This window comes from Micromonospora andamanensis (assembly GCF_016863495.1).
Lineage (GTDB): Bacteria > Actinomycetota > Actinomycetes > Mycobacteriales > Micromonosporaceae > Micromonospora > Micromonospora andamanensis.
This window is the reverse complement of record NZ_BOOZ01000014.1, coordinates 1-57,671: the sequence shown is the minus strand read 5'-3', so window position 1 is coordinate 57,671 and position 57,671 is coordinate 1. Positions and strand designations below refer to the sequence as shown.

Below are 57,671 nucleotides of genomic sequence, written 5' to 3'. Positions count from 1 at the left end.
CCGGATCAGCCGGCCGTGGGACACCGAGGAACTGATCCAGGTGGTCGGGCTGACCCAGCACGCGGACAAGAAGGTGGGCCAGCTCTCCGGCGGTCAGCGCCGCCGGGTCGACGTGGCGATCGGGATCGTCGGCCGGCCGGAGGTGCTCTTCCTCGACGAGCCGACCGCCGGGTTCGACCCGGCCGCCCGCCGCGAGTTCCACGACCTGGTGCACCGGCTCACCGACATCGACGACACCACGATCCTGCTCACCACCCACGACCTGGACGAGGCGGAGAAGCTGGCCGACCGGATCCTCATCCTGGCCGGTGGCCGGATCATCGCCAGCGGGTCCGCCGACGAGCTGTCCCGTCGCATCTCCGCCGACGCGGAGGTGCGCTGGAGTCAGGGCGGGACCCGGTTCGTGCACTCCACAAGCGACGCGACAGGCTTCGTCCGGGAGCTGTTCGCCCAGCACGGCGAGGACATCGCCGACCTTGAGGTGCGCCGGGCCAGCCTGGAGGACACCTACATGACGTTGGTACGCGACCATGAGTCCGGGCGTGCCGACGGCGCGACCCGCGCGTTCGAGGAGGTGGGTCGATGAGCCCGCTGGTGGTGGCCGCCCGGGCCGGTCTGAACCGGGGCCGGATCGAGCTGCGGCAGAGCTTCACGAACGCGGAGACCCTCTGGGGTTACCTCTTCCCGACTGTCGTCCTGCTGGTGGTGATGGTCTTCATGCGGGGCGCCAAGGTGCCCGGCACGGAGTTCTCGCTCGGCGCGCAGACGCTGCCCAGCACGCTCGGCATGACAGTGGCGTTCGGCGGCCTGGTCAGCATGGCGTCGATCCTCACCGTGGAGCGGGAGGACGGCACCCTGCTGCGGGCCAAGGCCACCCCGAACGGCATGTTCGGCTACCTCATCAGCAAGATCACCCTGGTGTCGGGGATGACCTTCGTCAGCGTCGTCCTGCTGCTCGTACCGGGGCTCTTCCTCTTCGACGTCCTCGCCCTCGACACCGTCGGGGCCTGGCTGACCCTGGCCTGGGTGATGCTTGTCGGCATGGTGGCGACCATGCCGGTCGGCGCGGTCTTCGGCTCGCTGCTGTCCAACCCCCGGAACATGGGGCTGATCATGCTGCCGATGATGGGACTCATCGCGACCTCGGGCATCTTCTACCCGATCACCGCGCTGCCGGGCTGGTTGCAGGCGGTCGCGCAGGTCTTCCCGATCTACTGGCTCGGTCTCGGCATGCGCTCCGTGCTGCTGCCCGAGGCGATGGCCGCCGTCGAGATCGGCGAGTCGTGGCGGCACCTGGAGACGCTGCTGGTGCTCGGCGGCTGGGCGGTCGCCGGGTTGGTGCTGGCACCGATGGTGCTGCGCCGGATGGCTCGCCGGGAATCCGGGTCGAGCGTGGCGGCTCGCCGCGAGAAGGCCATGCAGCGGGTGACGTGAGGATGGGTCGTCGACATGAATGAGGTCGTCCACAACCGCATCGCCATGCTCCGGGCGGAGCGGGGGATCTCCCGCCGTCAGCTGGCCGAGGCGTTGGGCGTCCACTACCAGACCATCGGCTACCTGGAGCGGGGCGAGTTCAGCCCGAGCCTGCACCTGGCGCTGCGCATCGCCCGGCACTTCGAGGTGCCGGTGGAGGTGGTCTTCTCCACCGAGGCGTTCCCCCGGCTGGGCGACCCCACACCCCCGGCCGCGCGGTCCGCCTGACCAGCCCGGTCAGGGCTTGCTCGCGCGGTAGTAGTCGACGGCGCCCGGGTGCAGGGGCAACGGCGAGGTGGCGATGGCCGAGCGGGGGCTCATCCGGCCGGCCGCCGGGTGGGCGGCGGCCAGTTCGGAGCGACGCTCCATCAGCAGCCGGGTCACGTCGCGAACCAGCGACTCCGGCAGGCTGGCCCGCACCACCAGGTAGTTCGGGTTGGCCACTGTGGTGATCGGGTCGACGCCGTACACCGAGCGGGGGATGTCCCGGGGCACGTACACCTCGGGGTTGCCCCGGCGCAGCGGCGCGGTCCACTGGCCGAGATCGATGATGCGGGCCGGGGTGTCCTCGGTGAACTGGGCGACCGCGCGTACCGGCAGGCCGCCGGAGAAGAAGAAGGCGTCGATCCGTCCGGCGCGCAGCGCGGCCACCGAGTCGTCCAGGCCGAGCTGCTCCTGCCGCACCGCGGCGCCGTCGAGGTTGGCGGCGGTCAACAGGCGATCCACCGTGATCTTGGTCCCTGAGCCGGGCGCACCCACCGAGACCCGCCTACCGCGCAGGTCGGGAAGCGTCCGCACCGGGCTGTCGGCAGTGGTGACCAGGTGCAGCAGGTCGTCGTAGACCCGGGCGACCGCCACCACCGGCGGGTTCGGACCCGGATCGGCCCGCAGCACGTCGGCCTGGGTGAAGCCGAGTTCGGCGGCTCCGGCGTTGAGCAGTTGCACGTTCTCCGCGGAGGCCGCGGTGACAAGCACCTCCGCCCGCACCTGGGGCAGTTCCCGGTTGAGGATGGCGGCCAGCGACTCACCGAAGGCGTGGTAGACGGCGGTGGGGCTGCCGGTGGCGATGCGGATGACCACCGGCTCGCCCGGATCTTCGCGGCAGCCGCCGAGGCCGGGCAGGGCCAGCAGCACGGCCAGCGCCAGCGCCACGCGGGCGCCGCGCCGCCGGGCTCGGGCGAGATACCGGGTACGGCTCACGGGCAGCACTGTGCGCCGCCGGACCCCTGCGGCGCAACCCCGGGAGGACGGCGGAACGTGGTGCGGCCCAGGTTCGGCCGCCGGTCAGGCCACCGGGCGCTGCACCGCCTCCTCCGCCGCGTACCGCAGGATCCGGTCCCGGTCACGACCGTGGGCCACGCTGACCAGGAAGCACCCGGTGTTCGGCCGCAGCAGCGCCGGTACGTCGAGCAGCGCGGCGCCGCGCACCAGCACCGCGCCGAGTTCCCGGTCGGTGATCCGCACCCCGAGGATGTGCCGACGGACATGCCGGCCACCGGCCAGCAACGCGGCCCGCCAGGCGGCGGCGGCCAACCGGGTACGCCACAGCCGCCGCGCCGTGGAGGCACCCGGCACCGGGCCGCCGAGCAGCTCCCGCCGGCCCCGCCGCCAACCGTTCTCCACGATCGCCGCGTACGTCGTGCGGTGCTCGCGCCCGACGTGCAGCCGGTGCAGCTCGTACCGGCGGCGCAGCCCACCGACGGCCACCTCGTGCCGTACCGGGATGTCGAGGCGGTCGAGCAGCTGCCGGGTCCGCCGCGCCGCCTCCTCCCGGTTGAACTCGATGACCGCCGGACGGACCGGCTGCTGCCCGGCCTGTCGGTACCCGGCGGCGGCCGGCGGTGGCATGCAGCGCAGCAGGCAGGCGGTCTCGAACGCGTCGGCCAGGGTCGTCCAGTCCAGTGGAGGCACCGCCGACGCGGGCCGGGGCGACGGCGGCGTGCCGGTGGCCGGCGAGGCCGATGACGGACGGGACCTGTCGAGCAGGATCGGTTCGGCAATCACCGGAGGGCCTCCTCGTCGCGTCGGGTCCTCTTACGGTGACCCGGGACACCCCCCGGTGGTACCGATCCGGTCCAGCCTTGAGGAAATCTTGCGTCTGGTTACAGCTCCGAAACGATCACGTCGACCTGGCGGGGCCGGCCGGCACCCGTGGACTGCTCACAGACCGTGTACTTCAGGTCCCGCAACGCCGTCACCAGTGCGCCTGCGGTACGCGGGCGGGCACCGGCGAGCAGCAGGTCCCGGACCAGCCGACCCTTCGTGGCCTTGTTGAAGTGGCTGACCACCGAACGCACCGGCACCCCGTCGACCTCCCGCTCGTGCAGCACCCGCACCGTGAGGGTGCGCTCGGCCAGCTCGCCGCGGGGCGTCCAGACCGCCGCGTACGCACCGGAGCGCAGGTCCAGCACCGGGCCGCGACCGGCCGCCTCGGTCAGCGCGGCACCCAGGTCCCGCCGCCACAGCCCCGGCAGGGCACCGAGGCCGGGCAGCCGCGCCCCGATCGGGCAGCGGTACGGCGGGATCCGGTCGGACAGCCGTACCGCTCCCCACAGCCCGGAGCTGACAAGCACCTGCCGGCCGGCCGCCCGCTGTGCCGTCGCCGGGAGGCTGGCCAGGCCGAGGGCCTCGTACAGCACGCCCGTGTAGATCCGGGCGGCGGGCGCGGTGGCGGCCTGCCGCAGTCGGGCGTTGCGCCGCAGCTCGCCGTGCTGCCCCGGGGCGAGACCGAGCGCGGTGAGCGCCGTCTCCGGCGGTTCGCCGCCGAGGGCGACAAGCGCGGACAGCACCTGCTCCCGCACCGGGTTCAACCCCGGCAGGGAGAGTCGGTCCAGGTCCAGTCGGCGGCCCGAGCCGACCTCGGCCTTGCCCTCCGAGGGCGGCAGCAGGATGAGCATGGGTGACTCTAACGCCACGGCCGCAGCGGCTCCGGCGGGTGGTACACCCGGAAACCACCGACCTCGGCGAGCAGCGCCGCACCGGCCCGGTCGCCGAGCAACTCCCGCAACCGGCGGTCCGCCGGGGCGTCGGCCGCCAGCACGTACCCGGGCCGCTGCGCCCGCGCCAGCCGCCACCAGTACGCCGGGTACCGGTTCTGCCCGGGGTGCAGGCTGCCGTCGACCACCCCGCAGACCACCTCCTCGGCCGTGTTGAAGACCAGCCTGTTGCACGTCCAGTACTCGCCGTACACCTCACGCAGGCCGGCCGCGCGTACCGTGTCGGCCAGCTCCCGGGCCTGTCGCTCCTCGGTACGCCCCGGAGCCGCGCCGCTTGTGGCGAACAACACCGTCACCACGAGCGAGCCGGCGGCCAGGGCACCCAGCACGGCGGTGGCCGCCGCACCCGCGACCCGGCCCGCCACGCCCGCCGTGCCCCGTCGGGCGGCGCGCGCCGCCACCCACAACGGCCAGAGCACCGCCGGTAGCGACAGTTGCAGCACCGACAGGTAGCGGGCGTTGCCCAGCGGATCGGTAGCGGCCAGCGGGCTGCGCACGTACGCCAGCAGGGTCAGCGCCGCCCCGGCGAGCAGTGTGAGGTGCACGACCGGCCCGACCCGGTCATGGCGTCCGCTCGCCCTGCGGTACGCGAGCCCGGCGAGTGTCGCCGCCACCACCAGCAGCACCGGGTAGAGCAGCCCGAACCACGCCTGCCAGCGGGCGCAGCCGTCGACCGGGCAGAGCCCGGCGGCCAGCGGCACGCCCTCCAGCAGCCCCCCGCCGACCCGCTGCGACACGGGCGGGACCGCGCCGGTCTCGCCGCTGACGCGCCGCAGCACCGACAGGGAGTCCTGTCCCGGCGGGGCCACCAGGTTGTCCCGGATCATCGGGGCGAGCCCGACGGCGAAACCGACGACGAGCAGCGGACCCGCCCAGCCGAGCAGTTCCCGGCGCAGCGTCCACACCAGGGCCAGCCCGGCCACCGCCAGGTACGGCGTGATCAGCCAGTCCGACCAGAGCGCCGCCCCGGCGAGCAGCCCGAACCCGCCCACCGCCAGGGCCCGGTGACGGACCGTGCCTCGGGCCAACGCCACCACGACCAGCAGCATGGCCAGTACCGCCACCTTGACCTCCGGGCGCCCGCCGACAGCCGTCACCTGGTCCCGGACGACCCGCTCGGAGCCGAGCGCGAGCAGCCCGACGACCACAGTGGCGAACCACGGTGAGCCGACCCGCCGGGTCAACCTGTGGATCAGCCAGAGGAACAGCGCGTAGAGCGCGAGCACCGGCAGCCGCAGCGCCGGCCAGCTCGGCCCGGTCACCGCGAGCAGCGGTGCGGCCAGGTACGACTCCAGAGTCCCCATGTACCGCTGGCCGTAGAGGAAGATCGGCTGCTCGCGTCCCTGCGCGATGTGCAGCGCGGCCAACCCGAAGGTGGCCTCGTCGCTGTTGGAGACGGGCACGGTGGTCAGCACCAGCACCAGCCGGTAACCGACCCCGACCACCCCGAACAGCAGTGCGACGAGCGCCGGCCGGTCGAGCCGTGGCCACCACCGCCCGCGCTGCCGCCCTGGTTCCGCCCCTGCTCGTGGCACGACCTCGCCCCCGTCGCCGTCCCGACCGGAGTGTGTCACGGCGGCGACGCCCGGCGTGGCGGTTCGGCTCAGCTCGCGTGGCCGAGGTGGCTGGTCTGTGGCAGGGTTGCTTGCGTGCCACCCACTCCCGCAGGCCAACTGGCCGTACCGAACCTGCACCGGGCCGCGCGGATCGAGGACGCCGTACATGCCCTGGTGGAACGCCGGCTGCGGCGCACCGGCTGGCGGACCAACATCATCGCGTACACCGGCTACGGCGGGCCCGGTTGGGTGCGGGTGATGTGCCGGGTGCTGCTGGGACGCCCCGACACCCGCCAGCGGGGCCGGCTGGAGAAGGTCCGGGGCTGGCGCAGCTTCACCACCCTGCCGGCCAAGCACGTCACAGTGACAATCGAGACCGGCGGGGTGGTCCACCAGGCGCAGGCCGACCGCAGCGGGTTCATCGACACGGTGGTCGAGGCGGGCCTGCCACCCGGCTGGGGCGCGGTGCGGCTGAGCATGCCCGACGCCGAGCCGGTCGAGGCACCGGTACGCATCCTCGACCCCGAGGTGCGGTTCGGCATCATCTCCGACATCGACGACACGGTGATGGTGACCGCGCTGCCCCGGCCGCTGCTCGCCGCGTGGAACACGTTCGTCCTCGACGAGCACGCCCGCGCGGCGGTACCCGGCATGGCGGTGCTCTACGAGCGGCTGGTCACCGCCCACCCCGGCGCGCCGGTGTTCTACCTGTCCACCGGCGCGTGGAACGTCGCGCCGACGTTGACCCGGTTCCTGTCCCGGCATCTCTACCCGGCCGGGGCGCTGCTGCTTACCGACTGGGGGCCGACGCAGGACCGCTGGTTCCGTAGCGGCCGGGAACACAAACGGGCCACCCTGGCCCGGCTGGCCAAGGAGTTCCCGGACGTACGCTGGCTGCTCGTCGGCGACGACGGCCAGCACGACCAGGAGATCTACCGCGAGTTCGCGGTCGCCCACCCGGACAACGTCGCGGCGGTGGCGATCCGGCGGCTGTCGCCCGCCCAGGCGGTGCTCGCCGGTAGCCTGCCGGTCCCGCACGACCACCCCCGCGAGGGGCCGGTGGGGCAGAAGTGGCTCTCCGCCCCCGACGGTGCGGGTCTGTGGACCCTGCTCCGCGGTGCCGGCCTGGTCTGAGCCGGCCCTCGGGTTCCCCGGTCTCGGTTCCGACCGGGCCGGCGGGGGAGCTGCTCGGCAGGCGGGCGGAGCCGGTCACCCGACCCGGCCCACCCACCGTCCGTCGGCGTCAGCCGCCCGGTGTGAGGGTGACCTCGCCGGTGCAGCCGGCCAGAGTGCGCCGGTCTTCGAGCAGGTCGATCACCGCCTGCCGGTTGGCGATCCGCGCCTCGGACTGCGCGTCCGGGTTGCGCCGCTGACCTTCGATGAAGGCGAGGTTGTTGCGGACCGCGCCGTCGAGGCCGTCGCAGTTCTCCGCCGCGCCGCCGTTGAGCGCGGCGTTCGGGTCCGCGTCGGGCACCTCCACCTCGCCGGTGCAGCCGGCCGCCGCGCGTCGCTGCTCCAACTGGTCGATGACCGCCTGCCGGTTGGCGATCCGGGCCTCCGACAGCTCGTCCGGGAAGACCAGTTGGTCGGCGATGAACGCGAGATTGCTACCCACGGCGGCGTCCAGGCCGTCGCAGTTCTCACTTGCCTGACTGGTCCCGGTCGCCACCGCGAAAGCCACCGCCAGGGTCACCCCGACCGCCGCGAACCCCGCGATCCTCCGCTGTCCCGGCGAGGGCTCGCTCCCACGGTTTCGGGTCGTACCCCTGCTGCTCGCCATCGATCCTCCGCCTCGTCGTCCCACCTGGAACCGGGAGTACGGACGCGAGGGCGCGGGCAGTTCACAATTCGATGATCTTCTTGCCCGCCTGACGGGTTGTTGTGTTCCTGGTAAGCGTCAGGTCACTCAGACATGACCATGTCTGAGTGACAGGAGAGCTTCGAGGACATCCGGTCCTGGTGCCCGCCGCCCTCAGGCGGGGCGGAGCCAGAGGGCACCGAGCGGCGGCACGCGCAGCGCCACCGAGGCGGGTTGACCGTGCCAGGGGACGTTCTCGGCGTACACGGTGCCCAGGTTGCCCACGCCGGAGCCGCCGTAGTGCTGGGCGTCGGTGTTGAGCACCTCCGCCCAGGCGCCGGCGGCCGGCAGACCGATCCGGTAGTCCTCGACCGGCAGCGCGGAGAAGTTGGCCACGCAGACCAGAGTCGCCCCGTCGGGCGCGATCCGGACGAACGAGACGGTGTTGTTGGCGACGTCGTCACCGGCGAGCCAGCGGAAACCGGCGGGGGAGGTGTCCTGCGCCCACAGCGCCGGGGTGTCCCGGTAGACCCGGTTCAGGTCGCCCACCAGGCGTTGCACGCCGGCCCGCGCCGGATCGTGCAGCAGATACCAGTCGAGGCCGCGTTCCTCGCTCCACTCCCGGTCGTCGGCCAGCTCACAACCCATGAACAACAACTGCTTGCCCGGGTGCGCCCACATGTACGCCAGCAGCACCCGCACGTTCGCCAGCCGCTGCCAGGTGTCCCCGGGCATCTTGCCGACCAGGGAACCCTTGCCGTGCACCACCTCGTCGTGGCTGATCGGCAGCACGTAGTTCTCGCTCCAGGCGTACGCCAGGGAGAAGGTGAGCTGATGGTGATGGTGCTGCCGGTAGATCGGGTCCTTCGAGGTGTAGAGCAGGGTGTCGTGCATCCAGCCCATGTTCCACTTGAACCCGTAGCCGAGCCCGCCGTCGCTCGTCGCCCGGGTCACCCCCGGCCAGGCGGTGGACTCCTCGGCGATCATCACCACTCCGGCGTGGTGCTTGTAGACGGTCGCGTTGACCTCCTGCATGAACGCGATGGCTTCCAGGTTCTCCCGGCCGCCGTGCACGTTCGGCGTCCACTGCCCGTCCTGCCGCGAGTAGTCCAGGTAGAGCATCGAGGCGACCGCGTCCACCCGCAGCCCGTCGACGTGGAACTCGTCAAGCCAGTACAGCGCGTTGGCGACCAGGAAGTTGCGTACCTCCCGGCGACCGAAGTCGAAGACGTAGGTGCCCCAGTCGGGATGCTCACCCCGGCGCGGATCGGGATGCTCGTAGAGCGGGGTGCCGTCGAACCGGGCCAGCGCCCACTCGTCCTTCGGGAAGTGCGCCGGCACCCAGTCCAGGATCACGCCGATCCCGGCGGCGTGCAGCCGGTCCACCAGGTACCGGAAGTCGTCGGGGTTGCCGAACCGGGCCGTCGGGGCGTAGTAGCCGGTGACCTGGTAGCCCCACGAGCCGCCGAACGGGTGCTCCATCACCGGCAGGAACTCCACGTGGGTGAAGCCCAGCTCCACCACGTACGCGGTCAACTGCTCGGCCAGCTCCCGGTAACCCAGGCCGGGCCGCCACGAGGCCAGGTGCACCTCGTACACGCTCATCGGCTCCTGGTGCGGCTGTCGCCGTGACCGCCGGTCCAGCCATTCCGCGTCGGACCACTCGTACGCCGACAGGTGCACCACCGACGCGGTGGCCGGCGGCACCTCCGCGTACGCGGCGAGCGGGTCGGCCTTGTCCCGCCAGTACCCGTCCGCGCCCAGCACGCGGTACTTGTACCGGGTGCCGGCGGCGGCGTCCGGCACGAAGATCTCCCACACGCCTGTCGAGCCGAGCGAGCGCATCGGCCAGCCGTCGTCGGGCGCCCAGCCGGTGACGTCGCCGACCAGCCGCACGCCCCGGGCGTTCGGCGCCCACACCGCGAACGCCACCCCGCCGTCGACGACGCGGGCACCGAGTGCCTCCCACAGCCGCTCGTGCCGGCCCTCACTGATCAGGTGCAGGTCCAGCTCGCCGAGAGTGGGCGGGAAGCGGTACGGGTCGTCGTGGCGCACCCCGTCGACGTCGAGCCGGTAGTCGAGCACCTCCCCGGGGACGGCGGCCTCGAAGATTCCGACGTCGTGCACCCGCTTCATCGGGTGCCGCTCCGCGCCGACAAGCACACTCACGTCGGCCGCGCCCCGGCGCAGGGTGCGGATCACCGTACGCCCGCCGGCCGGGTGCGCGCCGAGCACGGCGTGCGGGTCGTGGATCTCCCCGGAAATCAGCTGGTCCATCGGGTGTCGTCCTTCTGGGCGGGAGCGGTAGGTGCGGTGCCACCCGACAGGTCGGCGGGTACGTCCTCAACGGTCAGGGTGACCGGCTCGGTGCCGCCCTGAGCCGGCGAACCGGCCTCCGCCGGCGCGGTCGAAGGCTCGGGCCCAGCGGTCGGGCGGTGCAGGGTGAGCACGTGCGCGGGTTGCAGGTACGGGTCGAGCCGGACCGCGTTGCGCTGCCCCCAGTCGTAGCGGGCACCTGTCAGCTCGTCGTGTACGGTGAACCTGTCGTGCCAGTCCAGACCCAGCGCCGGCATGTCCAGGGTGGTGTTGCCCCACTGCACGGTGTGCGAGTCGAACGAACAGATCACCAGCACCACGTTGCCGGTCTCCGGGTCGTGCTTGGACCAGCACAGCAGGGCCGGGTTGTCGATGTCGTGGAAGACCAGGTTGCGCAGCCGGCGCAGCGCCGGATTCTCCCGGCGTACCCGGTTCAGGGTGGTGATGAACGGCGCCAGCGAACGGCCCCGCGCCTCCGCGCCGGCCCAGTCCCGCGGGCGCAGCTCGTACTTCTCGTTGTCGAGGTACTCCTCCGCGCCGGGGCGCGCGACATGCTCGAACAGCTCGTAGCCGGCGTACATGCCCCAGGAGGGGGAGAGCAGCGCCGCCAGCACCGCCCGGATCTTGAACATCGGCGGTCCGCCGTGCTGCAACGAGGGGTGCAGGATGTCAGGCGTGTTGGGCCAGAAGTTCGGCCGCATGTAGTCGGCCGCCGCCACCAGCTCCGTGCAGTACTCCCGCATCTCGGCCGCCGAGGTCCGCCAGGTGAAGTACGTGTACGACTGGGTGAAGCCGACCTTGGCCAGCCCGTGCATCATCCCCGGCCGGGTGAACGCCTCGGCGAGGAAGAGCACGTCCGGGTCGACCCGCTTGACCTCCCAGATCAGCCAGTGCCAGAAGTCGACGGGCTTGGTGTGCGGGTTGTCCACCCGGAAGATCTTCACGCCCTCGCCGACCCAGTGCCGCACCACCCGCAGCACCTCGGCGCGGATGCCGTCCGGGTCGTTGTCGAAGTTCAGCGGGTAGATGTCCTGGTACTTCTTCGGCGGGTTCTCCGCGTACGCGATGCTGCCGTCGGCCCGGGTGGTGAACCACTCCGGGTGCTCGGTCACCCACGGGTGATCCGGGGCGCACTGCAACGCCAGGTCCATCGCCACCTCCAGGCCCGCTTCGGCGGCGGCGGCGACGAAGTCCCGGAAGTCCTCAGGCGTACCCAGGTCGGGGTGGATGGCGTCGTGCCCGCCTTCGGCCGCGCCGATCGCCCACGGCGAACCCACGTCGTCCGGCCCGGCGACCAGGCTGTTGTTCGGGCCCTTCCGGTTGACCCGACCGATCGGGTGGATCGGCGGCAGGTAGAGCACGTCGAAACCCATGGCCGCGACGCCCGGTAGCCGCTCGGTGGCGGTGGCGAAGGTGCCGGAGCGGGCCGGCGCGTCGACAGTCGCCGCGATCGCCCCCTCGGAACGGGGGAAGAACTCGTACCAGGCGGAGAAGAGGGCCCGCTCGCGGTCCACCCAGAGGCGGTACTCCTCGCCGGTGGTGACCAACTCGCGCACGGGGTGCTCCCAGAGCAGATCGGCCAACTCCAGCGCCGGGCTCACCCGCTGCGGCAACTGCCGCTTGGCGTCACCCAGGGCCTGCGCGGCCTTCTTGAGGCGGGCCCGCTCCGCCTTGGGCACCAGTTTCGTGGCCGCGCTGAGCACGCGTACGCCCTCGGCCAGGTCGTTTGCCAGCTCAGCCGGCCCCTGGCCGGCGGCGATCTTCTTGGTGACCGCGTTGTGCCAGGTCAGGTAGGGGTCGCTGAACGCCTCCACGGTGAACATCCACTCGCCCACCGCGTCCGGCACGATGGTGGCGTGCCACCGGTCCTGGCCGGGCTCACCCGGACGCATCCGGGTGAACGGGCGGGCCAACCCGTCGGGGCCGAGCCACACCACGTTGCAGCCGAGCGCGTCGTGCCCCTCGCGGTAGGCGCGCGCCGACACCGGCACCAGCTCGCCGACCACCGCACGGGCCGGGTAGCGACCGCAGGAGACGACGGGGGAGACGTCTTCGATCGGGAACCGTCCGCTCACCGCCCCAACCTACTGCCCGAGATCCCCTCGCGCTCGGCTGACCGGCGCCTCGGCCACAGAAACAATCTTGGTCCGAAACCGCCCCCTCAGGGGCACTCCCGAACCAAGATCTCGCCTGGGCCACCGGAGAGGGGAGCGGGCGTCGGATCAGGAGGGCGGTTCCGCCGCCACGAACGACCCCTTGCCCTGGTGAACCTCGATCCAGCCTCGTTCGTCGAGAATCCGGAGCGCGAACCTGATCGGTGTTGGGCTGGCCTGGTACTGCTCGCACAGTTGGGCGATGGACGGAAGCTTGGCTCCGGGCTGGAGCGCGCCGGACCGTATCGACGCGATCACGTCGGCGATGATCTGCTCGTACACAGGTTGTCTGGGCATGGCAACGGCCTCTCGTCAGCGCGTCGAGCATGCCACGCCGACCCTGCATCCTGTGCGTGCAGTGTTGACTGTGTATACAGTGTGCGCTAAGTCTGGGTCGCCAGAGGTTCTCTCGTCAGCAGCGGAGTGCTTCGTGGTGGGCGGGGTGGTCCCGTGCTGCCCCGCCCTGACCTGAAGGGGGAACAGATGCGTGAGCGTCGCGCGGTCAATGAGGTGCCGGTGGGGCGGCGGGTCGCGCAGTGGCGGGTACGGCGCAACATGACGCAGCAGCAGTTCGCCGACCGGCTCGGCAAGTCCAAGAGCTGGGTCGACAAGATCGAGCGTGGGGCACGTCGGCTGGAACGGGTGTCGAACCTCCGGGAGATCGCCGACGCCCTTCGGATCGACGTGCAGGTCCTCCTTGCCGAACGGCCCGCGCGGCCGGGACAGGCTGACGCCGGTGTGGAGCGGATCCGGGCCGCGCTGGCCCGGTATCACGTGCCGGCCCCGCCCCGACCGCCCGACGTCGCGCAGTTACGGGCCGGTCTCGAACACGCGAAGCAGAGCTACCGGCATGCGCATTATCCGGCGCTGCTCACCGTGCTGCCCGGTCTGCTTGACGCCGTGCGGTCCGCCCGCATCGGCCGGCTCACTGACACGCTGCTGGTGCCGGTCTATGGCCTGATCGCGTTGACCATGGTCAAGGTGGACCAGGGCGAGTTGGCGTGGTTGACCGCCGACCGGGGGATGGCCGTCGCCCTGGCCTCGGAGGATCCGCAGCTGACCGCCGTCGCCACCGTACCGCTGTGTCAGGCCATGCGCTGCTGCGGCCGAAACGGAGCTGCCTTGCGGGCCGCCGTCGTCGCCGCTCACCGCCTCGGACCCCGACCCGGCGCCCAGCCTCCGGCCGGCGTGGAGTCGTTGCGCGGGAGGCTCCTGATTCAGGCCGCCCTGGCCGCCGCCGACCGGGCCGACGAACACAGCGCCCGAGGGCTGGTCGACCAAGCCGTCGAGCTGGCCGACCAGGGGAGCTTCGGCGGTGAAGGGTTCGGCCCTGCGGCGGTGCAGACGGCCCGTGTGCTCGTCGAGGCCGCGAGGGGAGACCTTCCCACGGCGACGGTACGCCACGAACGACTGCTGGCCAGCCCAGGCTGGCGGTGGCTGCCGCCAGAGCACCGGGCCGCGTACCTGCTCGACGTCGCGCGCGCGTACGCGGGGATCGGTGAGATGTCCCGGGCCGGGCGGGCGCTGCTGGAGGCCGAACGCGCCGCTCGCGGCGAGGTGCGTGACCGGCCGGCGGCGCGGAACATGGTCGCGGTCGTGGCCCGGTCCACCGCCGCCCCGGCCGACCTGACCCGTCTCGCCGCCAGCCTGCACGCGACCTGAGCCGGCATGCTCGCCCGAATCCTCACTCTCGCCATGCAGCGCCCACGCAATCTTGGAAAGTTTCCGTTCTTCGCTAACGGAAACTGTCCAAGATTGCGTCAGTCGGCTGGCGGGCGCAGCTGCGAGAGTCGGGGTTCGCGCCTGGTGCGGCACATGCGTGGCCGGGGCGGCGCGACCTCCACCGCCCAGATGCCCACCGACGCCCTGATGGCGCTGTTGCGCGGCGAGCGGTAAGGACGGGAGAAGGTAATCCTTCCTTCCTTACCCGCGCAGGGAGCGGTAGAGGTCGAGGGTGCGGGCGGCGATGGCGTCCCAGGAAAAGTGTTCGACGGCGCGTCGCCGCCCCGCCCGGCCGAGCGTGGCGGCGCGCTCGGGCGCGGCCAGCAACTCGTTCAGGCGGGCCGCCAGGTCGGCCTCGAAGCGGGCCGGATCCACAGGCGCGCCGTCGAGGCCCGCCTGCTCGATCGGGACCAGCAGCCCGGTCTCGCCGTCCGCGACCACCTCGGGGATGCCGCCGGTGGCGGTGGCCACCACCGCCGTCTCGCAGGCCATCGCCTCCAGGTTGACGATGCCCATCGGCTCGTACACGGACGGGCAGACGAAGATGGTGGCGTGGGTGAGCACCTGGATCACCTCGGACTTGGGCAGCATCTCGGCCACCCAGACCACCCCGGAGCGGCTGGCCCGCAGTTCGGCGACCAGGCCCTCCACCTCGGCGGCGATCTCCGGGGTGTCCGGTGCGCCGGCCAGCAGCACCAACTGGGTGTCCGCCGGCAGTTCGCGGGCGGCCCGCAGCAGGTGCGGCAGACCCTTCTGCCGGGTGATCCGCCCGACGTAGACCACGCTGGGCAGGGCCGGGTCGATGCCGAGGCGCGCCAGCACGTCAGTGCCCGGATCCGGGGCGTACTGCGCGGTGTCGATGCCGTTGTAGATCACGTGCACCCGGTCCGGATCGACCGACGGGTACGCGGCCAGCACGTCCCGACGCATGCCCGCGCTTACCGCCACTATCGCGTCGGCCGCCTCGTACGCGGTGCGTTCACACCACGAGGAGAGCGCGTAGCCGCCGCCGAGCTGATCGGCCTTCCACGGCCGCAGCGGCTCAAGGCTGTGCGCGGTCGCCACGTGCGGCACCCCGTACAGCAGCTTCGCGGTGTGCCCAGCCAGGTTGGCGTACCAGGTGTGGCTGTGCACCACGTCGGCACCGGCACACCCGGCGGCCATCTCCAGGTCCACGCCCATGGTCCGCAGCGCGGCGTTCGTCCCGGCCAGCGCCGGCGGGTCGGCGTACGCCCGAACCCCCGGCTCGGTACGCGGCGCGCCGAAGCAGTGCACCCGCACGTCGGTGATCCGGCGCAGCTCCCGGGCCAGGTACTCGACGTGCACCCCGGCACCGCCGTAGACCTCCGGCGGGTACTCCCGGGTCAGCAGGTCCACGCGCAGCCGTGCGGAGTCGGTCATGCCCGGCACCCTAGTGCAGAATCCGCCGCCGCACCCGGCTGCGGAACTGTGCCCGTACGAGTGGTGAACCGGCAGCGGTATGGATAGCGTCTGCTCATGGCTGCCAAGGTGCTCGCGATCGTCCTGGCCGGCGGAGAAGGCAAGCGCCTGATGCCGTTGACCACGGACCGGGCCAAGCCGGCCGTCCCGTTCGGCGGGATGTACCGCATGGTCGACTTCGTCCTCTCCAACCTGGCCAACGCCGGCTATCTGAAGATCGTCGTGCTGACCCAGTACAAATCCCACTCCCTCGACCGGCACATCACCAAGACCTGGCGGATGTCGACGCTGCTCGGCAACTACGTCACTCCGGTGCCCGCGCAGCAGCGCCGTGGCCCCTGGTGGTTCGCCGGCTCGGCCGACGCGATCTACCAGAGCTTCAACCTGATCTACGACGAGCAGCCCGACTATGTGATCGTCTTCGGCGCCGACCACATCTACCGGATGGACCCCCGGCAGATGGTGGAGGACCACATCGCCTCGGGGGCCGGGGTGACTGTCGCGGGCATCCGGCAGCCGCTGTCGACGGCCGACCAGTTCGGTGTCATCGAGGTCGGCGAGGACGGCCGACGGATCCGGGCCTTCCGGGAGAAGCCCACCGACGCCGTCGGCCTGCCCGACGCGCCCGACGAGATCTACGCCTCGATGGGCAACTACGTCTTCACCACCCGGGCACTCATCGACGCTGTCGAACGCGACGCCGACGACAAGACCAGCAAGCACGACATGGGCGGCAGCATCATCCCGATGCTCGTCGAGCGCGGCGAGGCGAACGTCTACGACCTCCGCGACAACGAGGTGCCCGGAAGCACCGACCGGGACCGCGGCTACTGGCGCGACGTGGGAACCCTCGACTCGTTCTACGACGCCCACATGGACCTGATCAACGTCCATCCGGTGTTCAACCTCTACAACTTCGACTGGCCGATCTACACCGAGCAGCCGCCGTACCCGCCGGCCAAGTTCGTGCACCAGTGGGGTGAGCGGGTCGGCCGGGCGGTCGCCTCGATGGTCTCGCCCGGCGCGGTGATCTCCGGTTCCCTGGTGGAGAACTCGATCGTCTCGCCCAAGGTGAAGGTCCACTCCTGGGCCCACGTGGACGGCTCGGTCCTGATGGAAGGCGTCGAGATCGGCCGGCACGCGGTGGTCCGTCGGGCCATCCTCGACAAGAACGTCCAGGTGCCCGAGGGCGCCGAGATCGGCGTGGACCTGGAACGCGACCGGCAGCGCTACACCGTCTCCGACAACGGCATCGTGGTCATCGGCAAAGGACAGAAGGTGGAACCGTGAGCGCGAGGAGTGCAGCGCAGCGGAGCCCCGCAGTCGCGAACGAAAGGTCAATACAGCCTTGAGCAGTCATCCCCGTGCCGGCCAGCCGGCCGAGCCCGCCGACCTGGTCGACGTACCACGGCTGGTGACCGCCTACTACGCCGAGCATCCCGATCCAACCGACCCGGCTCAGCAGGTCTCCTTCGGCACCTCCGGGCACCGTGGGTCGAGCCTGCGTAACGCCTTCAACTCCGACCACATCCTCGCCGTCACCCAGGCGCTCTGCGACTACCGCCGGGACCAGGGCCTGGACGGACCGCTCTTCCTCGGCCGGGACACCCACGCGCTGTCCACCCCGGCGGCCGTCGACGCCCTGGAGGTGCTCGCCGCCAACGACGTCACAGTCCTGCTGGACAGCCGCGACGGCTACACCCCCACCCCGGCGGTGTCACACGCCATCCTCACCCACAACCGGGGACGCACCAGCGGTCTCGCCGACGGCATCGTGATCACCCCGTCGCACAACCCGCCCGACGACGGTGGATTCAAGTACAACCCCACCCACGGCGGCCCGGCCGACTCCGACGTCACGAAGTGGATCCAGGACCGCGCGAACGCGATCCTCGCCGCCGGGCTCAAGGAGGTGCGCCGCATCCCGTACGCGCGGGCCCGCGCCGCCGACACCACCGACACGTACGACTTCCTCGGCGCGTACGTCGACGACCTGCCGGCGGTGCTCGACCTGGACGCGATCCGCGCCGCAGGGGTCCGCATCGGCGCCGACCCGCTCGGCGGCGCCAGCGTCGACTACTGGGGCGAGATCGCCGACCGGCACCGGCTCGACCTGACAGTTGTCAACCCGACAGTCGACCCGACCTGGCGGTTCATGACCCTGGACGGCGACGGCAAGATCCGGATGGACTGCTCGTCGCCGAACGCGATGGCCTCGCTCATCGCCAGGCGCGCCGACTACCAGGTGGCCACCGGCAACGACGCCGACGCCGACCGGCACGGCATCGTCACCCCCGACGCCGGGCTGATGAACCCCAACCACTACCTGGCCGTCGCCATCGCCCACCTGTTCCGTACCCGCGAGAACTGGGGTCCGGACGCGGCCGTCGGCAAGACGTTGGTCTCCTCCTCGATGATCGACCGGGTCGCCGCCGACCTCGGCCGCCCACTGCTGGAGGTGCCCGTCGGCTTCAAGTGGTTCGTGCCGGGCCTGCTCGACGGCGCTGTCGGCTTCGGCGGCGAGGAGAGCGCCGGCGCGTCCTTCCTGCGCCGCGACGGCGGCACCTGGACCACCGACAAGGACGGCATCCTGCTCTGCCTGCTCGCCGCCGAGATCATCGGCAGCACCGGGCGTACCCCGAGCGAGCACTGGGCCGACCTGGCCGACCGCTTCGGCGCACCCGCCTACGCCCGCATCGACGCACCCGCCACCCGGGAGCAGAAGGCCGTGCTCGGCAAGCTCTCCCCGGAGCAGGTACGCGCCACCGAACTGGCCGGCGAACCCATCACCGCGACGCTCACCACCGCCCCCGGCAACGGTGCCCCGATCGGCGGCCTCAAGGTCACCACCGAGTCGGGCTGGTTCGCCGCCCGCCCGTCGGGGACCGAGGACGTCTACAAGATCTACGCCGAGTCCTTCCAGGGCCCGGAGCACCTGACCCGCATCCAACGGGAAGCCCAGGCCCTGGTCACCGACGTGCTCGACAACACCTGACACTGCGGCGGAGCGGGCGCCCGGGTGTGGTGACCGTGAGTGACCACACCCGGGATGCCGCTGTCACGACCCGGCGGGGCCGATCGACGTGGGGCGGAAGGTGTGTTCCCGACCGCAGTAGTCCGGCCTGATGCTGGGCCCGTCGAGAGACGTCCGGCAGATCTGGATGGTCACCCGATCGATGCCCAGCACCGAGGCGCTGGAGCCGAGCACGAAGTCGAACCTCACCACTCCGTTGTCGACCCGCTGGGCTGCCTGGTCGACGGGGCGTTCGCCCGCGTACGCCACATAGGTGGCAATGGTGTAGCGACGGTCGTCGCGGCAGGCGATCGGCTCGTTGGCGCTGGGCCGGTCGACGACAACTCCGGTCAGCCGTACCGCACTGGTGGGTGCGGTTGAGCGCCATTCGAGCACGCCTTCGGTGTAGCCGTAGGTGCAGTTGTCTCCGGACGGGACGGAAAAACGCTGGGAGATCGGGCTGGCGGCGGCGCTGCTGGCCATGACGGTGGCGGCGAGAAGCGCGGCGGCGAGGACGGTCGCCGCCCGCAGGAGAGCGCGGATCATCTGCTTCCTTCCAGGCTGCTCGGGGTGCGGTGTGGCGAGTCAGGCTCCGACGGTCGCGGCCGTCGGAGCCTGACTGGGACGGGCCACCGGCACCGGGTACGAATTGAGTGAAGTATATCGATGGATAGGGGAGGCCGGCAGACTCAGGTTGTCGGTGGGAGGCCGGACCGCCGTACCGGAGTCGTTCAGTCGCGGCCTGGCGGTGTGGTCGTGGTCAGCGGGCGAGTGGTATGCCGGCCTTCTGGTTGGGTGAGGCGGGGAGGGTGCCGCAGAGTCGGGCGAGTTGGTCGATGACTTTGGCGGGTTCGTCGAACGGATCCAGTCCGCTGACCTCCAAGGGGTCCAGCACCGGCACCCGCACGTGCGAGATCAGCGGATGCAACGGGCGATGATCGGGCTCGCCGCTGCCCAGCAGATCCTCGTGCAGCTTCTCACCGGGCCGCAGGCCGGTGTAGATGATCTCAACTGCGCTCGCGGCCCGGGCCACCATCCGGCGCGCGATGTCGTCGATGCGTACCGGTTCACCCATGTCCAGCACCAGGGCCTCGCCGTCCCGGCCGATGTTCGCCGCCTGAAGAACCAGCTGGACAGCCTCCTGCACCGTCATCAGGTACCGGGTCACGTCCGGGTGGGTGACGGTCAGCGGCTGCCCGGCCTCGATCTGTCGTTGGAAGGCGGTCACCACCGAGCCACGGCTGCTCAGCACGTTGCCGAACCGGACGCTGAGGAAGGTGCCCGGGTAGGTCGCCGCGGCGTGCGCGGTAAGCATCTCGGTGATGCGTTTCGAGTAGCCCAGCACGCTTATCGGGTCGGCAGCCTTGTCGGTGGAGATGTTCACGAACCGGGCCACGTCCCGGCAGGCGTCCAGCACGGTCAGGGTGCCCCAGACGTTTGTCTTGATTGCCTCGCCCGGGTGCCGCTCCAGCAGCGTCAGGTGCTTGAGTGCCGCGGCGTGAAAGACGATCTCGGGACGGCGCTGCCGCATGATGCGCCGGACACCCTCGTCGTCGCGCAGGTCGGCGAGGATCAGCTCGGGACCGTCCAGCAGCGCCCGACCGGTGAGCGACATCTGGAGGCCGTGCAGGGCTGACTCGTCCCGGTCCAGCATCATCAGCTCACCGGGGTTGGCCCGCATGATCTGCCGGCACAACTCCGAGCCGATCGAGCCACCCGCACCGGTGACCAGGACACGCCGGCCGGTTAGCGCACCGTCGTCCAGGGTCAGGTCGCCGACGACCTGGCGCCGACCGAGCAGATCACTGATCTGGACATCCCGTACGTCCCGGACCGTGATGCGGTGATCCACCAACTCCCGTACCGGAGGGAGGATCTTGAATGCCGCGCCGGTGCGGAGAGTGGCCTCCCGAATCTCACGGATCAGCGTGGCGTCGGCATTGGCCACGGAGAAAATCAACGCGGTGGCGCCGGTGCGGCTGATGGCCTTGGCGATGTCGCTCCGGCCACCCAGTACCGGAACGCCGGCGATGCGCAGGTCCTGCTTGTCCGGGTCGTCGTCGAGCGCGCCGACGGGTAGGTAGCCACCCTTCGGGTCGCCGAGCATCGCGCGTACGAGTCCCTGACCGGCCTCACCGAGGCCGAAGAGCAGTACCGGGGTCGCCGAGCGTGCGTCCGGACGCATGGCCCGGTCCCGCCGGTGCCGATGCAGCAGGCGGAAACTGAGCATCAGCAGCAGCGCCAGGGCGCCACCGACCACCGGAGTGCTGGCGGGTATCGGGCGTTCGTCGATCGCCAGAAGGGCGACCAGCACCACGGCAGCGGTGGTGGCGGTGGTGCCCGCGAGACCACGAACCTCCTCGATGCTGCCGAGAGGCTGCCGACCCGAGTAGACCCGGCGCAGCGCGCTCACACCGACATGCAGCATGGCGGCGGCGCCACCGAGCATCACCGCGTTGACAGCCTGATCGATGGTGAGGCTCTGTTCGTATCTGGCCCAACCGGCGACAGTGAATCCTCCGACCCAGGCGAGCGCGTCGGCGATGAGAAAGACGGCGGTACGACGGCTGCCCGCTCTGATTCGACCGGTGGCCGTGGATGACGTTGGCTGGACACGCTCAATTTCCGGCGACATGTACAAGTTCCCCTGTCCTGTCCTGCTGTCGGTGGCCGGCATGACCTACGGCAGGTCAGGGCCACGTACGTCCCGTAACTGCTTAGCGGACATTCGCTCTGGAGACTCCAGGTTTCGCGTTTCTATGGCCGGTTGTCGGGATGGTTCGTCACTGGGGTCGAAATGTGTTTCGACCGGCTCCGCGAACCGCCCGCCTGGATCCAGGATCACCCGAACGCGATTCGCATTATCGGGGCCGCAAAGGTGCCGACTTCCGCTACGGCACTACTGCTACGACCACTCAATGCGAGTTGCGTGAAAAGCGGAATGAGAAATCCTCCCCGGCTAGTCTGTTCGACGCCGCACCGGGATAAATCGCGATAACGGCTCGTGATTCGTCCTGGAGGGCGGCGTCAACCGGTTGAGGGGTAGGTATGGTGAACCTGGCCGTCCGCGAGCGCGGGGGCGTTCGTTCCGGCTTTCGTGGCGACATCGAGGGGATGCGGGCGCTCGCCGTGGTCCTGGTGCTCGCGGGGCATGCCGCGCCGGCCCTCCTGCCGGGGGGATACGTCGGCGTAGACGTCTTCTTCGTGATTTCCGGCTTTCTGATCACCGGTCTCCTGCTGACCGAGTTGGAACGTACGGGCCGAATCTCGCTCGTCGAGTTCTACGCCCGACGGGCCAGACGCCTGCTACCCGCCGCCGGACTCGTTCTGGTGGTGAGTCTCCTGCTCACCTTCGTGTTTCTGCCCAAGATCCGGTGGGCCGCCACCGGATGGGACGTCGTGGCCAGCGGTTTGTACGTGATGAACTGGCGACTCGCGGAACGCTCGGTGGACTACCTGGCGGCCAACCAAGCGGCGAGCATTTTGCAGCACTACTGGTCGCTGGCTGTGGAGGAGCAGTTCTACCTGATCTGGCCGTTGTTGCTGATCCTGGTCACGCTCGGGCGGCGGGGTCGGGCATGGCGCGCTCGCCCGGGCGTACTGCGAGCGCGACTGCTGCTCGGGCTCGCCGTGGTGGGGGTGCCCTCGTTCGTCTGGTCGGTGCTGCTGACCCAGAACGACCCCGCGCAGGCATACTTCGTCACCACCACCCGCCTGTGGGAACTTGCCCTCGGCGCGGCCATCGCGGTGCTCGGGGTCAGCCTCAGCCGGATGCCCACCGCCGTCGCCGCCATGCTCGCGTGGAGCGGCATCGCCCTGATCGTGGCTGCCGCGGTGTTGTTCGACGAGACAACGCGATTCCCCGGCTACCTGGCTCTGCTGCCGACGGTCGGGGCGGCGGTGGTGATTGTCGGCGCGGTACGTGCGGGGCGGGCGGGCCCAGCGGCGCTGCTCGGTCTCGGACCGGTCCGCGCCGTCGGCGCCATCTCCTATTCCCTCTATCTCTGGCACTGGCCGTTGCTGGTGGTGGCGAAAGCCAGATTCGGAGAGCTCAGCACCGTCACCGCTCTCGCCGTGACCCTGTTCTCGGTGATTCCCGCAGTGCTGACGTACCGGTACGTCGAGAACCCGTTGCGCCGGGCCCAGCTCTTCACGTTCGATCCCAGGGCCGCGCTCAAGCTCGGTGCGGCCTGCACCGGCGTCGCGGTGGCGGCCGGTCTCATGTTCCAGCTGACCGTCTGGCCTCCGCCGCAGAAGCCGGTGGTGCCAGCGGCGCTGCCGGCGCTGGGAGGGTCCACACCGCCTCCGGGCTCGCTGGTCCAGCAGCAGGGACCGCCCGGGGCCGCCGCGCTGGGCCGGGAGCCACTCGGCAACGCGGCTGGCCGGCCGGTGGACCGGGTCGACTCGATCGTGCCGGATCCTCTCGCGGCCTACGACGACGTGCCGGACGTCTATGCGCAACAGTGCATCTCGGCGCGCGCGGACTCGACAGTGCGGACCTGTTCCTACGGCGACCTCGGGTCGGACATGGTCGTCGCGCTCGCCGGCGACTCCCACGCCGCACACTGGGTGCCGGCGTTGCAGGCTGTCGCGAACGCGAACCGCTGGCGGATGGTCACCTATCTCAAGACCGAGTGTCCGTACCTTGACGGCCCGGTGCCGCTGCCGGACGGCAGTGCCGTGTACGACAGCTGCGTCGATTGGAACAGCGAACTACGCAGGAAGCTGACCGGCGCGGACAAGCCGGATGTCCTCGTACTCTCCAACGTGACGTACCGCCTGTACGAGAACGGGCAGGTGATCATGGGCGACGAGGGCGTGCGCAGGACTGTGGAAACGTTCCGGAAGACCTGGACCGAGATCGCCGACACCGGAGTCAAGGTCGTGGTCATCAGAGACATCCCCTACCAGGACATGGACGTACCGGACTGCGTCTCTCAGCACACCAGGCGGCTCACCCGGTGCACCACCCCCAGGCACGAGGCCCTGTCCCGCAGCGAACCGCAGGTGCAAGCGGCATCCGGTGCCCCCGGCGTGCACCTGATCGACCTCAACGACGCCATCTGCCCAACGGACCGGTGCGCGGCGGTGATTGGAGGTGTACTGGTTTACCGAGACACCAGCCACCTCACCGCCACCTACGCCCGCACCCTGGCACCGCGACTGCGCGACAAGCTGGCAGAGGTGCTGGAGTAGCCGACTCGTCTCAGCGCGGTGGTGCCTCGCGGCGACCGAGTTGGCGGCGCAGGTTCTCCGGAAGCAGCTCGCGGAGCTGTTCCGGCAGCAGCGGCAGGTCGAGCAGGCTCAGCTTGAGCTGACTGCGTTCCTGGTAGCGGGCCGGGTCGAGGCGGACCACCAGACCCGCGTCGGTGCGGTAGCCGATGTCCACCGCACCGGAGGTCGACCCGTCCCGGATGACCTGGCCGTCCACCTCGATCGCGACCGGCGCGGACCCGGGACGCAGTTCCAGCCGGACCCGTTCGTCGGGAGAGAACACCACCGATCGCGAGATGCCGGACATCGGCGCGCTCGGGGTGACCACCACCGCACGCGTGGCGGGGGAGACAAGTGGGCCGCCGGCGGCGTAACTGTAGGCGGTCGACCCGCTGGGGGTGCTCACCACGAGCGCGTCACAGCGGTAGTAGCCGTACTGCTGCCCGTCCACCGCCAGGGTCGCGCTGACGAAGCCCTGCCCGGGCCGGCGGATCAGCGCAATGTCGTTGAACGCGACCACGTCGTCGCCGCACACGTCGCAGGCCAGGCAGCTGTGCGACTCGACGGTGTACTCGCCGGCCAGCAGCCGGTCCAGCGCCGCCGGCAGCTCCGGCGGCTCCACCTCCACCAGAAACCCCAACTTGCCCAGGTGTACGCCGAGCACCGGCTTCGGCTCGGGTGCGGCTGCCCGCAGCGCGCCCAGCATCGTGCCGTCCCCGCCGATGCTGACCAGCACGTCCGCTCCGGCGGGGAGCTGGTCCTCAGGTACCGTGCGGACCGATTCGGGCACCCGCTGCCGGTCCTGCTCGCGTACCGTCAGGGCCACCTCGTGCCGCGCGGCCCACGTGGCGATGGTGTCCACCACCGGGGCCACGTCCCGGGTGGGGTGCAGCACCAGCCCGAGCCGGATCCGGTTCATACCCACAGCTCACCACAGACCGGGCACCCTTCATGCCGGTACGCGGCAAGGCGCGCCGGCGGTGTCCCGACCGCCGGCGCGCCTTGGACCAGCCGCTACCGCCGCGGTCGGCCCGTCAGATGGTTCAGCGACCGGGCGACCAGCTCGTCCCGGGCCGCCGGAGCCAACCCCTCCAGCCCGAAGCCCAGGTAGACGGTGTCCCGGGTGACCACGGTCGAACCCTCCTCGAACGCCTGCTGGCTGCGCGACCAGTCGTTGGCCGCCGGGGCGGACCCGGCCGGCGGGCCGGCCACCGTCCAGCCACCGAGGTCCGTCTCGAACGACGTTTCGGCGACGGTGGTCCCGTCGACGACGACCCGGGTGTCGTCGACGAACAGGCCGAGACCCTGGGTGGCCCAGTCGCTGGCGTAGGTGATGGAGACCTCCACCTGCCGGCCCGCGTACCCGGACAGATCGGCCACGAACTCCTTCCAGCCGTTCGAGGTGCCGGTCGCCGCGTGCCACTGGCCGGTGCTGCCGGTCGGTGAGCAGTCCGCGCCCTGGTAGTGGGCGAGGAACGGGTGCAGCTGGGCCACCCAGCCGGAGGCGCAGCTCTCCCCGGTCTCCTGGGTGGTCAGGCCACCGGCGTCCGGCAGCGTGGTCCAGTCGTCGGTGCCCACCTCCCGTGCCTCGACGAACATGAAGTCCCAGTTCGTCTCGATGTCGAACGAGGTGAAGAAGCGCAGCTCGGCGCTGCTCGCCCCGGTCAGGTCCACCGTCCGGGTCAGCCGCTTGTACGCCTCGTCGGACTGCCCACTGAACAGGTACCAGTCGCCCGTACGCGGATCGAACGGTGCGCCACCCGGGCGCCCCCAGCCCACCGGCGCGGAGCTGGTGAACTGCGGGAACTGTGTCGGCGGCAGGAAACTCGACGTGGTCAGGAACGACGCGGTGTGGTCCTGGTTGCCCGCCGAGCCGTCGGCGTTGAGCGTCCCGGCGAAGCCGGCGAACGCCCCGGCGTCACCCTGGACCGGGTACGGCTGCCCGTCGGGTGAGGTGCCGCCGTCGCTCACGTAGTTGTACGCCCCCAGCCAGTACTGCTGGAAGTCGTTGAGCAGCGGCAGGCAGTTCGGGTCGGCGGCGTCGGTGCATTCCGGCGGGGCGTCCGGCAGGTAACCGTACGAACCGTTGGCCGCCTGGGCGTAGAGCGCGTACTTGCCGCTGACCAGCAGCTTGCCGCCCTCGTTGAGGTAGTCCCGGACGGACAGTTCGATGTCCACCGCCGCCTTCGCCACAGTGCCCGGCACCTGGCCCGGCTCGCGCAGGATGATGTCGTCGCCGGTCTCCCAGACCACCGCGTCGTAGTGCGACAGCACGCCCAGATGGTGCGGGGCGGTACGCCCCATCGCGTCGAAGTCGTACACGTCGCTGCTGCGCCCGGCAGCCTTCAGCGAGGCGGCGATCTCGTCGGCGTACTTCGCGGTGGTGGTGTCCTGGGCGGGGCTCAGCCCGGTGACATCCTCCACGGCCAGCACCAGCACGTCCCCGCCGATGTCGTGATGCACCCGGTAGGTGAAGCGCTCGCTGCTGACCTTGCCCCGGCCCGGCCTGGTCGCGGTGAACCAGACCTGCACCCGGTCGCCCGGCCGGGCGCCTGTCACCTTGCCGCGCAGCTCGGCGTAGTAGTCGTCGTGGGTGTCGCCGTAACGTTCACCGCCGCGCCACTCGCGTACCGTCGTGGACTTCGCCCGGCCCCCGTTTATCGTCCAGTTCAGCTTGACGTTCTTCAGCGACCGGCGGGTGATCGCGGCGACCTGCTGGGTCCGGCCGTACGACACGTCGAAGGCGTCGACCACGAAGTCCGGGGTGCTGCGGCCGACCACCGAGACCGGATCGTCCGGCTGGTGCGCCGACTTCGCCACCGACAGCGCGAACGGAATGTTCTTGGCCACCTCGGCGGCGATCAGCTTCTCGTCGTCAGGGAAGGTGAAGATGCTGACGCAGTCCTCCGGGCGCCACTGGTCGTCCGGGTCCGACTCGGCAGCCGCCTGACAGGTGGACATCTCGGGAGTGAAGCCCAGCGTCCCGTAGCGCACCGTGGCATGGCTGTCCGTGTCGCCGTTCGTGGTGTAGAGCTCGGCGGAGATGTCCGGGTCGTAGCCGGGCACCGCGGGATTGGCGTCGTCACCGGCCAGCGCCTCGTAGATCACATCGTCCGGGGTCGGCGTGGCCACCTGCCAGCCCACGCCGTAGAGCAGCAACTCCGCGGCGGAGTGGTAGTTGACGAAGAACTTGAACTTGAGCCGCTTGAACAACCCGTCGAGCGCCTTCGTCTCCGGCTCCGAGTTGGGGCCGGGGCCGCGATAGGTGTCGCTGGCCGGGTCCGGCGAGGAACCCTCGTTGTCGTAGCCCCACTTGTAGCTGAAGTTGCGGTTCAGGTCGACGCCGTCGACCCCGGTGATCTGGCCGTCGCCGTTGTTGTCGCGCAGGTTCTTGCGCCACAGCCGGTTGCCGGGGGTGAAGGTGTGGTCGTAGCCGTCCGGGTTGAGCACCGGGATGAACCACAACTCGGTGGTGTCCACCAGCCGGGTGATCTCCCGATCCGAGCCGTAACCGGTGAGCACGTGGTGCATCAACCGGCGGGTCATCTCCGGCGTGATCCACTCCCGGGCGTGCTGGGTCCCCCCGTAGAGCACCGCCGGCCGCTTGCCGTCCTTCATGTTCTTCGCGTTCTTGGTGACCTTGATCGCGAGGATCGGTTTGCCCTGGGCCGACCGACCGATGGTCTGCACCTTCGTCAGCTTCGGATAACGGGCCGCCGTCGCGGTGATCTCGTCGCGAATGCCGCCTGGTTCGCTGTACGACCGGAAGGCCCGCCAGCCCGCCGCCCCCTGCTCCCGCAGCACCTGCGAGGCGTCCTTGCCGCGTACCTTCTTGACCTCGAGATCGACACCCTTGCGGGCCAGCCGGTCGGCCTGACCCCGACTGAGCACCGTCTCGATCTCCGTCTTGCCGGACTGGTCGGGCGTCGCGCCGTGCCCGAGGTCGACACCGGCCTCCCGCAACGTGTGCAACTGCGCGGGATCGACAGTGCCGACATACACCTCCAGGCCGTCTCGGCCGTCGCGACCGCCCGGATCGGACGGTGGCCGTGCGCTCGCCGGTGCGGTAAGCACCAGCGCACCGACCAGAGTGAACACGCCGGCGATGGCCAGCGGTGTGCGCCTCATCCTGCCCCCTTCGATCGAAGGACTTCTGCGGCGAGCCTTGTGCCAGCCCTCACGTGTGTCAATACGCTCGGCGTAACATCCCGCTGCGGGCGATCGGTGCACGTAAACGCGCATTTCGTCGCCTTGGGCGCAACGGTCACCAGTAGACCGAGGAAGCGTTTTCACAGCTCCGAAGTCGCTGAGGCGCGGCGTATGCCGGACCCGGTCTCCGCAGCTGGCACGTCCGCCTCGGCTTCTGTCTGGGCCCGAGGCGTCCGCCGACGGCTGGCACTGCCACCGCCGCGCGTTGGGCGGTCGGTATCAACCCTGCGGCGCGATCGGAACCAGCGATTCGCGGCAACCGCAATCCCGATGACCAGTACGCCCGTTGCTTCGGCGCCGAGCATCGCCGCAGTCGCACCACCTGGGCTGAGCCCCGGCAACTGTGCCACCAGACCGATGCCGAGAACACCAGCGGTGACAACGGCGAGGCGGGCGGCGGCGCGGTAGTTGGTGTCGCTGATCAGAAAGAGGCACACGGCCCAGCGGAGCGTGAGAAGAGGAAGCGCGAGCGCGAGCAGTTGCAGCCAGAGGGCGGCTGCGGCGATCGGTAGGCGGAGTAGATCGTTCGCGATCCACGGGGCCAGGACCACCCCCGCACATGCGGCGACCACGGCGAGAATCATGATCAGGATCTCGCTCTCCCGTGGCGACGCGTTGTCGGTGGCCAACTGGTGCCGACGTCGTACCCGGACGGCCATCGGCACCCGTAGCCCGCCGTAGAGAACGGAGGTGAACGCCTGATACACCGCGATCACGGCACCGTAGCAACCGACCACCTGCGGAGTGGCGACCAGGGACAGGACCAGGCTGCCAGAACGTGCGCTCGCGGCCTCGGCCGCGCTGTAGCCCAGGAGTTGCCTGTTGCTGCCCAGCGCGGACACACCCGCGCGCCAGGAGAGGTTCTGCCAGAGCGGTGGCCGTGCGTCTGGACTGCGGCACACCAGGATCTCGCAGGCGGCCAGCTGAAGCACCGATCCGAGGGCCAACGCGACTGTCAGTGGAGCCCCGGCGAGCAGGATGACCAGGGCGGCCAGGCGGCTCAGGATGATCGCCAGGGACATCGCGACGAACCGCAACTGGCGGGTCAGGTCGGCGAACTGGAGCTCGGACAGATTGTTGCTGATCATCCAGATCGCCGCCACGGCAAGGGCGGTGGACAGATAGCCCTGCGCCGAGTAGAAACCGGTGGCGCCGCCGGCGAACACGAGCAGGACGGGTACGGCGATGAGGACCCTGAGGCTGCGCACCGCCGATCGTTCCTGTTCGTTGCCGGCGGTGTACAGCAGCGACGTGCCACCGGCGATGAGCATGGAGACCACGATCAGCGCCGCAGTCATCACGGTGTACGCGGCGATCTCGTCGGTCTCCCCACGGCGTGCGCTCAGGGCCAGCATCGCGGCGTTCAGGACACCACTGACCAGTGGAGCGATCGACGCCATCAGCGTGTGAGCACGCAGCTTCGGCCCGGGCGACGGTACGACCCGGGCGGGAGGGCGGATGTCAGCCTCGCCGACGTCGGAGAAAAGGGGGCCGCGCTTGCCCTTTCCTGGACGAATCTCAAACAAAAATTAGCCTCATCTTCCGGCAATTGGCGGCTGCGCTGCCGACGATTGCTCGCACCCTGCCGGTACGCCGTGTAAACGACCTTCGCCTGAGGTGCGTGACGGCTACTGAAGAGGGCAGCTCGACTGTTCTGGCACGCTCGGATACCTGGCCGTTGCAGATAAGCGAGACTCGCATTCCTTGAGCTTGATTCGGCCAACAGTCGCGGAGAATTACGGTAGAAATGACCGCATGTCCGGGATTCCCGCTGTCCTGCTCGTCGCCGGGGTGTTCACGGTTGTCGGTGTGGTCGAAGGCGCGCGTCGAAGCCTTCGGGCCGGCCGACTGGACCTGTTCCACCCGATGATCTTCGCCTCGGTGTACGTGGCGTTGGTCTGTCTCGTGCCGTGTGGGCGGCTGTGGTTGTCGCCCACCGGCGAGTCGGGTATGAGAATCTCGCGGTTCATGCTGGCTGAACACACGCCCTGGCTCATGGCGCTGGCGGTCGTCGGGTTCACGCTCGGTTGTGCCATGCCGTTCCGGCAGAAGGCCATCAGGGCCGGCACGCCGATGCGCCCGGAGGTGCTCGCAACATTCGGTCGGATGCTCATCCTCGTACCCATGGGCGTTGTCGGTCTGGGTTTTGCCAACGGAGGCGTCGCCGAGCGTGGCGCCGGCCAGAACGAGGTGACCTTTCTCGACTCGCTTTACGCGGCGCGAGACATTCTCGCACCGACTGCGGTCGCCCTGATGCTGGCCGCGCGATTCCTGCAGGGCAGGAAGCTGTTCGGAGGCATCGATGCGGTACTGATAGCCACGATGGTCGGCCTGATCGGTCTGATCGGGGAGCGAGGTCCAGCACTCGCCATCCTCATCATCTTCCTGGTGTTCGCGACCCGCAGGCGCGGTGCTCTTCTGACCTCCGTCCTGGGGCTGGCGGGGGTGCTCGCCTTCGCGCTCGTGGTCATGGCTTACCGGACCACGGCGGTGGGGCTGTCGAACCAGGAACCGCTCATTGACATGCTACTGATGGATTCGATGCCGTTGACTCTGACCACCGGTCTGGTAGCTGAGCAGGTCGCCGGGGGGACGCACCTGGGCGGCGCGACGATCGTGGCCGGGTTGCTGCGTCAACTTCCCGGGCCGGTGAGCCTCTACCTCTTCGGCCAGCCCGATGGGACCGGTGTTCAGGAGTTCCGGGTGATTGCCGGCGAGACGAACGACGGATTCGGCTGGAACTTCAGCCTGCCCGCAGAGGGCGTGCTGAACTTCGGCACCCCGGGTGCGTTCCTCCTGCCGTTCCTGGCTGGTCTCGTGATCGCCTGGTTGTACGCCCGGTTCGATCCTGCGGCGCGCCGTGCGTCCATGGTCCTTTATGCGCTGGCGGTGAGTGTGCTTCCGATGGTGTTCCGAACGGACACCCTGGGTGCCGTAAAGATCATTCTTTATCCCGCCATCCTGCTCGCTCTGGCTTACAGCCTTGCGGTTTTCGCTCACCGGGCTCGTGACGTCGGTCGAGCATTGGATCGTCCAACCGGGGGGCGGCATCGAAGCGGGGACCGGAACCAATTGGCGGGAGCGATGGCCGGTGGCCGGTTACGAGTAGGTTCGCTGGTCAGGTAACTCTTTACCAGATCTTTCCACGACCGGTCCGGCCAGTGGACAAGTAGGAGTGTGAGCCGACGTGGAGTTATCCCGGCGCAGCCGATCCGGGGCAAAGGTGCCGTCGGCGAGATCGTCGCAGCGGGGCGCCTACCGCGTCCTGGCGACCTGCATGGTGTTCGAGCCCGGATATCGCGGTGGCGGTCCGGTGCGATCGCTGGCCGCTGTCCTGGACACCCTGCCCGACGGAGTCGAACTGACCCTGGTCACCCGGGACCGGGATCTCGGCGCGACCACGCCCTACCCCGACCTGTCGAGCCGGTGGGTGCAGCGCAACGAGCAGGCGAGCGTCTTCTACCTCTCCACCCGCAGCCCGCAGTCCTGGCGGCGACTGCGCCAACAGTTGCGGTCGACCACCTTCGACCTTCTCTATGTCAACAGCCTGTGGTCGACTTTCTCCCTGCTGCCCATTCTGTTGAGTGCCGTTGGTCTGCTGCGCGTACGCCGAGTGCTCATCGCACCGCGCGGAGAGCTGTCGCCCGGAGCACTACGTCTCAAGAGCCTCAAGAAGCGGCTGTTCCTCACGGTGTGGAGGCCGGTCCTGCGCCGCTTGGATGTGTGCTGGCAGGCGTGCAGCACCCTGGAGAGGGAAGATGTCCTCAGGACGTTTCCCGCAGCCGAGGTGCTGCTGAGCGGCAACGGAGCTTCACTACCGAGAATCCCGATGCAGGCCGCCGCCCGTAATGCGCCAGGATCCGCTCTACGGCTCGTGTTCATCAGTCGAATATCTCCCATGAAGAACCTGCTCATGGCGCTCTCGGCGTTGAGCGAGGTGACCGAGCCGGTGTCGTTCGACATCTACGGCCCGGTGGAGGACCGCGACTACTGGCACCGGTGCCGCGGGCTGATCGACGCGATGCCAGCGAACGTCGAGGTCCGCTACCTCGGCGAACTGACTCCCGACCAGGTCCGCCCCACCTTCAACGGCTACGACGCCTTCCTCCTACCGACCTTGGGGGAGAACTTCGGCCACGTGATCATGGAGAGCCTGGCTGCCTCCTGCCCGGTTGTCTGCTCCGACCGGACTCCCTGGAGCGAACTCATCGAATCGGGCGGAGGAATCGTGGTCCGGCCGCTGGCCCAGGAGGAACTGACCGCGGAACTCGATCGCCTGGCACGGACGTCACCAGAGGCCCGATTCCAGGCGCGTCGACTGGCGGGAGAGGCGTTCCTGAAGTGGCGGCGTTCCCTGTCCGACGTCCACGTTCTGGAACTGGCCCGCAGCTCATCATGACGGTGATGTGTCCGCGTTTCTGAGGATTGGCTGCCTCGTTGAACATCGGTCTGTTGCCGGCACCTTTCGGAGTCGGCCGTGCGAAGGGTGGGGCGATGACGCGGGTCATGACCGTGGTGGGAACGCGACCAGAAATCATCCGGTTGTCCCGGATCACGGAACGACTGGATCGGACGGTCGACCACGTGCTGATCCACACCGGACAGAACTGGGACCGGTCGCTGTCCGACGTCTTCTTTGCGGAGATGAGGATTCGGGAACCCGACCGCTTTCTCCGGGTGAACACGTCGTCGCTCGGGCGGGTGCTCGGCGGCGTTCTCGTCGGCGTGGAGGAGGCGATCCGTGAACTGCGACCGGACGCGCTACTCGTGCTCGGGGACACTAACAGCGCCATCGCCGCGGTGATGGCGCGGCGGATGCGGGTGCCGGTCTACCACATGGAGGCGGGCAACAGGTGCTTCGACCTCAACGTGCCGGAGGAGACCAACCGCCGTCTGGTCGATCACGTCGCCGACTTCAATCTGGTCTACAGCGAACACGCGCGCCGCAACCTGCTCGCCGAGGGACTGCACCCTCGGCGGATCCTGCACACCGGCTCGCCCATGCGGGAGGTGCTCGACCACTACCGGCACGAGATTGAGGCGTCACCAGTTCTGCACCAACTGGAGCTGGAACCCGGGGGATACTTCGTGGTCAGTGCCCACCGGGAGGAGAACGTGGACGATCCCGCCCGACTGCGGCGCCTGCTCGACTGCCTGCGGGCTGTCCGCGCCGAGTGGGGTCTGCCGGTGCTGGTGTCCACCCATCCGCGTACCCGCAAACGGCTGGAGTCGCTCACCGATGACGGCACAGACCTCGACGGCATCGCCTTCCACGAGCCGTTCGGCTTCTTCGACTACGTACGCCTGCAGACCCAGGCCCGCTGCGTCCTCTCCGACAGCGGCACGATCAGCGAGGAGGCCGCGATCCTCGGCTTCCCCGCGGTGACCCTGCGCGACTCGATGGAACGTCCCGAGGCGCTCGACGCCGGTGGCATCATCATGACGGGCCTTGACCGGGGCGGGATCGTCGAGGCCGTCCGGGTGGCGATCGACCAGGTGGCGGTGGCCAGTGTCCCCTGTCCGGCCGACTACCAGGTCACCGATACGTCCCGCCTGGTGGTGAACTTCATCCTGTCGACGGTGCGACGGCACCACGACTGGGCGGGTATCCGCCGCTGAGCGGTGCCGCAGGGGCTGGTGACCGGGATCGGGTCACCAGCCCCTTTCGGTGCGTACGGCTGTCGTTTCTCGGATGACGCCTCAGAGCGGCACGCTCTGCAGGCCCTGCCCGAGCGCCCAGCGGGCCCTGGCGGCGTGCATCGCTGCGATCATGTCCGGCCAGCTCGGCGGGCGGTAACCGGTGACCCGGGCGAGGGTGTCGGCGCGCATCGACCGGTCGCAGACGAACTCGTCGTCCGGCACCAGTTCGCCGGACCACCCGTAGACCTCGGCGACCAGTCGAAGGAGGTCGTACTTCGAGATCGGCTCCGCGGCCACGTGGTACAGCCCGGTCAACTCCTCACGGGGCAGGACCACCGTGCGGAGCAGCCGGGCGAACTCCACAGTGGTCACACCGCTGTAGATGGCCCTGGTGAAGCCGCGCACCCTTCCCTGTTGAGAGAGGAACCAGTCCACCAGGGAACGGTTCGTGGCCAGCTCGTGTCCGATGATTGAGGTGCGCAGCGTGAGGGCTTGCACACTCGTCGCCTCGCCCAGCAGTTTGGAACGCCCGTAGAGGTCGGGCGGGTCAGGCAGGTCGTCCTCGACGTAGCCGCCCCGCCGGCCGGAGAAGACGCAGTCCGTGCTCACATGGACGAGTCGGCTGCCGAACTGGGCGCAGGCGTCGGCCAGCAGGTGCGGGAAGAGCGCGTTGAGAGTGACCGTCTGCACCGCGTCCTGCACGTCAGGCCGCTGTTTGATGACGCCCACACAGTTGACGACGACATCCGGCCGCAATTCGTCGACGAGCTGCTGGACCTGACCGAATCGGGTTACGTCGACGGCCGGGACGATCCGAGCGAGCAGATGTCGCGGGTACCAGTCCGCCCGGTTCGAGATGCTGCGGGCGAGACCGTGGACGTCGAGTCCTGGATCGTCGCTGAGTTCCCGGAAAACGGCATGGCCGAGCATGCCGGTGACGCCCACGACGAGGACCCGTCGCACCGTACGCGGCTCACCTCTGGCGTCGCTGCGCCGTCGAGGAACCAGGTCGGAGCGACCGGCGTCGGTAGCCGTGCTCATGTCGTGGCAACTGCCGCGGCGGCGGCCTCGACCTGCGCGCGTACTTCGGGCAGCGTCAGCAGCAGCGACTCGATCTCCGGAACGGACAGTCGGTGGGCGTTGTGCGAGTGGAAGTCGGCAAGGCCGCCACGTTCGGTGTCCCCCTCCTCGAAGTAGAGGGAGTAGTTCAGGTCGCGGCTGTCCACCGGCACCCGGAGGAACTCGCCGAGATCCTCTGCGTGGGCGAGCTCTTCGCGGCTGGCCAGCGTCTCGTAGAGCTTCTCCCCGTGCCGGATGCCCAACACGTTGAACTTCGCCGGTACTCCGAACAGGTTGCACAGCGCGGTGGCCAGGTCGCCGATGGTGCAGGCGTCCGCCTTGCGGATGAAGACGTCGCCCGGTTGGCCGTGCCTGAACGCGTGCTCCACCAGCTCGACCGATTCGGTCAGCGACATCAGGAAGCGGGTCATCGACGGCTCGGTCACCGTCGGCAACCCGCCCCGGAGAATCTGGTCGATGAACAGCGGAATCACCGAACCGCGCGAGTACATGACGTTGCCGTAGCGCACGCAGCAGATCCGGGTCCGGGCGGCCGGATTGTTACGGGCGTGCGCCTGCGCCACCTTCTCCATCAGCGCCTTGGTCATGCCCATCGCGTTGACCGGATAGACGGCCTTGTCGGTACTCAGCAGCACCAGCGTCTCGACGCCGACATGCTCGCACGCGTCCACCACGTTCGCGCTGCCCAGCACGTTGGTACGGACCGCCTCAAGCGGGAAGAACTCGCAGGAGGGAACCTGCTTGAGGGCGGCGGCGTGGAAGACGAACTCCATGCCCCGAGCGGCCTTGAGCACGCTGTCGTAGTCCCGGACGTCACCGACGTAGTAGCGGACCCGGTCATCGCCGAGGCGGTGCCGCATCGCATCCTGCTTCGACTCGTCGCGGCTGAGCACCCGAACCTCGGCCGCGCCGGCATCCAGCAGTCGGGTGACCATCGTCTGGCCGAAGGAGCCGGTGCCACCGGTTATCAGGAAACGCCTGTCCGAAAGCGAGGAAACCATATCTCCTCCTGCCTGCTTCCCGTCGGACCATCCTCGGGAATCGGGATCTCGTCGATCGGACCATACCGGCGGGCAAACGGTGCCGTGACGTGTTCTGTTAATAGGAGTTCGAGTCATGTTTCGCACCCGTGCAGCGGCTGCGATCTCCATTGGCGGCCCGTCGGGGCCCCGCTAATGTGAAAGACGGAATCGCTCGCCGAAATGGTGATATGCGTACTCCATGGCAAAAGTTGCTGTCCACACGGCGCCGGTGCGCGCTGGTGCCCCCGGCGCGGCCGCCGGATCGGAAAACTCCTCGGACACCTCGACGACCCGGCGACCGTACGATCGATGGAAGCGGCTTCTCGATGTGCTCGGCGCACTTCTCGTCCTGACTCTCGGCGCACCCCTGCTGGCCCTGGTCGCCCTGGTGGTGCTGGTGACACACGGGCGGCCGGTGCTGTTCCGGCACACCCGGCCCGGCCTGCACGGCGAACTGTTCGAGGTGGTGAAGTTCCGTACGATGCGCCACCCCGATCCGGAGCGAGGGTTGGTGACCGACGCGGAGCGCCTGACCCGGGTCGGCCGTTGGCTGCGGGCCAGTAGCCTCGACGAGCTGCCGGAGTTCTGGAACGTCCTGCGTGGCGAGATGAGCGTTGTCGGTCCCCGCCCCCACCTCGTTCGCTACCTCAGCCTCTACAACGCCGAGCAGGCCCGCCGGCACGAGGTCCGACCGGGCATCACAGGGCTCGCTCAGGTGCGCGGTCGCAACGCGCTCGGCTGGGACGCGAAGTTCGCCTACGACGTCGAGTACGTCGACAGGCGTTCCCTTCTGCTGGACCTCAAAATCATCCTGGCTACGGTCTGGGTGGTGCTGAGCCGCCATGGGATATCGGCGCCGGGCGCGGCGACCTGGCACGAGTTCACCGGCAATGCCAACCCCTCCGCGCAGTCGCCGGCTGGCGACCCGGATCCCGTGTACCGCCGATGAAGCGGGTACTGCTGCTGGGCGGCGGTGGATTCCTGGGCCGACACATCCGGACCATGTTGGCCGAGCACACCACCATCCGATCGCCCGCCCGTGCCGAGTGCGACCTGGTCCGGATGGACCTGCCGACGCTGACCGCGTTCGTCGCCCGGGAGCGACCGGACGTGGTGGTCACCGCGGCGGGCCGGATCGTCGGATCCGGGCACGACTTCGTGCAGGCACATGTCGTGACTACCGCGAAGTTGATCGAGGCGATGGCCTCCGCCGCGCCCGGAGCCCGGCTGATCCGGGTCGGCTCGGCTGCCGAGTACGGGGCCGTGCCGCACGGCCTCGCCGTCGGGGAGGAGTACCCGGGTGCACCGGTGAGCGAGTACGGGCTCAGCCACCTCACCGCGACCCGGCTGGCGGAGCTGGCGGGTACAGCCGGCCGCCTCGACACGATGGTTCTGCGGGTCTTCAACCCGGTCGGGCCGGGGATGCCGCCGGGCAACGTGCTCTCCCGGGTGACGGCGATGGTCAGCTCGGCGTCGGCCGCCGGTGCGGATGACATCTCGGTGGGCCTGCACGACACGTATCGGGACTTCGTCGACGTGCGGGACGTCGCGACGGCGGTCCTGGCGGCCGTGCGCTGCGGGTCGGTGCCGGAGCGGGTGTTCAACGTGGGTAGCGGGCGAGCGGTGGCGACGCGCGACGTCGTCGGGCTGCTGGCCGAGGTGGCCGGCTTCACCGGTCAGATCCGGGACGGCAGCTTCACGCCGGACGCCAGTCGCTCCGCCGCGGTGCCCTGGATGTGCGCCGACATCGAGCGCGCCCACCGGAGACTCGGCTGGTCACCGGCCTTCGACCTGAGCGAGTCGTTGACCACCCTGTGGCGGGCCGACGGCGAGCAGCCGGTGCGCCCGGTCGCTGGCGCGGCGGCGAGGTGAGGCCGATGCGGATCGGCTTGCTCACCCAGTGGTACGACCCGGAGCCGGGCCCCGCCGCGCTTCCCGGGATGCTCGCCGCTGCCCTCGCCGGTCGGGGCCACGAGGTCCAGGTGCTGACCGGTTTCCCCAACTACCCGACCGGCCGGCTCGCTTCCGGCTACCGGATGGCCCGCCGCCGCGACGAGATCGACGGTGCGACCCGGATCCGTCGGGTGGCCCTGTATCCCAGCCATGACCGCTCCGCGATGCGGCGGGTGGCGAACTATGGCTCCTTCGCCGTCTCCGCGCTTGTCTCCGGGACACCGGCGCTCCGTGGCCTGGATGCCCTCTGGGTCGGGAACTCGCCGATCAGCGTCGCCCTGCCGATGTGGTTCACCCGGTACGTGCACCGGGTGCCGGTGCTGCTGCACGTACTGGACCTGTGGCCGGACAGCGTGACAGCGAGCGGCTTCCTCGGTACCGGCCGGGCCTCGCTGATGATCGAGCGGGGGATGGCCGGCTGGTGCGGTGCGATGTACCGCAGCGCCGCTCGGGTCGCCTGCGTCTCGCCCGGTGCCGCCGATCTCCTGGCCGGCCGCGGCGTGCCCAGGGAGAAGCTCCTCCACATCCCGATGTGGGCGGATGAGACGCTGCGTACCCACGCCGGCGACCTCCGCGCGGATCTCGGGCTCCGCGCGGACCAGGTGGTGTTGGTGTACGCCGGTGCCCTCGGCGAGGCACAGGGGCTCGACTCACTTATTGACGCCTGCGCCCGCACCAGCGACCCCCGGTTCGTCTGCCTGATCGCCGGCTCCGGCACCACCGAGGACCGGCTACGCCGTCGGGCCGAGGCGGCGGGGGCGACAAACGTGCGCTTCCTCGGGCAGCTGCCCCGGGATCGGATGCCCGCGCTGATGGCCACCGGGGACGCGCACTACGTGAGCCTGCGGCGCGGTGGCATGTCCGCGTACACGATGCCGAGCAAGGTGCAGGCCACCCTCGCCGCCGGGCGCGCGCTGCTGGTCGCCGCGGAGGGCGACGCCGCAGCCGTGGCGCGCGACAGTGGTGCGGGGATCACCGCCCGGCCGGGTGACCCCGACTCGATCGCCGATGCCCTGCGGGAACTCTGCGACCTGGGCCGGGAGAAGCTGGAACTGCTCGGGCAGGCCGGACGGGTGCACTACGACCGGGTCTTCTCGGTGGCAGTCGGCGCGGAGCGGGTCGAACGGGCACTGCGCGAGGTGGTGGAGGACCCCGGGTTCAAGGCCAGTCGTCGCCGGCGTTGAGGCGTCGACGGAGCAGCGTCTCCAGCGGCAGGGACTCACCGTCACGGCCGCCGCGCCCGATCACCAGTGGTGGCGGAGACGGCTCCGGCTCGGCGCCGAACAGCAGCGAGCGCAGGCTGGCCGGCACGGTCAGCAGGTGGAATCCGCCAGCCACGTCGACCGCCCGGTGACGTGCGCGGTCGACGTACCAACCGTGCAGCCGGGTCCGGTAGCGGTACCGTCCGTCGTACGACAGGGCCACGAGGCGGGTGGTGGCCAGGCCCCGCCGCCGCGCCTCGGCGACGAAGGCGCTGACCAACGCCGCCGCCTCCACCTGCTCAGACTGTCGGCGCCGCTCCTCGGCCGCCGCGTGCGCCTGCACCGCTCGCTGTCGGGTCTCCCGCCAGTCCGGGCCGCCGTCGTTCACCACGACCCGACCGTACGCCACCAGCCGCCCGACCTCGACAGTCCCCGCTCTGCCGCCCACCCGTGTATGACCTCGGCGCCGGGCCTCCCGAGTGTGCGGGCTGAGGCCCTTTGCTCTGCTTCAACCCACGCATCGGCGGCGCCAAACCGTTGCGTCAGTTGAAGCAGAGCAAAGGGCGCGCGATGGTATGTGCCTCGGGTGGTGCCAACGGCGTGGCTGGCGGGATGGGGAACGAGACCCGCCAGCCACAGCCGTTGCTGTGGGAGGCTCGCTTCAGAGCAGGCCGGCGCGGCGCAGCGCATCGGCCATCGCGCCGTCGGCGGGCGCCGCCGCGCCGCGTCCCTGGCGCACCTGCCCGCCCTGTCCGCCACGGCCCTGCCCGCCCTGTCCGCCACGGCCCTGACCGCCCTGTCCGGTACGGCCCTGGCCACCCTGGCTGCCCCGGCCCTGGCTGCTCTGCCGGCCACGTCCCTGCTGACCCGCGTCACCCCGGCCGCCGGCACGCCCCGCGCCGGGCTCGGACTCGTCGTCCAGGCGCAGGGTCAGCGAGATGCGCTTGCGGGGTACGTCGACGTCCAGCACCTTGACCTTCACCACGTCACCGGACTTGACCACGTCGCGGGGATCTTTCACGAAGGTGCGGGACATCGCCGACACGTGCACCAGGCCGTCCTGGTGCACGCCGACGTCCACGAACGCGCCGAACGCCGCCACATTCGTGACCACGCCCTCCAGCACCATCCCCGGCGTCAGGTCGCTGATCTTCTCAACGCCCTCGACGAAGGTCGCCGTCTTGAACTCCGGCCGTGGGTCGCGGCCCGGCTTCTCCAGTTCGGCGATGATGTCGGTGACGGTGGGCAGGCCGAACGTGTCGTCGACGAAGTCGGTGGCCCGCAGCCCCCGCAGGATCGCCGACTTGCCGATGACCGAGCGCAGGTCCTGACCGGTGCTGGCCAGGATCCGGCGCACCACCGGGTACGCCTCGGGGTGCACGCTTGACGAGTCCAGCGGGTCGTCGCCGCCGGGGATGCGCAGGAAGCCCGCGCACTGCTCGAACGCCTTCGGGCCGAGTCGGGCCACCTTCTTCAGCTCGGCCCGGGTGCGGAACGGGCCGTTGGCGTCCCGGTGCAGCACGATGTTCTCGGCCAGCCCGGCACCGATGCCGGAGACCCGGGTCAGCAGCGGCGCGGAGGCGGTGTTGACGTCCACGCCGACGCCGTTGACGCAGTCCTCCACCACCGCATCCAACGACCGGGAGAGCTTCACCTCGGACAGGTCGTGCTGGTACTGCCCGACGCCTATGGAACGCGGGTCGATCTTCACCAGCTCGGCGAGCGGGTCCTGCAACCGGCGGGCGATGGAGACCGCGCCGCGCAGCGACACGTCCAGCCCGGGCAGTTCCTGCGCGGCGTACGCGGAGGCGGAGTAGACCGACGCGCCGGCCTCGGAGACCACCACCTTCGTCAGCTTCAGCTCCGGGTGCCGCTTGATCAGGTCACCGGCCAGCTTGTCGGTCTCCCGGCTGGCGGTGCCGTTGCCGATGGCGACCAGCTCGACCCCGTGCGCAGCCGCCAGCGTGGCCAGGGTGTGCAGCGAGGCGTCCCACTGCCGGCGCGGTTCGTGCGGGTAGATCGTGTCGGTGGCGACCACCTTGCCGGTGGCGTCGACCACTGCCACCTTCACCCCGGTCCGCAGGCCCGGGTCCAGCCCCATGGTGGGCCGGGCGCCGGCCGGCGCGGCCAGCAGCAGGTCCCGCAGGTTCGTGGCGAAGACCCGGACGGCCTCCTCCTCGGCCGCCTGCCACAGCCGCATCCGCAGGTCCGCGCCGAGGTGGATGAGGATCCGGGTACGCCACGCCCACCGCACCGTGTCGGCCAGCCACTTGTCGGCGGGTCGCCCCCTGTCGCTGACCCCGAACCGGCCGGCGATGGCTGCCTCGTAGCGGGTCGGCCCGGCGACCACCGCGTCGACGTCGCCCTCGGCCTCCGGGTCCATGGTCAGGTCGAGTACGCCCTCCTTCTCGCCCCGGAACATGGCCAGGATGCGGTGCGAGGGCAGCTTCGGGTACGGCTCGGCGAAGTCGAAGTAGTCGGCGAACTTCGCCCCGGCGCTCTCCTGTCCCTCGCGTACCCGGGACACCAGCCGGCCCCGCGACCACATCTGCTCGCGCAGCGTGCCGATCAGGTCGGCGTCCTCGGCGAACCGCTCGATCAGGATGGCCCGCGCCCCGTCCAGCGCGGCGGCGGCATCGGCCACCCCCTTGTCGGCGTCGACGTACGCCGCCGCCACCGAGCGGGGATCCTGGGTCGGGTCGCCGAGCAGCATGTCGGCCAGGGGCTCCAGCCCGGCCTCGCGGGCGATCTGCGCCCGGGTCCGCCGCTTCGGCTTGTACGGCAGGTAGATGTCCTCCAGGCGGGACTTCGAGTCGGCCGCCATGATCTGCGCTTCCAGGGCCTCGTCGAGTTTGCCCTGGGAGCGGATCGACTCCAGCACCGCCGCGCGCCGCTCGTCCAGCTCGCGCAGGTACCGCAGGCGCTCTTCCAGGGTGCGCAGCTGGGTGTCGTCGAGCAGGCCGGTGGCCTCTTTCCGGTAACGCGCGATGAACGGCACGGTGGCACCACCGTCGAGCAGCTCCACGGCCGCGCGTACCTGGCGCTCGGCGACGCCGAGTTCCTCGGCGATCCGCTGATGAACAGAGAGGGTCACGTTGTCGCTCCGCCTTCGGGTGTGGGTTCCGTGCTGCATTCTGCCGGGCTAACGTGGCGATCATGGAACCACCTGTGGAGCCCCGGGCGCGCCGACTCTTCGGCGGCAGCGCGCGGGCCCTCGGCGACCTGGCCACCAGCCCGTTCCGGGCCGACCGGGACCGCATCGTCGGCTCGCCGTTCTTCACCCGGCTCGGCGGCGTCACCCAGGTGGTCAGCCCGGGCGGGTCCGGGCTGCTGGTGCACAACCGGCTCACCCACAGTTTGAAGGTCGCCCAGGTGGCCCGGGCGATAGCCGAGCGGCTGACCGCCGACGGACACCAGCGCGACCTGGTGGAGAAGCTGGGCGGCTGCGACCCGGACGTGGTGGAGGCCGCCGCGCTCGCCCACGACCTCGGCCACCCGCCCTTCGGGCACCTGGGGGAGCGGGTGCTGGACCGGCTGGCCCGGCACCGGCTCGGCCTGACCGACGGGTTCGAGGGCAACGCCCAGTCGTACCGGATCGTCACCTCGACCGAGATCCGGGGCGCGGCGACCACCGGGCTGGACCTGACCGCTGCGGTGCGGGCGGCGATGTTGAAGTACCCGTGGACCCGGCTGGACCACCCCGACCCGCACCCTCGGCTGATGGATCCGCCGCCGCGCGGCGCGACCCCGCCGCCGGACGATCCGGACAGCGGCTCGGCGAAGTTCGGGGCGTACCGCACGGAGCTGGACGATCTGCGGCAGGCCCGGGCACCGTTCGCCGGCCGGATCGCCGACTGGCAGCAGACAGTGGAGGCGTCGGTGATGGACACCGCCGACGACATCGCGTACGCCATCCACGACGTGGAGGACTTCTACCGGGTCGGGGTGCTCCAGCAGGGTGCGGTGGCCGCCGAGTTGATGGCCTGGCAGCGCGAGGGCGGCCATCTGCGGGCGATCACCGACTCCGCGCTGGCCAGCTCGGCCCGCCGGCCCGGCTCGTCGATCGAGCGGCTGCGTCGCCAACTGCACCACAAGGACGCTTGGATCGCCGACGACGAGGCGTTCGCCGCCGCCGTCGAGCATGTCCGGGAGGAACTTGTCGAGGGGCTGCTCGCGTTGCCGTTCGACGGTTCGATCGAGGCGGAGCAGTACGTGGCCCGCTTCTCCGCCCGGTGGACCACCCGTTTCGTGGACGCGATCACCGTCGTTGAGCAGCCCGCCGTGCGTTCCGGGCACGTGCTGCTGGCCCCGGCCCAGTGGCACGAGGTGCAGGTGCTCAAGTTCGTGCACCACCGGTTCGTGCTGGCCCGTCCCGACCTGGCGTTGCACCAGCGTGGTCAGGCCCGGCTGCTCGACACCCTGGTCGAGGCGCTGCGGGAGTGGCTGCTCGACCCGGAGGAGGAGTCCCGGCTGCCCCGGCGGCTGCACGACCTGGTGGAGCTGGCCGAGGCGGAACTGCATCCGCGTACCCCGGACCGGATCGGCAGGGCGCGCGGCCGGGCCATCGTGGATTTCGTCGCCCAGCTCACCGACAGTCAGGCGGTGGCGATGCTGGACGCGCTCTCCGGTCGCTCCGGCGCTCTCTGGACCGACGCGTTCGTCCTCTGAGATGACCGGCTCGGGCCCGTCGGGTCACCGCCCCGTCAGGCGATGGCCTGCCACCAGCCGTCGACGGCTGGCGGGTCGTCGACCACCACCCGCTCGCCGGGGCGCGGCACGGCCAGCCGCACGTCGCGGGCCTTCGCCTCGGCCCAGAGCCGGTCCACCGGCTCGGACCAGTCGTGCAGGGCGAGGTTGAAGGTGGCCCAGTGCACCGGCAGGAACAGCCCGCCGCGCAGGTCCAGGTGGGCGGCGACCGCCTCCTCCGGGAACATGTGGATGCCCGGCCAGGCCCGGTCGTACGCACCGATCTGCATCAGCGTCACGTCGAACGGTCCGTGTGCGGCGCCGATCTCGGCGTACCCGCCGAAGTAGCCGGAGTCTCCGGTGTAGTAGACGCGGCGCTGCTCGCCGGCCACCACCCAGGAGCTCCACAGTGTGACGTTGCGCCGCAGGCCCCGGCCGGAGAAGTGCTGGGCCGCGGTGCAGGTGATCTCCAACCCGGACACCCGGTGGGTCTGTGACCAGTCCAGCTCGATGATCCGCTCCGCCGGTACGCCCCAGCGGTCGAGGTGGGCGCCGACCCCGAGCGGCACCAGGAAGGGTGCCGACTGCCGGGCGGTCAGTTCCCGCACCGTACCCATGTCGAGGTGGTCGTAGTGGTCGTGCGAGATCAGGATCGCGTCGAGGCGGGGCAGTTCGTCGAGGCGTACCGGCGGTTCGTGCAGCCGGCGCGGGCCGACAGCCGTCGAGGGCGAGCACCTGTCGCTCCACACCGGGTCCAGCAGCACCCGTCGACCCTCGATCTCGATCAGGGCGGAGGCGTGGCCGTACCAGATGACGTTCAGCTCGCGGGCCGGGTCGATACCGGTCTCGGCGGCCGGCCGCAGCAGTGGCACGGGTGCGCCGGGCCGACGTTTCTGCTTGCCGAAGAGCAGCTCACGGAAGAGGTTGCGGTCTGCGACGGGCACCATCGTGCGGGTGTCGGCCCGATTGTGGAAAAGGCCGTCCCGGAACTGTGGTGACCGGGCCGCCCGTTCGGCGCGGACGCCGGCCAGTCGACCGCCGAGCGCGGCCGGCACATTCCGCGCCGCCCAGGCCGCACCGGCGAGCCCGGCCAACGCGGCTAGGCCCGCCACCGACGTGATCCGCCGACCGGTCGTACGTCCGTTCGGCTCCTTCGGCGCCCGCATGGTCCCCCCTCGGTTGATGCCGAGTCCACGTTAGCCGCCTCCGGCCGCTCTCAGCCGCCGTTGCTGGGGCGGTACGGCTGCCTGCGGTGGGCGACGCCGGCGCCACCGAAACCGGCGGTGAGATCCATGACCCGTCGTCCCCACCGGGCCCGGGCCTGCACGGCGGGGTGGGTGGCGCCGAAGTCGTCCGCGCCGGCCTGCCCGTCGGCGAAGAGGGCGTACGTGACAAGTGGCGCACCGGCAGTGTCGAAGATCACTCCGGCTTCGTGTCGGGCGTCGACGAACCAGCCGGCCTTGGTGGCGACCCGGGCCCGTTCGGCGGAGGACATCTCCCGGCGTACCCCGTCGGTGAACGCCACAGGCGAGCGCAGCAGCCGCAGCACGAGGTCGGTCGAGGCGGGGGAGAGCAGGGTGCCGCCGACGAGCGCGCACAGCAGGTTGTGGGTCTCCCGTGGCGTGCTGGTGCCCAGGAAGAAGCGGTTCGGGTTGGCCACCGGCTGCACCTGCGTGTTCGGGAAGCCCTTGGCGACGAGGATCTGGTTGACCTCGGCGGCCGGGCAGACCAGGCCGCAGAGCCGTACCGCGGTGTCGTCGGAGACGGTCAGCAGATTCGCCAGGACGTGGCCGACGGTGACCAGGCTGGGGTAGGCGCCGTCCAGGCTGAAGATGCCGTCGCCGCCGGTCACCACTATCGCCTGGGTGACCTCGACCTGATGGTCGAGAGTGAGCAGACCCCTGTCGACCTTGTCCAGCACCGCGACCGCCACGGCGATCTTGTTGACGCTGTACGCCTCGATCCGCAGGTCCGCCGACTCGTCCACCGCGACCAACGGCTCGTCCGGGCCGGTCAGGCTGACGTACGCCTGCCAGTTGCCGCCGGCCCGGGTGCTCTCCCGCTGGAAGACGGCGGCTATGCGGGCGGCGAGCCGCTCGCGGTCGCGCGGCCCGCCGCCCGTGGCCGTCTCCCCGTCGGGGTCAGCTGCGGCGGGCACCGCGCTGCCGAACACGGTGCCGGCCGTCGCCATGGTGCCCAGGCCGAGCGCGGTCCTGCGGTCCATCCGGATGGTCACTCGTCTCTCCCGTCGGTCCCCTGGTGTGTCCAGGACACACCCTAGGCCGAAGGATCGACGGACGTGATCCCGTCGAGGGGCTCACGGGGCGAGGACGACCTTCACGCAGCCGTCCTGCTTCTTCTGGAACATCTCGTACGCCTGCGGCGCCTGCTCCAGCGGCAGCCGGTGGGTACGCAGGTCGGCCACGCCGAGCGGGTCGTCGTCGGTGAGCAGCGGGATGATCTCGTCGGTCCAGCGCCGGACGTGGCACTGGCCCATCCGCACCTGGACGCCCCTGTCGAACATCTCCATCAGCGGCAGCGGGTCGACCTCGCCGCCGTACACCCCGGAGATGGAGACGGTGCCGCCGCGCCGGACGCCCTTCAGCGCGGCCTTGAGCGCGACCAGCCGGTCCACCGCCACCTTGTCGATCATCGGCTGGGCGAGCTTGTCCGGCAGCAGGCCGGCGGCGGCCTGAGCCATCTTGCCCAGCGGCGCGCCGTGCGACTCCATGCCCACGGCGTCGATCACCGCGTCCGGCCCGCGCCCGTCCACCAGGTCGATAAGCGTGCCGGGCACGTCGTCGAGTTGGGAGATGTCGAGCACCTCCACGCCGTGCCGGCGGGCCATTTCCAGCCGCTCCGGCACCAGGTCGAGGCCGATCACCCGGTCCGCACCGAGGTGCCGGCCGATACGGGCGCAGAACTGGCCCACCGGCCCCAGCCCGAAGACCGCCAGGGTGCCGCCGCGCGGGGTGTCGGCGTACTTCACCGCCTGCCACGCGGTCGGGAGGATGTCGGAGAGGTAGAGCCACCGCTCGTCCGGGCCGTCGGTCGGCACCTTTATCGGGCCGAACTCGGCGTGCGGGACGCGGAGGAACTGGGCCTGCCCGCCCGGCACCGCGCCGTAGAGGGAGGTGTAGCCGAACAGGGCGGCTCCCTTGCCCTCGGCGGTGACCTGGGTGGTCTCGCACTGGGCGTAGAGCTGTCGCTGGCACATCCAGCAGGACCCGCAGGCGATGTTGAACGGCACCACCACCCGGTCGCCGGGCTTGAGCCGGGTCACCCCGGGCCCGACCTCCTCGACGATGCCCATCGGCTCGTGGCCGAGGATGTCACCCGGCTTGAGGTACGGCCCGAGGACTTCGTACAGGTGCAGGTCGGAGCCGCAGATGGCGGTGGAGGTGATCCGCACGATCGCGTCGGTAGGATCCTCGATCCTCGGGTCGGGCACCTCCTCGACCCGTACGTCCCGCTTCCCCTGCCAGATAAGTGCCCGCATCTCGCCCCCTCCTCGCCGCCGTCCCCAACTCTCTACCCCCAAACCGACAAACCCCACCTCCCGCATGGTTGATCATGAGGTTGACGGCAGTCTTGATCTTCAAACTGCCGCCAACCTCATGATCAACGGAGCAGGAGGTGGGGGTGGGCCGGTCGCGGCGGGTCAGGTGCCGGGGGTGTCGGCGTGGCGGGTGGTGGCGGCCAGGTAGTCGCGGTTGAGGCGGCCGATTGTGGTCAGGGGGATGCCCTTCGGGCAGACCACCGTGCACTCGCCGGCGTTGGTGCAGCCGCCGAAGCCGGCCTCGTCGTGCGCGTCGACCATGCCGATCACCCGGGTGAAGCGCTCCGGCTGGCCCTGGGGCAGCAGCGAGAGCTGGGTGACCTTGGCGGCGGTGAAGAGCATGCCCGAGCCGTTGGGGCAGGCGGCCACGCAGGCGCCGCAGCCGATGCAGGCGGCGGACTCGAAGGCGGCGTCCGCGTCGGCCTTGGCCACCGGCACGGAGTGCGCCTCCGGTGCGCTACCGGTGGGCGCGGTGACGTACCCGCCGGCAGCGATGATCTTGTCGAAGGCGTTGCGGTTGACCACCAGGTCCTTGATGACCGGGAAGGCCCGCGCGCGCCACGGCTCGATGTCGATGGTGTCGCCGTCCTTGAACTGCCGCATGTGCAGCTGGCAGGCGGTGGTACCGCGCTGCGGACCGTGCGCGTCCCCGTTGATCATGAGGCCGCACATGCCGCAGATGCCCTCGCGGCAGTCGTGGTCGAAGGCGATGGGCTCGTCGCCGGCGAGGATGAGGCGCTCGTTGAGCACGTCGAGCATTTCCAGGAACGACATGTCCGGGGAGACGTCGTCGACCTGGTAGGTCACCATCCGACCCTTGTCCTGGGGGCCGGACTGGCGCCAGATGCGCAGGGTCAGGTTCACTTGTAGCTCCGCTGCGTGGGGTGGACGTATTCGAAGTTCAGGTCTTCCTTGTGCAGCACCGAGGGCTCACCCGTGGCGGTGAACTCCCAGGCCGCCACGTACGCGAACCGCTCGTCGTCGCGCTGCGCCTCGCCCTCGGGGGTCTGGTGCTCGGCGCGGAAGTGGCCGCCGCAGGACTCCTCCCGGTGCAGGGCGTCGATGCACATCAGCTCGGCCAGCTCGAAGAAGTCGGCGACCCGGCCGGCCTTCTCCAGCGACTGGTTCAGCCCTTCGCCGTTGCCCGGCACCCGGACCCGCTGCCAGAACTCGTCGCGCAGGGCCCGGATCTCGTCGATGGCCTTGCGCAGCCCGGCCTCGGAGCGCTCCATGCCGCAGTGCTCCCACATAATCTGGCCCAGCTCGCGGTGGAACGAGTCCACGGTGCGGTCGCCGTCGATCGCGAGGAGCCGCTGGATGCGGTCCTCCACGTCGCGCCGCGCCGCCACGGCTGCCGGGTGGGTCGCGTCGACCTTCTCGAACGGGCCGGCGGCGAGGTAGTTGGCGACCGTGTTGGGCAGCACGAAGTACCCGTCGGCCAGGCCCTGCATCAGCGCCGAGGCGCCGAGCCGGTTCGCGCCGTGGTCGGAGAAGTTCGCCTCACCGATGACGAACAGGCCGGGGATCGTCGACTGGAGGTCGTAGTCGACCCAGAGCCCGCCCATCGTGTAGTGCACGGCGGGGTAGATCCGCATCGGGACCTCGTACGGGTCCTCGCCGGTGATCCGCTCGTACATCTCGAAGAGGTTGCCGTACTTGGCCTCGATGGCCTTGCGGCCCAGCCGGTCGATGGCGTCGGCGAAGTCGAGGTAGACGCCGAGCTTCGTCGGGCCCACGCCCCGGCCCTCGTCGCAGACGTTCTTCGCGGCGCGGGAGGCGATGTCCCGGGGTACCAGGTTGCCGAAGGACGGGTAGATGCGCTCCAGGTAGTAGTCCCGCTCGTCCTCGGGGATGTCCCGGGGGTCGCGGTCGTCGCCCTTGGCCTTCGGCACCCAGACCCGGCCGTCGTTGCGCAGCGACTCGCTCATCAGGGTCAGCTTCGACTGGTGGTCGCCGGAGACCGGGATGCAGGTCGGGTGGATCTGGGTGTAGCAGGGGTTGGCGAAGTACGCGCCCTTGCGGTGCGCCCGCCAGGTGGCGGTGACGTTGCAGCCCTTGGCGTTCGTGGAGAGGTAGAAGACGTTGCCGTAGCCGCCGGAGGCGAGCACCACCGCGTCGGCGAACTCCGTGGTGATCTCGCCGGTGACCATGTCCCGCACCACGATGCCCCGGGCCTTGCCGTCGACGACGATCAGCTCCAGCATCTCGTGCCGGGCGTACATCTCCACGTTGCCCAGGCCGATCTGCCGCTCCAACGCCTGGTACGCGCCGAGCAGCAGCTGCTGGCCCGTCTGGCCCCGGGCGTAGAAGGTGCGCTGCACCTGCGCGCCACCGAACGACCGGGTGTCGAGCAGGCCGCCGTACTCGCGGGCGAACGGGACACCCTGGGCGACGCACTGGTCGATGATGTTGACCGAGACCTCGGCCAGCCGGTGCACGTTCGACTCGCGGGAGCGGAAGTCACCGCCCTTGACGGTGTCGTAGAAGAGCCGGTGCACCGAGTCGCCGTCGTTGCGGTAGTTCTTGGCGGCGTTGATGCCGCCCTGCGCGGCGATCGAGTGCGCCCGGCGGGGGCTGTCCTGGTAGCAGTACGACTTGACCCGGTAGCCCTGCTCGGCGAGCGTGGCGGCGGCGGAGCCGCCGGCGAGGCCGGTGCCGACCACGATGACCGTCATCTTGCGGCGGTTGGCCGGGTTGACCAGCTTCGCCTCGAAGCGGCGACGTTCCCAGCGGGTCTCGATCGGCCCGTCGGGGGCCCTGGTGTCGGCGATCGGGTCGCCCTCGGTGAACAGATCCATGGTCAGGCCACCAATCCGGTGAGTACGGCGAACGGGACCACGAGATAGCCGGCGCAGAGCACGACGGCGAAGACCAGCGCCACCAGCCGGGCCCGCTGCTCGCCACGCGGGGTCTGCTGGCCGAGGCTGCGCAGCGCGCTGAACACGCCGTGCCGCAGGTGGAAGCCGAGCGCGACGATCGCCAGCGTGTAGAAGGCCGTGACGTACCAGCGCTCCGGGGCGAAGTCGGCGACCACGTTCGCGTACGGCCGGGACGGGTCGCCGACCGGGTTCAGCGTGCCGGTGGTCAGGTCGAGGATGTGGTAGACCACGAAGAGCAGGATGATCACGCCGCCCCAGCGCATGGTGCGGGCCGCGTAGCTGCCCCGGACCTTCTTGCGGTGGGCGTAGCGCACCGGACGGGCGGCCCGGGCGCGCAACGCCAGGACGGTGGCGGCCCAGATGTGCAGCAGCACCGCCGCCAGCAGGCCGACCCGCTGGATCCACAGGAATCCGGCGCTGGGCAGCAGGGGGACGCCGAGGTCGCGCAGCCAGTGCGCGTAGTGGTCGAACGACGTCGCGCCCGAGAAGATCTTCAGGTTGCCCAGCATGTGGGCGATGAGGAACAGCACCAGCAGGATGCCCGTCACCGCCATGACGGCCTTGAGGCCGACATTGGATCGGATGGGCGACCGCGTTCTCGTCGTGACTACCACTCGACCGACGCTAGGAGCACTTTGATCAGTCGTCCAATGCATCGACACCGCAGTCTTGATAGCCATAAGCTATGTAGATGCAGCTCCATCAGCTGAAATACTTCGTCGCGGTGGCCGAAGTACGACATTTCACCCAGGCGGCCGACATCGTGGGCATCACCCAGCCTTCGTTGAGTAAGCAAATTCACGCCCTGGAGGACACCCTCGGCGCACCTCTCTTCGAACGGGTAAGAGGCAACATCACGCTCACCGCGGCGGGGGAGGTGCTGCTGCCGCTGGCCACCCGGATCCTGGCCGACGTCGAGACCGCCACCCGCGAGGTGCAGGAACTTGTCGGCCTGCGACGCGGCCGGGTACGCCTCGGCGCCACCCCCAGCCTGGCCACCTCGCTGGCCCCGCCGGTGCTGCGCCGCTTCCGCGACGCCCATCCCACTGTCGACCTGCGGGTGGAGGAGGGTGGTTCGCAGGACCTCGTCCGGGACCTGCTCCGCGGCGACCTCGACCTGGCGTTGATCATCATGCCCGCGCAAGGCGCCGACCCGGGGCTGCGCGTCGACCCGATCCTCACCGAGAGCCTGGTGGTCGCCTCGGTGGAGCCGGTGCCGGCCGCCGACCCCGGTGCCGACCTGCGCATCACCGACCTGCGCGACCAGCCCCTGGTGATGTTCCGCGAGGGCTACGACCTGCGTGACGCCACCCTCCAGGCGTGCCGGGACGCTGGCTTCGAACCGACCCTGTCGGTCGACGGCGGCGAGATGGACGCCGTGCTCAGCTTCGTCGAGGCCGGGCTGGGCATCGCCCTGGTCCCCGGCATCGTGGTGGCCCGGCGTCCCGGCATCCGCGTCACCCGGCTCGCGCCTCCGGGCGTACGCCGCACCATCGCCGTGGCCCGCCGCCGCGACGTCGTACCCACCCACGCCGGCCGCGAACTACGCCGCATCCTCCTCGACTACGTGCACACCGCCACCACCACCGCCCAACTCCCACCCGGCGTCGAACCGCTGCCCTGACCCTTGTCGATCATGAGGTTGACGGCGGTTTTTGATCTTCAAAGTGCCGCCAACCTCATGATCAACTAGGTTGGCGGGTTTCGGCGTTGTCCATGGCGCGGTAGATGCGTTGCTCGGAGACGGGGTAGGGGGTGCCGAGGGCCTGGGCGAAGATGCTGACCCGTAGCTCCTCGATCATCCAGCGGATCTGGCGCACCGCCTCCGACGAGCGTTTCGCCGGGGGGAGCGCGGCCAGCAGTTCGTCGTACTCGCGCTGCACCACCGCGACGCGGTCCTGCTGCTGCTTGTCCCGCGCCGGGTTGCTCGGCAGCCGGTCCAGTCGACGCTCGATCGCGGTCAGGTACCGCAGCAGGTCGGGCAGTCGGGCGTACCCGGCCTCGGTGATGAATCCGGCGTGCACCAGTCCGTTGAGCTGGTTGCGGATGTCGGCCAGGGCGGCCACCACGGCCAGGTTCCGCGTCGCGCCGAGGCGCTGCTGCACCGCGTACGCGGTGGCGAGCACCGCCCGGACCCGGTCCATCACCGCCACCACCGTGTCCACCAGCTCGGCCCGGACCTTCTCGCGCAACGCGGCGAAACCCGCCTCGTCCCACGCCGGGCCGCCCGCCTCGATGACCAGCTTGTCGATCGCCGCGCCGGCCGCGTCCTCGATCAACGCCTGCACCCCGCCGTGCGGGTTGCGGGACAACGCCAGCTTCGCCTCGTTGGTCAACCGGCCTTGGAGGAACTTCGCCGGGGACGGCACGGTCAGCCGCAGCAGCCGCCGGGTGCCGGCCCAGTGGGCGGCCTCCTGCTCGGCCGGGGAGTCGAACACCTTAACGCCGACCGTGGCGCCCTCGTCCACGAGCGCCGGGTAGGCGGTCACCGCGTAGCCGGCCCGTACCTGCTCGATGGTGCGCGGCAGCGTACCGATCTCCCAGCCGGTGAGCCCCGAACGGGCCACCTCCGGCGCGGCGGCGGCCACCACCTGGCGTACCTCGGCCTTGAGCTGACGTTGCAGGGCCGGCAGATCCTTGCCCTCGGCGACCGGTTTGTCGTCGTCACCGAGCACCCGGAAGGTGACCCGTAGATGCGGTGGCAGCCTGCCCAGATCCCAGGCGTCCCTCGGCACGGTCACCCCGGTCATCCGCCGCAGCTGCCGGGTCAACGCGTCCAGCAGCGGCTCCTCGCCCGGGGTGATCGCGGCCAGCGCGGCGCGGGCGTAGTCGGGAACCGGTACGAAGTTGCGCCGTACCGGCTTCGGCAGCGACCGGATCAGCGCCACCGCCAGCTCCTCGCGCAGCCCCGGCACCTGCCAGTCGAAGCTCTCGGCGGGCATCTGGTTGAGCAACGGCAGCGGGATGTCCACGGTCACCCCGTCGGCCGGGGTGCCCGGGTCGAACGTGTACGTCAGCGGCAGTGCCACCCCCTCAGCCCGCCACTCGTCGGGGTAATCGGCCTCGTCCAGCCCACCCCGGCCCGCGTTGACAAGCAGCTCCCGGGTGAAGGTGAGCAACTCGGGCCGCTCCCGCCGGGTCGTCTTCCACCAACTGTCGAAGTGCCGCCCGGAGACCACCTCGGCCGGGATCCGCTCGTCGTAGAACTGGAAGATGGTCTCGTCGTCGACCAGGATGTCGCGCCGCCGGGCGCGATTCTCCAACTCCTCCACCTCGGTCAGCAGCCGCTGGTTGTCCCGCCAGAACTGGTGGTGGGTGGACCAGTCGCCCTCGACCAGCGCGTGCCTGATGAACAGCTCCCGGCTCAACGTCGGGTCGATCCGACCGAAGTTCACCTTCCGGGAGGTGACAAGCGGGACACCGAAGAGGGTGACCTTCTCGTACGCCATCACCGCCGCCTGCTTCTTCTCCCAGTGCGGCTCGCTGTAGCTGCGCTTGACCAGGTGCTGGGCGAGCGGCTCGACCCACTCCGGCTCGATCCGCCCGTTCACCCGCCCCCACAGCCGGGAGGTCTCCACCAGCTCGGCGGCCATCACCCAGCGAGGTGGCTTACGGAACAACGCCGAACCCGGGAACAGGGCGAACTTCGCCCCGCGCGCCCCCAGGTACTCGTGCTTCTGCGCGTCCTTGAGGCCGATGTGCGACAGCAGACCGGGCAGCAGCGACTGGTGCACCTTGGGTGTGTCGATCTCCTCCGGCAGGTCCGCGCCGGCCTGGCGCCGCCCGCCGCCGTCGGGCGCGTCGTCCGCGCCGCCTCGCCGGCCGCGTCCCCGGCCGGTGGCTTCAGCGGTACGCAACACCTGCCGCAACTGACTGACGATGTCCTGCCACTCGCGGACCCGCAGGTAGTTGAGGTACTCGGCCCGACACATCCGCCGGAACGCGCTGGAGGAGAGCGCCCGCTGCTGCTCCCGCAGGTACCGCCACAGATTGAGGTACGCGACGAAGTCGGACTCCTTGTCCGCGAACCGGGCGTGCGCCTGGTCGGCCTGGGCCTGCTTGTCCGCCGGCCGCTCACGCGGATCCTGGATCGACAGGGCCGCGGCGATCACCATCACCTCGGTGGCGCAGCCGTTGCGTTCGCCCTCCAGCACCATCCGGGCCAGCCGGGGGTCGACAGGCAGCTGGGCCAGCCGCCGACCGAGCGTGGTGAGCCGCTTCGTCGGCTCGGTCTCGGCCGGGTCGATGGCACCCAACTCGTGCAGCAGGTTCACGCCGTCGGTGACGTTGCGACGGTCCGGTGGGTCGATGAACGGGAAGGCGGCGATGTCACCCAGGCCGATGGCGGTCATCTGGAGGATGACCGAGGCCAGGTTGGTCCGCAGGATCTCCGGGTCGGTGAACTCGGGGCGGGAGTCGAAGTCCTGCTCGTCGTAGAGCCGGATGCAGATGCCGTCCGAGGTACGCCCGCAGCGGCCCTTGCGCTGGTTGGCGCTGGCCTGGGAGACCGGCTCGATCGGCAGCCGCTGGACCTTCAGCCGCTGCGAGTAACGGGAGATCCGGGCGGTGCCGGGATCCACCACGAACTTGATGCCGGGCACGGTCAGCGAGGTCTCCGCCACGTTCGTGGCCAGCACCACCCGGCGGCCGGCGTGCGGGGCGAAGACCCGGTGCTGCTCGGCGACGCTGAGTCGGGCGTACAGCGGCAGGATCTCGGTGCCGAGCAGCGACCGCTTGTTCTGCACCAGCTTGCCCAGCGCCTCGGCGGTGTCCCGGATCTCCCGCTCACCGCTGAGGAAGACCAGGATGTCGCCCGGCCCCTCGGCGGCCAGTTCCTCGACGGCGTCCCCGATGGCCTGGATCTGGTCGCGGACGTTCTCCTCGTCGGCGTCCTCCTCGTCGCCGTCGGCGACCTCGACGAGCGGCCGGTAACGCACCTCCACCGGGTAGGTCCGGCCGGAGACCTCCACCACCGGCGCCGGCTCGCCGTCGGGATGCTCGGCGGTCGGTGGGCCGGCGAAGTGCCGGGCGAACCTGTCGGTCTCGATCGTCGCCGAGGTGATGACCACCTTGAGGTCGGGACGGCGGGGCAGGAGCTGCCTGAGGTACCCGAGAATGAAGTCGATGTTGAGGCTGCGCTCGTGCGCCTCGTCGATGATCAACGTGTCGTACTGGCGCAGCATCCGGTCGGTCTGCAACTCGGCCAGCAGGATGCCGTCGGTCATCAACTTGACCAGGCTGTTCTCGCCCACCTGATCGGTGAAGCGCACCTTGTAGCCGACCACGTCACCGAGCTCGGTCCCCAACTCCTCGGCGATCCGGTCGGCCACCGTACGCGCGGCCAACCGCCGGGGCTGGGTGTGACCGATCAGCCCGCTGATGCCACGTCCCAGCTCCAGGCAGATCTTCGGCAACTGGGTGGTCTTTCCCGAGCCGGTCTCACCCGCCACGATCACCACCTGGTGGTCGCGGATCGCCGCGGCGATGTCATCCTTGCGCTCGCTGACCGGCAGACTTGCCGGGTAGACGATTGTCGGGACCGCGGCTTTCCGCCGCTCCAGCCGGACCTCCGCCGCGGCCGTCTCGGCGACGATCTCCGCCAGCACCGATTCGCGTCGCCTCGGGTCGCGGAGCTTCCGCAGCCCGTCGAGTCGACGGCGCAGGTGACGCTGGTCGCGGAACATCAGCGGGGACAGGCGACGCTGCAACTCCCGAACGGGATCGGTCGCGGCGGTTGAGGCTGGATTCTGCATGTCGTGGCCAAGGATAGGCAGCCGCTGCCCGGTCCGCCTCCTGGTTACCCGCGCCCTGCTCCGGCCCTGCTCCGGCCGGGCCTGCCTGCTCCGGCCGGGCCTGCCTGCTCCGGCCGGGCCGGGCTGGGCCGGCTCCGGGTAGGTCCGAAACCGGGCGGGCGATGTCCAGGCGGTGCGGCGGCGGCGAGTCGAGGTGGCCGGATCGGGCTGGCCGCGCAGTGGAGCCCGGGCTGGGCTGGACGGGGCTGATCGCGATGGGGCGTCCGGGCCTGGTCGGTCGCGCGGTGGTGTGTGCGGCCTGAGGCTGGCCGCCCGGGCCCCCTTTGCTCTGCTTCACCCGGCGCAACGGTTGCGGCGTCGAGTCGATGCGTGGGTTGAAGCAGAGCAAAGGAGGCGGTGCGGTGGCACCAGCACGGCGGAGGTCTATCGTTGGGCGCCGAACTGGGGAGCGGAACACGGGGACGCCGATGACGATGCGGGACACCGACCGGGCACTGGTGCAGGCTGCCAGCGCGGTGGCAAAGCTGCGTTGCCGCAGCGCAGCCCACACTCTCGCGACGGCGGCCCGTACCGCCGATGGTCGGGTGATCTCCGCCGTCAATGTGGTGCACGTGGCCGGCGGAGCGTGCCCTGAGACGATCGCGGTCGGCACCGCCGCCACGCAGGGCGTGGGTGAGCTGGAGACGATCGTCACGGTCGGCGACCGGGGCCGGTCGATCGTCACCCCCTGCGCCGCCTGCCGGCAGCTCCTGACCGACCGCTATCCGGCCTTACGCGTCATCGTCGGCAACCCCGAGGATCCGAAGGTCCTGCCCGTCACCGACCTGACCCCACCCACCCCCCACTAGCCTGCCCTGCTCACACCACCTGATCCGCGGGCGGCGTGTGCAACTTCGGGGACAGTGTCCCCTCGACACGATCTGAGGCGGCAGTTTCCCCGAAGCTGCCGTCTGTAGTTGTGCCGCCCGCGCTTGTGCCCGTTCGGGGTTGCGCATGGGGTGGTGGGATCAGCGGGTGCGGGTGCGGAGGGCCTGGCGAAGTTCGGCGAGGAAGCCCTCGAAATCCTCGCGGAGCCGTTGGGCGGTCACGTGCAAGACGATCCAGTCCTCGCCAAGCAGACGGTTGAGGCGTCGCCGGTCGCGATGGAGCTGCCGCGGGTCGTCGTGCCAGAGCCCGTCGTACTCGACCGCGATCTTCAACTCCGGCCAGGCGAGGTCGACCCGGGCGATGAACCTGCCGTCGCGTTCGACCACGAACTGGGTGACTGGCCGACGAACACCGGCCAGCACGATCCGCACCCGCAGCCGCGACTCCTGAGCCGACTCCGCGCCCGGGTCGGCCAGCTGCGCCACCCTGAGCATGCGTTTCCAGCCCCGGGCACCGCGACGGCGGTCCGCCATCTCCCTCAACTCATCGGCGCGCACCAGTCGTTGACCGAGCAACCGGTCCACCACGACCACGGCCTCCTCCGGATCCAGCCACCGGGCCAGGTCCCAGCAGGTGCGTAGCGGGGTGGTGACCGGTATGCCGGAGAGCGACAGCACATCGGCCTCGGCGACCTCGCCGGTGTGCACCACCAGACCGGCGACCGGCCCGAAGCGGAGACCTGAGGGTACGAGGATGTCGAGCGGTTCGGCGTCCCCGATTAACCCGGCACCGAACAGCGCGGCGGCGCTCCGACCGGCGATCGCCGCACCGGGTGGAAGCACCCACCGCGCCGCGGCCAGGCACCGGGTGCGGTGCGAGATCGTGAGCTGTGCGTCGGCGTACACGTCCCGGAAGACCGGTCGCCACGCCCTGCTGCGTAGCTCACCCCGGGTCAGTATTCCTCGGGCCACAGCACGGGAACCACGGAAGACGCGCCCGCGCAGTTGCGGCGGACGCCGAGCAGATCTGGCCATGCCGTCCACCATGGACGACCGCAAGCACCGCCCGCCGCCCCTGTGGATAACCCGCCACCCCGCCCACCCCACCACTTCGACGAGGCGCTACTGGACAAACAACTTC

Annotated in this window: 43 protein-coding genes (1 of these 43 running past the window's edge); 17 read left to right on the top strand and 26 right to left on the bottom strand. The window is 70.3% G+C overall.

Going from position 1 to position 57,671, the window contains the following annotated elements:
- The 3 genes in view from Van01_RS14035 to Van01_RS14025 are tightly spaced (at most 15 nt apart) and all read left to right on the top strand, a layout consistent with a single transcriptional unit that may run on beyond the window.
- On the top strand, positions 1–586 hold the 3' portion of the coding sequence (locus tag Van01_RS14035; RefSeq protein ID WP_239093181.1) for an ABC transporter ATP-binding protein. It extends 386 nt beyond the left edge of the window; the window shows 586 of its 972 coding nt (coding positions 387–972); its start codon lies beyond the left edge, outside the window; its stop codon occupies positions 584–586.
- Positions 583–1,434, top strand: a complete 852-nt coding sequence (locus Van01_RS14030) for an ABC transporter permease (RefSeq protein ID WP_204006875.1) — start codon at positions 583–585, stop codon at positions 1,432–1,434. Before Van01_RS14035 ends, Van01_RS14030 begins: the two co-directional genes overlap by 4 nt.
- Positions 1,435–1,449: 15 nt before the next feature.
- Positions 1,450–1,701 carry a helix-turn-helix transcriptional regulator gene (locus Van01_RS14025; protein WP_099846671.1) on the top strand — a complete coding sequence of 84 codons (252 nt, stop codon included), beginning with the start codon at positions 1,450–1,452 and terminating at the stop codon, positions 1,699–1,701.
- A gap of 9 nt (positions 1,702–1,710) precedes the next feature.
- Here the strand turns inward: Van01_RS14025 and Van01_RS14020 are convergent, their stop codons facing one another.
- From Van01_RS14020 to Van01_RS14005, 4 genes are all read right to left on the bottom strand, one after another.
- Complete coding sequence (locus Van01_RS14020; RefSeq protein ID WP_204006872.1) at positions 1,711–2,682, bottom strand: TAXI family TRAP transporter solute-binding subunit; 972 nt, start codon at positions 2,680–2,682, stop codon at positions 1,711–1,713.
- A 75-nt stretch (positions 2,683–2,757) separates the two neighbouring features.
- The gene (locus Van01_RS14015) at positions 2,758–3,477 is read right to left on the bottom strand and encodes a hypothetical protein (RefSeq protein ID WP_373306258.1); all 720 of its coding nucleotides are present in this window, start codon (positions 3,475–3,477) and stop codon (positions 2,758–2,760) included.
- Between the two features lie 98 nt (positions 3,478–3,575).
- On the bottom strand, positions 3,576–4,370 hold the full coding sequence (gene yaaA, locus Van01_RS14010; protein WP_204006869.1) for a peroxide stress protein YaaA: 795 nt from the start codon (positions 4,368–4,370) through the stop codon (positions 3,576–3,578).
- A gap of 8 nt (positions 4,371–4,378) precedes the next feature.
- Positions 4,379–6,004, bottom strand: coding sequence for an ArnT family glycosyltransferase (locus Van01_RS14005; protein ID WP_373306257.1), 1,626 nt, complete (start codon positions 6,002–6,004; stop codon positions 4,379–4,381).
- 114 nt (positions 6,005–6,118) lie between these two features.
- Here Van01_RS14005 and Van01_RS14000 point away from each other — a divergent pair, with 114 nt between their 5' ends.
- A complete protein-coding gene (locus Van01_RS14000; protein ID WP_204006865.1) occupies positions 6,119–7,159 on the top strand; it encodes an App1 family protein phosphatidate phosphatase in 1,041 nt (346 codons plus the stop codon).
- 109 nt (positions 7,160–7,268) lie between these two features.
- Here the strand turns inward: Van01_RS14000 and Van01_RS13995 are convergent, their stop codons facing one another.
- The 4 genes from Van01_RS13995 to Van01_RS13980 all read right to left on the bottom strand — a co-directional run bounded on the left by Van01_RS13995 (position 7,269) and on the right by Van01_RS13980 (position 12,589).
- The gene (locus Van01_RS13995; RefSeq protein WP_204006863.1) at positions 7,269–7,805 is read right to left on the bottom strand and encodes a hypothetical protein; all 537 of its coding nucleotides are present in this window, start codon (positions 7,803–7,805) and stop codon (positions 7,269–7,271) included.
- Between the two features lie 192 nt (positions 7,806–7,997).
- Positions 7,998–10,100, bottom strand: coding sequence for a 1,4-alpha-glucan branching protein GlgB (gene glgB / locus Van01_RS13990; RefSeq protein ID WP_204006850.1), 2,103 nt, complete (start codon positions 10,098–10,100; stop codon positions 7,998–8,000).
- Positions 10,088–12,214 (bottom strand): alpha-1,4-glucan--maltose-1-phosphate maltosyltransferase, encoded by a 2,127-nt coding sequence (locus tag Van01_RS13985; protein WP_204006847.1) that lies wholly within the window; start codon positions 12,212–12,214, stop codon positions 10,088–10,090. Before Van01_RS13985 ends, glgB begins: the two co-directional genes overlap by 13 nt.
- 147 nt (positions 12,215–12,361) lie before the next feature.
- Complete coding sequence (locus Van01_RS13980) at positions 12,362–12,589, bottom strand: winged helix-turn-helix domain-containing protein (protein ID WP_204006845.1); 228 nt, start codon at positions 12,587–12,589, stop codon at positions 12,362–12,364.
- Positions 12,590–12,775: 186 nt separating this feature from the next.
- On the opposite strand from Van01_RS13980, the gene Van01_RS13975 reads away from it, so the two are divergent.
- On the top strand, positions 12,776–13,954 hold the full coding sequence (locus Van01_RS13975) for a helix-turn-helix domain-containing protein (protein WP_204006843.1): 1,179 nt from the start codon (positions 12,776–12,778) through the stop codon (positions 13,952–13,954).
- A 261-nt stretch (positions 13,955–14,215) separates the two neighbouring features.
- Here the strand turns inward: Van01_RS13975 and glgA are convergent, their stop codons facing one another.
- Positions 14,216–15,415, bottom strand: a complete 1,200-nt coding sequence (glgA, locus tag Van01_RS13970) for a glycogen synthase (protein ID WP_239099065.1) — start codon at positions 15,413–15,415, stop codon at positions 14,216–14,218.
- A 96-nt stretch (positions 15,416–15,511) separates the two neighbouring features.
- Between glgA and glgC the strand changes: the two genes are divergently transcribed.
- Complete coding sequence (gene glgC, locus Van01_RS13965; protein WP_204006842.1) at positions 15,512–16,744, top strand: glucose-1-phosphate adenylyltransferase; 1,233 nt, start codon at positions 15,512–15,514, stop codon at positions 16,742–16,744.
- A gap of 58 nt (positions 16,745–16,802) precedes the next feature.
- Complete coding sequence (gene pgm, locus Van01_RS13960; RefSeq protein ID WP_204006840.1) at positions 16,803–18,449, top strand: phosphoglucomutase (alpha-D-glucose-1,6-bisphosphate-dependent); 1,647 nt, start codon at positions 16,803–16,805, stop codon at positions 18,447–18,449.
- Between the two features lie 63 nt (positions 18,450–18,512).
- Here pgm and Van01_RS13955 read toward each other — a convergent pair whose 3' ends face one another.
- Both Van01_RS13955 and Van01_RS13950 read right to left on the bottom strand, forming a co-directional pair.
- Positions 18,513–19,013 carry a hypothetical protein gene (locus Van01_RS13955; protein WP_204006838.1) on the bottom strand — a complete coding sequence of 167 codons (501 nt, stop codon included), beginning with the start codon at positions 19,011–19,013 and terminating at the stop codon, positions 18,513–18,515.
- Positions 19,014–19,227: 214 nt separating this feature from the next.
- On the bottom strand, positions 19,228–21,102 hold the full coding sequence (locus tag Van01_RS13950) for a nucleoside-diphosphate sugar epimerase/dehydratase (protein WP_204006836.1): 1,875 nt from the start codon (positions 21,100–21,102) through the stop codon (positions 19,228–19,230).
- A 413-nt stretch (positions 21,103–21,515) separates the two neighbouring features.
- On the opposite strand from Van01_RS13950, the gene Van01_RS13945 reads away from it, so the two are divergent.
- Complete coding sequence (locus Van01_RS13945; RefSeq protein WP_204006834.1) at positions 21,516–23,663, top strand: acyltransferase family protein; 2,148 nt, start codon at positions 21,516–21,518, stop codon at positions 23,661–23,663.
- A 10-nt stretch (positions 23,664–23,673) separates the two neighbouring features.
- Here the strand turns inward: Van01_RS13945 and Van01_RS13940 are convergent, their stop codons facing one another.
- From Van01_RS13940 to Van01_RS13930, 3 genes are all read right to left on the bottom strand, one after another.
- The gene (locus Van01_RS13940; RefSeq protein WP_204006832.1) at positions 23,674–24,600 is read right to left on the bottom strand and encodes an NAD(+)/NADH kinase; all 927 of its coding nucleotides are present in this window, start codon (positions 24,598–24,600) and stop codon (positions 23,674–23,676) included.
- Between the two features lie 95 nt (positions 24,601–24,695).
- A complete protein-coding gene (locus Van01_RS13935; RefSeq protein WP_204006829.1) occupies positions 24,696–27,809 on the bottom strand; it encodes a M14 family metallopeptidase in 3,114 nt (1,037 codons plus the stop codon).
- A gap of 161 nt (positions 27,810–27,970) precedes the next feature.
- On the bottom strand, positions 27,971–29,290 hold the full coding sequence (locus Van01_RS13930) for a hypothetical protein (RefSeq protein ID WP_204006821.1): 1,320 nt from the start codon (positions 29,288–29,290) through the stop codon (positions 27,971–27,973).
- 355 nt (positions 29,291–29,645) lie between these two features.
- Between Van01_RS13930 and Van01_RS13925 the strand changes: the two genes are divergently transcribed.
- From Van01_RS13925 to wecB, 3 genes are all read left to right on the top strand, one after another.
- Positions 29,646–31,016, top strand: coding sequence for an O-antigen polymerase (locus Van01_RS13925; protein WP_204006819.1), 1,371 nt, complete (start codon positions 29,646–29,648; stop codon positions 31,014–31,016).
- A gap of 187 nt (positions 31,017–31,203) precedes the next feature.
- Positions 31,204–32,289: a glycosyltransferase gene (locus Van01_RS13920; protein WP_204006817.1), complete on the top strand. Its 1,086-nt coding sequence runs from the start codon at positions 31,204–31,206 to the stop codon at positions 32,287–32,289.
- A gap of 95 nt (positions 32,290–32,384) precedes the next feature.
- Positions 32,385–33,509, top strand: a complete 1,125-nt coding sequence (wecB, locus tag Van01_RS13915; protein WP_204006815.1) for a non-hydrolyzing UDP-N-acetylglucosamine 2-epimerase — start codon at positions 32,385–32,387, stop codon at positions 33,507–33,509.
- Between the two features lie 81 nt (positions 33,510–33,590).
- Here the strand turns inward: wecB and Van01_RS13910 are convergent, their stop codons facing one another.
- Positions 33,591–34,571, bottom strand: a complete 981-nt coding sequence (locus Van01_RS13910; protein ID WP_204006813.1) for a dTDP-4-dehydrorhamnose reductase family protein — start codon at positions 34,569–34,571, stop codon at positions 33,591–33,593.
- A complete protein-coding gene (locus Van01_RS13905) occupies positions 34,568–35,611 on the bottom strand; it encodes a polysaccharide biosynthesis protein (protein WP_204006811.1) in 1,044 nt (347 codons plus the stop codon). Before Van01_RS13905 ends, Van01_RS13910 begins: the two co-directional genes overlap by 4 nt.
- A 220-nt stretch (positions 35,612–35,831) precedes the next feature.
- On the opposite strand from Van01_RS13905, the gene Van01_RS13900 reads away from it, so the two are divergent.
- The 3 genes from Van01_RS13900 to Van01_RS13890 are packed head-to-tail and all read left to right on the top strand — an operon-like array spanning position 35,832 to position 38,769.
- Entirely contained in the window at positions 35,832–36,581 is a 750-nt protein-coding gene (locus Van01_RS13900; protein ID WP_204006809.1) for a sugar transferase, read from the top strand.
- The gene (locus Van01_RS13895) at positions 36,578–37,504 is read left to right on the top strand and encodes an NAD-dependent epimerase/dehydratase family protein (protein WP_204006807.1); all 927 of its coding nucleotides are present in this window, start codon (positions 36,578–36,580) and stop codon (positions 37,502–37,504) included. Before Van01_RS13900 ends, Van01_RS13895 begins: the two co-directional genes overlap by 4 nt.
- A 5-nt stretch (positions 37,505–37,509) precedes the next feature.
- Entirely contained in the window at positions 37,510–38,769 is a 1,260-nt protein-coding gene (locus tag Van01_RS13890) for a glycosyltransferase family 4 protein (protein WP_204006805.1), read from the top strand.
- Here Van01_RS13890 and Van01_RS13885 read toward each other — a convergent pair.
- Positions 38,744–39,178 (bottom strand): hypothetical protein, encoded by a 435-nt coding sequence (locus tag Van01_RS13885; protein WP_204007192.1) that lies wholly within the window; start codon positions 39,176–39,178, stop codon positions 38,744–38,746. The two genes, Van01_RS13890 and Van01_RS13885, sit on opposite strands and share 26 nt — an antisense overlap.
- A gap of 270 nt (positions 39,179–39,448) precedes the next feature.
- Positions 39,449–41,881, bottom strand: coding sequence for a Tex family protein (locus Van01_RS13880; protein WP_204006803.1), 2,433 nt, complete (start codon positions 41,879–41,881; stop codon positions 39,449–39,451).
- A 62-nt stretch (positions 41,882–41,943) separates the two neighbouring features.
- On the opposite strand from Van01_RS13880, the gene Van01_RS13875 reads away from it, so the two are divergent.
- Complete coding sequence (locus tag Van01_RS13875) at positions 41,944–43,455, top strand: deoxyguanosinetriphosphate triphosphohydrolase family protein (RefSeq protein WP_204006801.1); 1,512 nt, start codon at positions 41,944–41,946, stop codon at positions 43,453–43,455.
- 35 nt (positions 43,456–43,490) lie between these two features.
- On the opposite strand, the gene Van01_RS13870 is transcribed toward Van01_RS13875, so the two are convergent.
- The 6 genes from Van01_RS13870 to Van01_RS13845 all read right to left on the bottom strand — a co-directional run bounded on the left by Van01_RS13870 (position 43,491) and on the right by Van01_RS13845 (position 50,525).
- A complete protein-coding gene (locus Van01_RS13870) occupies positions 43,491–44,639 on the bottom strand; it encodes an MBL fold metallo-hydrolase (RefSeq protein ID WP_204006799.1) in 1,149 nt (382 codons plus the stop codon).
- Positions 44,640–44,689: 50 nt separating this feature from the next.
- Positions 44,690–45,709 (bottom strand): serine hydrolase, encoded by a 1,020-nt coding sequence (locus tag Van01_RS13865; RefSeq protein ID WP_239099064.1) that lies wholly within the window; start codon positions 45,707–45,709, stop codon positions 44,690–44,692.
- Between the two features lie 81 nt (positions 45,710–45,790).
- On the bottom strand, positions 45,791–46,972 hold the full coding sequence (locus tag Van01_RS13860; protein WP_204006797.1) for a zinc-dependent alcohol dehydrogenase: 1,182 nt from the start codon (positions 46,970–46,972) through the stop codon (positions 45,791–45,793).
- A 162-nt stretch (positions 46,973–47,134) separates the two neighbouring features.
- Positions 47,135–47,896, bottom strand: a complete 762-nt coding sequence (locus Van01_RS13855; protein WP_204006795.1) for a succinate dehydrogenase/fumarate reductase iron-sulfur subunit — start codon at positions 47,894–47,896, stop codon at positions 47,135–47,137.
- Positions 47,893–49,830 carry a fumarate reductase/succinate dehydrogenase flavoprotein subunit gene (locus Van01_RS13850; RefSeq protein WP_204006793.1) on the bottom strand — a complete coding sequence of 646 codons (1,938 nt, stop codon included), beginning with the start codon at positions 49,828–49,830 and terminating at the stop codon, positions 47,893–47,895. Before Van01_RS13850 ends, Van01_RS13855 begins: the two co-directional genes overlap by 4 nt.
- 2 nt (positions 49,831–49,832) lie before the next feature.
- Positions 49,833–50,525: a succinate dehydrogenase cytochrome b subunit gene (locus tag Van01_RS13845; RefSeq protein ID WP_272491642.1), complete on the bottom strand. Its 693-nt coding sequence runs from the start codon at positions 50,523–50,525 to the stop codon at positions 49,833–49,835.
- Between the two features lie 77 nt (positions 50,526–50,602).
- Between Van01_RS13845 and Van01_RS13840 the strand changes: the two genes are divergently transcribed.
- Entirely contained in the window at positions 50,603–51,535 is a 933-nt protein-coding gene (locus tag Van01_RS13840; protein ID WP_204006790.1) for a LysR family transcriptional regulator, read from the top strand.
- Between the two features lie 61 nt (positions 51,536–51,596).
- Here Van01_RS13840 and hrpA read toward each other — a convergent pair whose 3' ends face one another.
- Positions 51,597–55,664 carry an ATP-dependent RNA helicase HrpA gene (gene hrpA / locus Van01_RS13835; RefSeq protein ID WP_204006788.1) on the bottom strand — a complete coding sequence of 1,356 codons (4,068 nt, stop codon included), beginning with the start codon at positions 55,662–55,664 and terminating at the stop codon, positions 51,597–51,599.
- Between the two features lie 467 nt (positions 55,665–56,131).
- Between hrpA and Van01_RS13830 the strand changes: the two genes are divergently transcribed.
- The gene (locus tag Van01_RS13830) at positions 56,132–56,512 is read left to right on the top strand and encodes a cytidine/deoxycytidylate deaminase family protein (RefSeq protein WP_204006779.1); all 381 of its coding nucleotides are present in this window, start codon (positions 56,132–56,134) and stop codon (positions 56,510–56,512) included.
- A gap of 159 nt (positions 56,513–56,671) precedes the next feature.
- Here the strand turns inward: Van01_RS13830 and Van01_RS13825 are convergent, their stop codons facing one another.
- Positions 56,672–57,565, bottom strand: a complete 894-nt coding sequence (locus tag Van01_RS13825; RefSeq protein ID WP_204006777.1) for a putative endonuclease domain-containing protein — start codon at positions 57,563–57,565, stop codon at positions 56,672–56,674.
- Positions 57,566–57,671: the final 106 nt, after the last annotated feature.

What these genes read in the sequence shown, in the direction of transcription:
- Van01_RS13830 (WP_204006779.1), top strand. Translation starts at nt 56,132, where the DNA reads ATGACGATGCGGGACACCGACCGGGCACTGGTGCAGGCTGCCAGCGCG.
- Van01_RS13940 (WP_204006832.1), bottom strand. Translation starts at nt 24,600, where the DNA reads ATGAACCGGATCCGGCTCGGGCTGGTGCTGCACCCCACCCGGGACGTG.
- Van01_RS13870 (WP_204006799.1), bottom strand. Translation starts at nt 44,639, where the DNA reads ATGCGGGCGCCGAAGGAGCCGAACGGACGTACGACCGGTCGGCGGATC.
- Van01_RS13935 (WP_204006829.1), bottom strand. Translation starts at nt 27,809, where the DNA reads ATGAGGCGCACACCGCTGGCCATCGCCGGCGTGTTCACTCTGGTCGGT.
- Van01_RS13875 (WP_204006801.1), top strand. Translation starts at nt 41,944, where the DNA reads ATGGAACCACCTGTGGAGCCCCGGGCGCGCCGACTCTTCGGCGGCAGC.
- Van01_RS13980 (WP_204006845.1), bottom strand. Translation starts at nt 12,589, where the DNA reads ATGCCCAGACAACCTGTGTACGAGCAGATCATCGCCGACGTGATCGCG.
- Van01_RS13890 (WP_204006805.1), top strand. Translation starts at nt 37,510, where the DNA reads ATGCGGATCGGCTTGCTCACCCAGTGGTACGACCCGGAGCCGGGCCCC.
- Van01_RS13910 (WP_204006813.1), bottom strand. Translation starts at nt 34,571, where the DNA reads ATGAGCACGGCTACCGACGCCGGTCGCTCCGACCTGGTTCCTCGACGG.
- Van01_RS13900 (WP_204006809.1), top strand. Translation starts at nt 35,832, where the DNA reads ATGGCAAAAGTTGCTGTCCACACGGCGCCGGTGCGCGCTGGTGCCCCC.
- Van01_RS13955 (WP_204006838.1), bottom strand. Translation starts at nt 19,013, where the DNA reads ATGATCCGCGCTCTCCTGCGGGCGGCGACCGTCCTCGCCGCCGCGCTT.
- Van01_RS13930 (WP_204006821.1), bottom strand. Translation starts at nt 29,290, where the DNA reads ATGGCGTCGATCGCTCCACTGGTCAGTGGTGTCCTGAACGCCGCGATG.
- Van01_RS13850 (WP_204006793.1), bottom strand. Translation starts at nt 49,830, where the DNA reads ATGGATCTGTTCACCGAGGGCGACCCGATCGCCGACACCAGGGCCCCC.
- Van01_RS13995 (WP_204006863.1), bottom strand. Translation starts at nt 7,805, where the DNA reads ATGGCGAGCAGCAGGGGTACGACCCGAAACCGTGGGAGCGAGCCCTCG.
- Van01_RS13975 (WP_204006843.1), top strand. Translation starts at nt 12,776, where the DNA reads ATGCGTGAGCGTCGCGCGGTCAATGAGGTGCCGGTGGGGCGGCGGGTC.
- Van01_RS14030 (WP_204006875.1), top strand. Translation starts at nt 583, where the DNA reads ATGAGCCCGCTGGTGGTGGCCGCCCGGGCCGGTCTGAACCGGGGCCGG.
- Van01_RS13895 (WP_204006807.1), top strand. Translation starts at nt 36,578, where the DNA reads ATGAAGCGGGTACTGCTGCTGGGCGGCGGTGGATTCCTGGGCCGACAC.
- Van01_RS13860 (WP_204006797.1), bottom strand. Translation starts at nt 46,972, where the DNA reads ATGCGGGCACTTATCTGGCAGGGGAAGCGGGACGTACGGGTCGAGGAG.
- Van01_RS13950 (WP_204006836.1), bottom strand. Translation starts at nt 21,102, where the DNA reads ATGTCGCCGGAAATTGAGCGTGTCCAGCCAACGTCATCCACGGCCACC.
- Van01_RS14025 (WP_099846671.1), top strand. Translation starts at nt 1,450, where the DNA reads ATGAATGAGGTCGTCCACAACCGCATCGCCATGCTCCGGGCGGAGCGG.
- glgA (WP_239099065.1), bottom strand. Translation starts at nt 15,415, where the DNA reads ATGACCGACTCCGCACGGCTGCGCGTGGACCTGCTGACCCGGGAGTAC.
- glgC (WP_204006842.1), top strand. Translation starts at nt 15,512, where the DNA reads ATGGCTGCCAAGGTGCTCGCGATCGTCCTGGCCGGCGGAGAAGGCAAG.
- Van01_RS13840 (WP_204006790.1), top strand. Translation starts at nt 50,603, where the DNA reads ATGCAGCTCCATCAGCTGAAATACTTCGTCGCGGTGGCCGAAGTACGA.
- wecB (WP_204006815.1), top strand. Translation starts at nt 32,385, where the DNA reads ATGACGCGGGTCATGACCGTGGTGGGAACGCGACCAGAAATCATCCGG.
- glgB (WP_204006850.1), bottom strand. Translation starts at nt 10,100, where the DNA reads ATGGACCAGCTGATTTCCGGGGAGATCCACGACCCGCACGCCGTGCTC.
- Van01_RS13945 (WP_204006834.1), top strand. Translation starts at nt 21,516, where the DNA reads ATGGTGAACCTGGCCGTCCGCGAGCGCGGGGGCGTTCGTTCCGGCTTT.
- Van01_RS13925 (WP_204006819.1), top strand. Translation starts at nt 29,646, where the DNA reads ATGTCCGGGATTCCCGCTGTCCTGCTCGTCGCCGGGGTGTTCACGGTT.
- Van01_RS13825 (WP_204006777.1), bottom strand. Translation starts at nt 57,565, where the DNA reads ATGGCCAGATCTGCTCGGCGTCCGCCGCAACTGCGCGGGCGCGTCTTC.
- Van01_RS13905 (WP_204006811.1), bottom strand. Translation starts at nt 35,611, where the DNA reads ATGGTTTCCTCGCTTTCGGACAGGCGTTTCCTGATAACCGGTGGCACC.
- yaaA (WP_204006869.1), bottom strand. Translation starts at nt 4,370, where the DNA reads ATGCTCATCCTGCTGCCGCCCTCGGAGGGCAAGGCCGAGGTCGGCTCG.
- hrpA (WP_204006788.1), bottom strand. Translation starts at nt 55,664, where the DNA reads ATGCAGAATCCAGCCTCAACCGCCGCGACCGATCCCGTTCGGGAGTTG.